Origin of the sequence: Oribacterium sinus (genome assembly GCF_963553175.1) — a bacterium.
GTDB classification, from domain to species: domain Bacteria; phylum Bacillota; class Clostridia; order Lachnospirales; family Lachnospiraceae; genus Oribacterium; species Oribacterium sinus_B.
In genome coordinates, this window is record NZ_CAUVME010000005.1 from 1 (window position 1) to 54386 (window position 54386).

Sequence of the window (54386 nt, forward strand, 5' to 3'; positions counted from 1 at the left end):
AGGAGGTGTTAAGATGCTTGGTGTTGTATTGCTCTACGTGGGAATTGTCCTCATTAGTAACGGGCTTTATAGATTGGAGGGGATCAAGGATAAGTCCAATGTTGTCATCAATTTTTTCACCGGTGGACTTGGTTTAGTTTTGAATATCATAGCTATTGCTTATGGGAATGCAGTCGGAAAAGATGCGGAATGGTTCTACGGAAGTGCAACCGGCCTGTTATTTGCATTTACTTACTTATACACTGCGATTAATACGATTTTTGATTTTGATCAGCGATTGTATGGCTGGTTCAGCTTGTTTGTAGCCATAAATTCCATTCCTGCCGGAATTTTATGTATGATTTCTCATTATGGTGGAAATCAGATGTATGGAGTAATTTGGTGGCTATGGGGTGTATTGTGGTTGACTGCATTTTTAGAAATCAACCTAAAAAAGAACCTTGGGAACTTTGTTCCCTATCTGGCAATCTTTGAAGGAGTTGTAACAGCGTGGATACCAGGGTTTCTCATGCTCATTGGCAGATGGCCACAATAATTTTTTAGAACAGGAAGGAGTGCATTATGCAACTGACAGAAAGAGAACGTGAAAAAATGCTAATTTCTCTAGCAGGAATGATTGCAAGAGAACGTAAAGAAAGAGGGTTGAAATTAAATCACCCTGAAAGCGTGGCGTTTATTACCAGTTATATTTTGGAAGGTGCAAGGGAGGGTAAAACCGTTGCGCAGCTGATGGATGAAGGTGGTCGTGTCTTGACTCGAGAGGATGTTATGGAGGGTGTTCCTGAAATGATTTCCATGATTCAGGTAGAGGCAACCTTTGTGGATGGAACTAAGCTTGTTACTGTACATGATCCTATTAAGTAGAAGACGAAAGAAGGTGGAGATATGATTCCCGGAGAATACAAATTATCTAAAGAAGCTGTTCCTTACAATGAAGGCTATGAAGCAATTTCCTTAGAAGTAAAGAATGTGGGCGATCGTGCAGTTCAGGTCGGTTCACATTTTCATTTTTATGAAGCCAATGAAGAAGGGTTGGTATTTGACCGTGAAAAGGCCTGGGGAAAACGTCTTGATATTGCTGCAGGAACAGCAGTTCGTTTTGAACCGGGCGAAACCCATACCGTTAAATTAATAGATTACGGCGGAAAGCGTCGTGTTTATGGATTTAACAATCGGGTAAACGGCTATTTGGATGCAAGCAAAAATGAGAAGAATAGAGAAAAATAAGAAAGGGGGATGCTACTATGAGCTTTGAGATGGATAGAAAACAGTATGCTGCATTATACGGTCCGACAGTAGGAGATAGTGTTCGTTTGGCAGACACTAACCTTTTTGCGGCTGTTGAAAAAGATTACACAGTTCATGGACAGGAAAGTAAATTCGGCGGAGGTAAGGTGCTTCGTGATGGAATGGGAGTGAATGCTAATGAAACCAGAGAAAGCAATCCTCTTGTGGCGGATACCATTATTTCCGGAGCTGTCATCATTGACTACACAGGCATTATTAAAGCGGATATTGGTATTCGTGACGGTAAGATTCTTGCCATTGGTAAGGGAGGAAACCCAGATACAATGGATGATATTGATTTTGTTGTAGGTGCCAGCACAGAAGCTATTTCCGGAGAAGGATTAATTGTAACTGCCGGAGGTATTGATCTTCACGTCCACTACATTTCTCCGGGATTGACCCACGCTGCCCTGGACAATGGAATCACGACTCTTTTTGGCGGTGGAACCGGACCGGCATCCGGTACGAATTCCGCTACAACAAGCCCGGGTAAATTCCACATTCATCGTATGCTGCAAGCCATGGATAATGAAGCGATTAATTTTGGAATTATGGCAAAAGGAGCAGGAGCCACTCCGGAGACTATCGGAGAACAGATTGAAGCGGGTGCGGCAGGTGTAAAGACCCATGAGGACTGGGGAGCCACGGCAGCAGGTATTGATAATTCTCTAAAAGCTTGCGACAAGTATGATGTTCAGTTTGCGGTTCATACAGACTCTTTAAATGAAGGCGGATTTGTCGAAAATACATTAAATGCCTTTGCGGGACGTACCGTGCATACTTTCCATACGGAGGGGGCAGGAGGAGGACATGCTCCGGATATTATGGTTGTAGCAGGACAAGAGAATGTTCTTCCGTCTTCCACAAATCCTACAAACCCCTATACAAAGAATGTTATAGACGAATTGTTTGATATGACCATGGTGTGTCATAATCTGGATCCTAAGGTTCCGGAGGATGTATCCTTTGCAGAGTCCCGTGTGCGGAAACAAACAGTAGCCGCAGAAGACGTTCTTCATGATATGGGGGCACTTTCCGTTATGACTTCCGATGCCATGGCTATGGGACGTGTAGGAGAAGTTGCTATGCGGTGCTGGCAGTTGGCCGATAAGATGAAAGCACAGTTAGGTTCCCTGGAAGGAGATAGTGAATATAACGATAACAATCGTATCAAACGTTATGTTGCAAAATATACCATTAATCCGGCAATCATGAATGGTATGTCCGATTACATCGGCTCTGTAGAAGTTGGAAAATATGCGGATTTGGTTATTTGGGATCCGGCGATGTTTGGAACAAAGCCAAGAATGGTACTGAAGGCTGGTATGATTGCTTATGGCGTTATGGGTGATGCTAGTTCCAGTCTTCCTACCCCCCAACCTCGTATGATGAAGGATTTATACGGCGCAAAAGGAAAAGCTGTTGGGAGTGTTAATATCACCTTTGTTTCCCAATACGCTTATGAGCATGGAATAAAAGAGGAGCTTGGATTGAGTCATATTGTTCTTCCAGTTCATAATACTCGAAATTTAACCAAACGAGATATGAAGTTGAACAATTATACCCCAAAATCCATCAAGATTGACCCTCAATCTTTTAAGGTAAGCATCGACGATAAAGAAATTTCTTGTGATGCTGCGGACAATATTTCATTGGCACAGAGATATTATATGTACTAAGAAATAGAACCAACAAAATAAATATATATCTTTGACTGTTGCCGGTTTCTTAACGGAAGGAGAACAGGATGGTTTTAACTAAGATCTATGACAATATTGATAATATTAATGATTTAAAGGCCTTTCATGTAGAAACGGCAATGGTCAAAAGTGATGATTTATTAAAAAAAGTTTTGCGTGTCACAACTGATCATGGAAATGAATATGGAATCCGATTGGAGAACGAAGAGGATAAACTGAAAAATGGCACAGCTTTTCTTCTATCCGACAAGGAATTGCTGGTTTTAAATGTTATTGCAGATAAAATGATTGTTATAGTACCCAAGGATATTAATCAAATGGGAATTTTGGCTCACATGTTGGGAAATCTGCATAAGCCAGTTCGTATCGAAAACGGAGAAATTTCACTTTTATATGATAAAGTGGTGGAACAAACATTGGATAGCAAAAATATCCCATATGAGACAAGGGATATTCAGCTAAGTGAGCCTCTGCATTATGCAGATTTATCCTTTTGATTATGATGAGCAATTTTTTGAAATATATGGAGGTCTTTCAAGTCTGTGATTCGACATTTCCCATAGGTTCCTTCAATCATTCTTTTGGAATGGAAAATTACCTTTCCAATCGCCGAATTAAAAACGGGTCGGAGTTCAAAAACTGGATTCATCATTATTACAGACTGCAGTTTAAGTTCGGAGAAGGACTTTTGATAAAGTTGATTTATGAATCCTTGAACCAAAATAATTTTGACCATATTTTAGACTTGGATGGTTCTATTGATGCTGGAACTATTGCAAAAGAAACACGTGTAGGAACGAGATTGATTGCACGGCAAATGGGAACTCTTCTAACTGAAATGTATGGGGAGATTCCGTATCTTTCTTCTTATTTCTTAGCGATGCAGGAAAAGCGAGCATTCGGAAATCCGGCTATAGTTTTTGCCTTATTTGCACATTTTAAATCGATTCCTATGCAGGAGGCCTTTATGATGTATGGATATAGCGTAGCTTCTACCTTAGTACAAAATGCTGTCCGTGCTGTGCCTCTTGGACAAAAAGAAGGCCAAATCATATTGATGAGTGTCGTGAAAGAATTGGACAGAATCTATGGTCAGATTCTTTGCCTGGATGAGTTTTATTTGGGCGCAAATGCACCGGGGATTGAATTGTCGCAAATTAAGCATGAGACGCAAGAAGCCAGACTATTCATGTCATAAAAGGGGAGTGAATTATGAAACGTACCATTAGAATTGGGGTTGGTGGACCTGTTGGTTCAGGCAAGACGTTGCTGATAGAACGTTTGACACGCCATATGGCTGACAAATACAGTATTGGTGTCATTACTAATGATATTTATACGAAAGAAGATGCAGAGTTTATGATTAAGAATTCTGTACTTCCGGAGGATCGTATCATAGGTGTAGAGACCGGAGGTTGCCCTCATACTGCTATTCGAGAGGATGCCTCAATGAATTTGGCGGCTATAGATGAGCTAAATGAACGGTTCCATAACGATTTAGATATTATCTTTTTGGAAAGCGGCGGTGACAATCTTGCGGCAACCTTTAGTCCGGAGTTGGTAGATTTCTCAATATACATTATTGATGTAGCAGAAGGAGAAAAAATACCTCGTAAGGCAGGACAGGGGATGATTAAATCCGACCTATTCATTATCAATAAGATTGATTTGGCACCCTATGTTGGTGCAGATCTTAATCGTATGAAAGAAGATTCAAAAAAATTTCGCTCTGATGGAACCTTCTTATTTACGAACTTAAAAACTGATGAGGGACTGAAGGAAGTTATAAATTGGATAAAACGAGATTGTTTGTTAGATGGGCTATAAGATGAAAGATGTAGATGGATATATTGACTTGCGCTTTACTTATCGCAATGACCGTACAGTAGCAAAGAAGATTTACCGTGAGGGAAATTATCGTGTTTCTGCAGCTCTTTTAGATACCGGAAATATTCCCGTTTATTTTTTGATTTCTCTTGGTGGCGGTTTTATTGAAGGAGAAAAGTATTTACAGGAGATTCAATTAGAAGAAAGTACCCATGCTGTAGTAACTACTCAAACACCAACCTATGTTTATAAATGTCCTAATGGTTTATTAACCAAGCAGAAGTCTTTAGTCAAAGTAGGGGAAAACGCCGTTTTGGAGTTATATTTTGATGAGGTTGTCCCTTATGAAGATGCCCATTACTTACAAGAGACGATAATAGAAATGGAAAAGGGTGCTTCTGTTATTCTAACAGATGGATTGACCGCAGGTTGGTCTGCTGAGGGAGCGCCTTTTCAATATCGTTTTACAGGATTAAAAACAATCATTAAAAAAGAAGGAAAAGAAGTATTGAATGATTTCCTGATTTGTGATCCGACAGTGGAAAATATGGAAGATATTGGCTTATTTGAAGGAAACAGTAACTTCAATTCGGTGGTAATAATTGATGAAGAATTAGATAAAGTCTGCTTGGAACAGTTTCGAAAAGTTTTGGACAGCTTGGAAACCCCTTGTCAATATGGAGTCACACAAATTGATGCAGGAATAGTTCTGCGGATTTTAGGTCCAAGTTATCACGAAAACCGCCGCATCATGTGGTTTTTTACCAATTTTTATCGTGAGCAAATTAAAAATTTTCCGGCTATCAACTTGAGAAAGACAGATGCGCACATTCATTAGAGGAGATACAAAATGACCATGAATTTTATCTTGTGTGGACTGGGGGCGGTAGTCGGTGCTTGCTTACGATCCTATCTTAGCGACAGCTTCAACACTAAAAGTGCTACTCTTCCATGGGGAACGATACTTGCTAATCACATCGGATGTTTCTTCATTGGAATTTTTCTTAGTATGGCATCAAGAAAAGAGCTTTCGTCCCAGTTCAATACGCTCCTAGTAGGCGGATTTTGTGGTGGGCTTACTACATTTTCCACCTATACTTTGGAATACTTAAAAATGGCATTGAAGAGAGAGAAGAATTTGGCTTTGATTTACTGCGTGGGGAGTGTTGTTACCTGTCTGATTAGTGTTTTTATAGGGATGTGGTTTTTTTCTATTATTTAGGAGATGGTAATGAAAGTATTAGCCAAGTATTTTGCTATTTCTTTAGGAGCTTTTTTGGGGGGCGGTCTGAGATTTGTTATAGAATCATTAGCGCCGAAAAGCACCGGATCCGTAGTAGGTGTTTTGCTTGTGAATGCTTGTGCATGCCTTATTATCGGAATAGCAACAGGTTTATTTTTAAGGCATTTTACAAATGATTTTTGGAACAAATTTATAGTAAGTGGTTTTTGTGGAAGTTTGTCTACGTTTTCATCCTTTTCGGCAGGGCTATATATGCTTTTAGAAAAAGCCGGGGCATTGGAAACGATAGGATTTATTATTATACATTTTCTTATTACGCTGATAATGGTTTATTTAGGATTATGGATTAGCATGGGAAGACAATGGAAATCGTTATTGCTCAAGTAGCATTGAGACAAAGAAAGGAGGATTTATGCATATTCCGGAAAATTACTTAAGTACAGAGACCTGCGTAGTTATGGGAGCCTTAATGTTACCAATCTGGTATAAGTCGGTGAAAACTGTTGAGAAGAAGGTTAAGGAAGATAAAGAGCTTGTTCCTATGCTTGGCGTAAGCACATCCTTGTCCTTCTTGATTATGATGTTTAATTTGCCTGTACCGGGAGGAACAACTGCTCATGCAGTTGGCGCCGTTTTGATTGCTATATGGCTGGGGCCATGGGCTGCTACGCTATCGATTAGTATAGCACTAGCAATGCAAGCTCTTCTGTTTGGTGATGGGGGGATTTTGGCTTTTGGAGCTAATTGTTTTGCAATGGCTTTTTTGATGCCGTTTTCCGGTTACGCCGTTTTTCAGTTTATTAGAAGGAAAGGTCATAAGTATGATAGCCTGGCTACATTTATTGCAGGCTATATAGGGATTAATGTTGCAGCGCTTGGTGTAGCAGTATTACTGGGTATTCAGCCGGTTTTATTCAAAGATTCCAGTGGTAACCCGCTTTATAACCCATATCCCTTAGGTGTCACTGTTCCGGTAATGTTTGTTACCCATTTATTAATCGGTTTTGTGGAAGGATTTTTCACAGCCGGTGTTTATGGGTTCATCCAAAGAACGGAGAATCCTTTGCATGAAGCGAAGGGAGAAAGCTCATTCATTGTGAAATTTAAACCGTTATTGATTCTTTTAGCAGTTTTGGTGATTCTTACCCCTATCGGACTCTTAGCCCAAGGGACAGCATTCGCAGAGTGGGATGTTGCGGAACTTATGGAGAATTTATCAAAATATAATGTGACAGCCGTGGCACCGAAAGGAATGACAGATGGCTATAGTTTTTCCAGTTTAATGACGGATTACAGTATAAGCGGGGTTCCAGATTCACTAGCTTATATCCTTAGTGCATTGACGGCAATTCTTATTTTTTTCCTCTTTTATAAAATTATCTTTGGACGAAAGAGTAGGGTTTAATGTTGCCGGAATGGTTAAAGGAAGAGCAGAGAATAAATATTGGAAAAGGTAAGGATCATTTCCTTATTCGTAATAGAAAAATGATTGATTCTGTTCTTCTAAAATTTAGAGACAAATCCTCCATCAAATGGAAAAGGTTTTTGCATCCGGTAACATACCTGTTGTGCTTTTTTTTCTCTTTGTTGGGGGTGAGTTTCTCGAGGAATTTTTTATTTTTTTGGATTCTCTTTTTATTTCTCCTAGGCTTGATTGCCAGTTTGCCTTATGTTCATCTTGTGGCTACCATAAAAAAATCAATTTTATTGCTGCTATTCCCTTTTCTGTTATATCTTCCCAATCTTTTTTTACATGGTTTTCATGTATTATTTCTTCTTAGATTGCCGCTAATGTCCATGTTAATTGCGTTATATACTGAACTAATGAGTACAAGAGATACTCTGCAAGCTTTGAAGAAGCTTCATTTTCCTAATATTGTGCTATTGCAGTTGGATATTACTATAAAGTACATCTATTTGTTTGGAAGAATATTACAGGATATGTTAAAGGGTATTGAGGCACGCTCCTTCGGAGGGAATCTGGATTTTCAAATTGGGAATAATATTTGGGGAATCCTTTACTTGAGGGCAGTACGATATGGGAAAGACTTGCAAAAAGCCATGGAAGCGAGGGGATTTACAGGAGAATATAAGGATTCGGAAGAACGATTAAGGTTTCGAGATTATCTCTGCATTGCACTTGTCTTCCTTTGCATTGTTGCAATAAGAATAGAGGAGAAATAAATGTATCAAATCAAGGAGCTTACATGTAAATACGAACAACATATCGTGTTTCAAAATATATCCGTGCAAATTTCAAAGGGACAATATCTTATTTTGCTGGGAGCAAATGGACAGGGAAAATCTACATTTATCGATTTAATTACAGGCTTTAAACAGGCAGAAAGCGGAACAGTACTTTTTGAAGGACAGGAGTTAAGTCAAGTATTAAAGAATACAGAAAGCAAGCATCATTATTATGCCAGATTAGGTATACTTTTTCAGGATGTGGATATGCAGTTATTTAATCAAACTGTTTATGATGAGATTGCATTTGGTCTAAGGCAATTAGACCTGGATCAAGAGACGATTCGTACAAGAGTAAAAGATGTTCTTAAAATACTTCAAATCGAAGATCTGGAAAGGAGAGTACCGTATCAATTATCCGGGGGAGAAAAGAAAAAGGTTGCTTTCGCCAGTATTCTGGTGATGAATCCGGATATTTATGTCATGGATGAACCCTTTACGAATCTTGCAAAAGAAGCGGAGCAACTCTTTAAAAAGCTCTTAATGGAATTGCACCAAGCAGGAAAGACAATTATTCTGTCAACCCATCATTTTAAACATGTTTTTGAAGGAAAATCCGATGTGCTTCTTTTTCAAAAAGGAAATATCCGCTTTTTTACTGCTTCAGAAGTAGAACAGGATGAGATAATCAAAGAAGAGCTATCCTATTACTAGAAATCCTGCGCATGAGGGATGACCACAAGCTTGCTTAAAAAGATTAAACAGCAGATACTTGCCTGCTTTATGTGGGGCATGATAACGGATGTATTGCCTGATACTATGGGTGTAACATCGCGTTGCTAATATCAAGGCCAAGCCGCTAAAGTGGTGCTTTACAGCCTTGACATCATCATCCTGCTGTTTACGGTGGGTAACCAATCCACGTATATCAGAGTGGCCAGGTTCGGGAAATGATACTCTGAAGCTCTTTCCAGATGTAGTAAGAACCAGTTAAAAAAGTTTGTGGTGATTTTCTATGCATTACTCTTGACAGGCGGTCATTACATATCAGGCTTTATTGAAATATTTCCGTAAGTTGCAGTGCTGTTTGAGTCATAGCTTTTATTCGCCATGCAATTTCTTCAATATTCCATTTCTCCCAAGCTGCTATATTCTTGGGCGGATCGAAGATAATTAAGTTGCTTTGAATAGCCAAATAAATATGAGTCCCTGTTAAGAAGAAAGTTAATCCTCTAGGAACTTGTTTGTCAAACCAGGCAAGCATTGCCGGTGTTAGGAAATTTCGTGCTGCTTCTATGTTAGAACAGTAGATGTCATAATTTTCGTTATGAGGAATATCTTTCACATCAATTTTTATCTCTCCTTCGCAGGGGGCAAAATTCCCTCTCTTTCTTCCTTTCTCCAACAGTTTATCTGAGGGAATAACTCGCAGTTGTCCGTCAAAATGGGAAGAATAGTTAAAGGAAAAAAGCTGTCCTTTAAATTCGTATTCGTGAGTGCCAACTTTCTTCTTTTTTGGACTGTAGGCATATAAGTCTGTGATTTGGAGATCATTTTGATGCTGCAATTTAAGTAAACCGGACTGGAGATAATATGAAAAATTTGGTAGAGCTTTTTTTAAGCTTTTAGTGGGAAGTTTTTCTTCATTAAATTCCGAGTAGGGAAGAATAATATTTATCGTTGGAGGAAGTGAACGTTTTAAATATATTTCTCTTGGACTAAAATTCTTTAGTTGTTTTTCAACAAGCTTGGTGATAAGCAGTATGATAGCTCCCCCAGCGGCAGTAGTCAGAACGAAAATAATAGGTATTATGTAGAGCCATGCTAAATCCTCAAAAGGACTAATCAATTCATATAAGACATATGCAAATAAGCCGCTGAAACAATATAAAATACATGCAAAAAAAATAAGTAAACACAATATAAAAATAGATGGAAGAGGATGTGATTTATAAATGCATATCTTCAAGATATTCCAGTCCTTTTTAAATTGTGGGTTCTCCTGAAGTTCTTTGAGTTTTTGTCGTTCTTCTTTACTCAAGTCAATTTGGTTCATATGCTCCCTTTCTGAAGTCTTATCGAAAGATAAGTTTTTTCACATGCCGGATAGTTCTTTATCGGAGTTGTTTAACATGATTTCCGCTAAGTATATTTTTGACGATTCTATGTTTTTTTAAGTATAGCATGGGATGTGCTGTATATTGAAGAAAAGAACAAAAAATTTATTAATATTGTACATCTTATGGAAAAGTAATATACAGAATAATGGACGAATTAAATATAGGCATGGTAGAATAATAAATAGTTTTCTGATAGGACAGAACAGTGAAAATAAAACAAAGGAGTAAACATCATGGCAAATTACAATATCAATACCATCTGTGTGCAGGGAGGCTATGAGCCGAAAAAGGGAGAGCCCAGAGTGGTTCCTATCGTGCAATCCACAACTTTCAAATACGAGACTTCCCAGCAAATGGGAGACCTCTTCGACTTAAAGGAGTCCGGATATTTCTATACCAGACTGGCTAACCCCACCAATGATGCTGTGGCAAATAAAATCTGCCAGCTGGAGGGCGGTGTGGCGGCTATTTTAACCTCTTCCGGTCAGGCGGCAAACTTCTATGCCATCTTCAACATTGCCTCTGCGGGAGATCATGTGATTGCCTCTTCTGCAATCTACGGAGGAACCTACAACTTAATTGCAAAGACCATGAAAAATATGGGTGTTGAAACGACCTTCGTGGATCCGGACATTTCCCCGGAAGAACTGGAAAGTAAGTTCCGCCCAAACACAAAGCTGGTTTTTGGAGAAGTCTTAGCGAATCCTGCTTTGAAAATTTTAGATATCGAAAAATTTGCTCAGGCAGCCCACAAGCATGGCGTTCCCTTAATCGTGGACAATACTTTCCCTACCCCGATTTTCTGTAGACCTTTTGAATGGGGAGCGGACATCGTGACTCACTCCACCACAAAATATATGAACGGCTTTGCCAACTCCGTTGGCGGTGCAGTTGTGGATTCCGGAAACTTCGACTGGACCAAGTATAGGGAGAAATTCCCGGGACTGACCACTCCGGACGAAACCTACCACGGAACTGTCTATACAGAGAGCTTCGGTAAGGCAGCTTATATTGTGAAAATGACCACCAACCTGATGCGTGATTTAGGCTCCATTCCTTCTCCGCAAAACTCCTTCTACCTGGGCGTAGGTCTGGAAACCTTGCACTTAAGAATGGAAAGACATTATGAAAATGCCTTGGCTTTAGCAAAGCATTTGGAAAAGCATCCGAAGGTATCCTGGGTTTCCTTCTCCGGTTTGGAAAATGACAGCCAGCATGAATTGGCTAAAAAGTATCTGCCAAAAGGCTCCTGCGGAGTAATTTCCTTCGGCGTAGTTGGAGGAAGAGAAGCGGCTGTAAAGTTTATGGATTCTCTGAAGCTGGCTGCTATTGTAACTCACGTTGCGGATGCCAGAACCTGTGTGCTGCACCCGGCATCCACCACCCACAGACAGATGAATGATGAAGAGCTACTGGCAGCAGGTGTATCTCCGGATTTAATTAGAATGTCTGTAGGAATTGAAGATGTGCAGGATATTATTGCAGATGTGGATCAGGCATTGGAGAAATAAAGCGGACGCTAAATTTCATACCAGAAAACATAACGGGCTATCAAAATCAAAATAGTTTTCTAAGCAATATAGGTCTAAATTTGGGGCACGCTCTCGCTAGCTTTGCCACGTATCGGATACTAAGCGAAAAACTGCGATTCTCTTGTTTTTCGCAAGTACCCACGGGCTCAGACTACCCCTCATTTAGACCTGTATTGCCGAAAATCTATTAATTATTTTAATTTTTTACAGCCCGTTTTTTTCCTATAGCACCTCCACCTGACAGGAGCGTAGAGTCTCCAAAGCAGCTTCGTGTTTTTCTTTCGTAACTCCGGCACAACACCGGCTATCTACAGAGAGAGGGACTTCCGGTAAAAATGCCTTTAGAAGAAGGGCATTGGAAACCACACAGATATCGGTACATAAGCCTACAAGCTCGATGGAGAAATCCTGTTCTTTGCTTTTAAGTTCCTGACAGAGGGCTTTCATGGCATTTGCCAATTCCAAACTTCCAAAGCCGGGCTTTTCAAAGAAATGATCCGCTAGGATTAAGCCTTGAAGAGCGCTATCCAACTGCCAGCCATCCGTTCCCTTAATGCAGTGGGAGACAGGAAGATTTTTACCCTCTTGGGTGGAGAGGTAATCTTCTCTATGAGTGTCTAGGGTTGCGTAAACATCCTCTTTGGGATAGGAGAGGATTTTTTCTTTTACCTTTTGTACAATGGCTTCCGCCTCCTTTGTTCCTAAAGAACCGTCAATAAAGTCCTTCTGCATATCTACTACAATAAGAATTTTCTTCATTTTCCTGCCTTCTTTCCGAGTCGATATATTAATTCCAATTAATTTTTTTATTATTGTTCACGATATCAAGCAAGCACATATTGATTAATGTTTGTGAAGAAACATCCAGCTCTTCAGCTTGTTTTTGGAAGTAATTCATCACAGTAGGGCTTATCTGTATAGTTGATTGTTCTTTTAACTTTTTTGCATAAGGATTTTTTTTCGGATTTAATTCTTCAATGTTATATTCTTCTCTCATTATTCATTCTCCTTTATATAAATTAGGCGTTCGTTCTTTGTTGCTTTCCTAGCAGAGATTAATCGAATGACCTCACCTTCCTCCCTATAACAATGGCAAACCATTAGTAAACCTCTTACGGTAGCTCCTATAAGCAAAAACCTTTCTTCTCCTATAGAATGTTCCGGATCATCAAACCTAACGGCACAATCATCAAAAAATGCCTCTTCTGCTTCTAAAAAACTAATTCCATGTTTTTTGATATTGATTTGGTTTTTTCTGTCGTCCCATTCAAAACGGATTTCATCTTTTCTATCTTCCATATTTACTCCCTATACCTTAAATATCTCCTGCCCTGTGTAGGAATTCAGGGCTTTCTTGATAAATGTATTCATCGGCATATTAGCAGCTTGCGCTTTCAATATATCATACTCTGAAAGCTGAATAGAAAAGGGAATCCGTTTAATATTTTCCTTTTGATAAGCGATATCTCGACTCACTTTTTTTCTATTCTCCATTTTCTTATTCTCCTTTAAAAAGAGTATAGCATAATCATTTTTCTATGCACATAGAAAAATCCCATAAATTACTATGCTTGTTGTATTAGTATTTACGGGTGTGTTTTTCAACAACGAGTAGTGCAAAAAATTCTTAGCCTGAGAGAAGTAATTGTTGAAAAAGTTCAATAGAATCAATATGATGATACAAGTGCCAAAAGTATCGGAAGGTAATGTGAGCTTGCTTGCAAGAAAAATTTAATTATTTGACATCCTTCTTGTGTGACAGGAAACAATGGGAGTGTAAACTGGAATGGAGAAACTATGAAAATCATTGAAAACAATAGAGTATTTGCCTTTGACAGTAAAAATGAATGCGTTGCGGAGGTGATGGACGGAGAAACCGTCATTTTCCGTACCCATGACTGCTTTGATAATCAGCTTAGCGAAGAGGGAAGCTGTATCGGAGCTTTGAACTGGGACCGAATCAATCCCGCCACCGGCCCTGTCTATGTGCAGAATGCAAAGGCAGGAGATGTCCTCAAGGTGGAAATCCTGGAAATCGCTTTGGATAAGCAGGGCGTAATGTGTGCCCTTCCGGAGAACGGCGTCCTTGGCTCTTTGGTGAAAGAAGAGTCTGTTAAAAGGATAAAGGTGGAAGAGGGCAAGGTTCATTTTAACGAGAAGCTTGTGTTTGATGTTACGCCCATGATTGGGGTTATCGGTGTTGCGCCGGAAAATGTTTCCATCAACTGCGGTACACCGGGCTGCCACGGTGGAAACATGGACAATAAGCGCATCAAAGAAGGGGCAAGCCTTTATTTTCCTGTATTCCATGATGGTGCCATTTTCTCCCTGGGAGATGTGCATGCAGCGATGGGAGACGGAGAGGTAATGGTCAGCGGGGTGGAAATTTCCGCAGAGGTGAAGGTAAGACTGTCCGTGATTAAGGGAATCAGCATTGAAACCCCTATGCTGGAAAATGAAGAGATTTGCGGTGTAATCTACTCCCACGAGGAGATAGAAAAGGCGATTTTCCATGCGGTACGTATCATGAATGAAAGAGTACAGAAGAATCTGGGACTCTCCTTGAACGAAGCAGGAATGCTCCTCAGCGCCGTGGGAGACCTGCGTTTCTGTCAGGTGGTGGATCCGGAAAGAACCGTGATGATGTGTGTACCGAAGAAGATTATGAAAAGTCTTTTTTAAGAGATGATGTTATGTTAGGAAATCAATTAATTGTTACAGCAACGGAGATGCAGGACAACTTTGGTAGGTATCTTACTATGGTTCAGGAGGGCAATGAGATTATCGTCACAAAAAACGGAAAAGAGGTAGGCCGTTTTATTCCGCGAGAAAAGGCGGTATCTTATTTAACGGATTCTCTTGCAGGGATACTGAAAGGCGATACAGATTTAGATAAAGCGAGAGCAAAAAGACTGGGGAAGAAGTACGGATTTATTAGTTGGTTGAAGAGGGTGTATGATTAATTTAGAAGAAAAAATCAACCTATTAAAAAGAATTGCACATCGTTTCAAGGAAGAGCGGATTGAGTGGGCATTAGGAGGCTCTATGATGCTTTATTTTAAAAAGATAGTCCCCTCCTTTGATGACATTGACCTAATGATTTTCTTCTCGGATGTTGACCGTGTTCATAATATTTTATCCGAAATGGGAGAGTTGAAGCCGGAAAATCCCAAAGCAAAATATCAGACGAAAAGCTTTATGGAATTTAGCATAGAGGGGATTGATGTGGATGTTATGGCGGGCCTTGCCATTGTCTATGAAGGGAATGTGGTGGATTGTTCCTTGGAGAAGGAGCAGATTGTGGAAATGCTTCCCTTGGGAACGGAAAGCATCCCCCTGCAATCCCCTTTACTTTGGCGAGAGTATTATCGTTTAATGAAACGCCCGAATAAGGTAGAAATGATTGACAAGGCCTTGGGGTATAAATCTATGGAAACGAAATGTGAAACCGTAGTTGCTCCATGCTTACCACAAAAAGAAGAAGCAAAACCGAGCTGATGATGAAGCATCCGCTTACGGCAAAGCTTGGGGAATAATAGCTTCTTTTGTCCTTTGGAGTGGAGCCTAAATTCCAATATTGTGTCAGTTCTTTCATCACAAAGCAGATGACAAACTGCGCTTTTCCGCAATTTAAAACTGTGGAAGAAATAGCATAGCTTTGGGAGTGAAAGAACAGATAAGTAAAGAAGCTTAAAAGAAGCATTCCCCTAAGGAAAATACGACTCTGCTTCAGCGCATCATAGTTTGTCCTATCTTCTAATTTCACGCGGTGAATTCTATCCTGCATACTTTGCCCGATACGATAAAACCAATTTGGTACTTCTTTTTTCTTTTTCACGGCAAGTTCCAAAAGAAGATAAAGATAAAAGGAGAAGCCGTAGGCAAGGCAAATGATAAAGGCAAAGAATAAATAGAATAAATAATAGCCCATAGTATTTTGATCTCCCTTCTTACCTTTTAGCGCGGATTCTTCGTTTGATTTCCCACGAACCAGTAATCGCAGATTGCGCCGCCTGTTGCCAGTGTCTGTTCTCTATGCAATACACCCTTGTTTCGTTCCACCGCAATGTGGTCAATGTCACAGCACAAGGGCAATAAATCCAGGTAGCCATTCTCTCTTGCGAATTTTTCTAAAGGGCATCGTGTGAAGTGATAATAAAAGCCGTCCTTATGCCGCTTTTCATCAAAATGAAAATCCCAGGTTTTATCCTGATATTCCGGATGCGCCTCCGCCCATTCTTCCACCTTATGCATTCTTTCGGCAAATTTCTTCATGTCCGTCTCTTTATTGAAATCCATGGAGCTCATGGCTTTTCTGATGAAACGATTTTCCATAAATGTAGCGATTATTTCTCTAAAATCCTCTACCGAAAAGTTACCGGCTCTGCATACTGCCAGAAAAACATAGGCGGAATAAATATTGTGAGCCATGGGATTTTTCTCTCCGATATCATCCGTGTTTTCCAGCATTTCCCGATATAATATACGTCCTTTTTGTAAGCTTTCTTTCGTCTTATCCTTCCCGAACTTTTTTACCATCGGTTTTTTCAGAAATAAACGGAATAAGTTAAAATAGATTCCTTTGTATTTCATTACACGCACCTCGCCAAACTTTTTCATCAATGTAGCTCAGGTTCTACTACTGAGTACATACTGTATGAGCTACAGAACTAAAGGAATAAAACATAATGAGATAAGATAATGATATAACAAGTAACCCGGTATTAGCCTCATTTAACTAATAGTAGCTTAACACTTTCAAGTTTTTTGTCCATGCTAATTCTCGGAAGGAAGGCTTATTTTATTGCTTTTCTAAATAGAAAATATTAGGATGTTTTTTGGGAAATAAAATTTTATCAGTTGAGGAATATAATTAAACAAAAGGAAGAGTAGTAGGTTGTCTAAGCAGGAGAGTATTTGCCTAAGATTTCCATACCGAGAATAGAAATCATTAAAACATCGGAAAGTTAGAGGTAGAGCTTATGAAGCATTTTTCATGGATTTTCAGAATATTTCATATTTTTGTATTATATACTTGGGTTGCTTTTATTATCCTGCTTCCGACAAGCCCCATATTCAGTTTACAGCTTTATGTCTTATTGAATATCCTATTTGCTCTTGTGTTTACCGGTCTTTTAATCACTCAGATGGTGGAGACTTTTAAAATTTTTAAAAGAGAGGATAGTGAGCAGTGTATAAAGACTTTTCTTTTCTTTAAATACAGTTCTCTGCCTGCAGTACTGATTTTTCTGGCCATCTTTCTTGCGGTCTTACTTGGAGGAATAGGGCTTTCCTTTGTGCTGCTGGTGCTACCGGCGACCCTATTCATTGCCCCCTTTTTCTTCGCCATGAGCTTAGTTGTAGCACCGCTTTTCCTGGGCATGTCTTTTATGGCAGGCTTAGCCGGACTTAGCTATGCCATTTGCCTAATTATACTGAGCAGAAAGCAAAAGGGATGGAAAGTCGGACAATGTATCTTGCATTTTATTTTCCAGTGGATTCCTGGCTTTGATATTTTGGATGGTTTGTATATTACCCTGCGATATTGGAATAGGGGAAAAATTTTATCGATTATCACTGCAATTTCTGTTATCTTGGGATTGACGTTTATGCTATTTATGCGTTCTTAAACAAAGACATTATGCATTCTTAGAGAAAGACATTATGCATTCTTGGAGAAAGGCATTATGCCGTTCTCAGGTAAAGACATTATGTATTCTTAAAGAAAAACAGTAAAGATAGTATTTTAGGAAGAGTGGCAAAATGAGAAATTTATGTTTTTTATTGATCCCCATGGGGATTGTATTATTGATTTTCAGCATTCGAAAAATGATTCGTTTTGCGAAGTCAGAGATATTCTTTGAAATGCCCTACACGGAGGAAGAGGGAAGCGTTCATCTTCCTCAGGGAAAGTATGGGATTTGGCTTAGCGGAAGGCGTTTCAAAAAAACTCCTATCGGAAATATCGGCTTTCAGTTAAGAAGAGCAGAGACCGGGGAAAAGCTGTACCTTTCTCCCAGCCTTATGCGTACTTCAGTCACTGGCTTTGATAAAGGAAGAATGGAACTTTATCATTTTCAGGTAGAAGAAGAGGGAAATTATACCCTTTCTTTAGATGGAGAAAGCAGCGTGAGAGAAAGGCTGGAGGCGTCTATCGGAAACCTTCTCTTCAAACAGCCGGTGGATTTGAGCAACTTTAGCGTACAGATTCGAAAAGGAAATTCTATGGCTGTGCTTTTCGTCATTTTAGGGATTAATCTTGCAGTCTGGATGATTCTTGGAGGCATTATGCTTCCCTTCCTATTGGCTGAAGCAGGATATTAATATTTTTCCATAACGAATAGTCGACGGTTTGTAAGCATAGCCAATACGATTGCTTACTTCTGATTCCGCTATGTTCCACGGGTTTTTACGGAAGTTCTACATATTGACGTAAAGAGCCAGAAGGAAGACGGAAAAAAATGCTGCCCCTCGGACTGCATTGGTAGTGGAGTAGATATGATAGGCGTCTTCAGAAGAACTGAACTGCATTCTAAGTAAAAGCAAGATTGGGTGAACTATTAGGGCCACGATGATCGTGGCAAATGGCATTTTCATGCATTGATAGAGAGCGGCAAGAGCGTCTCCGTTCTTATGGTATAGAAAAGCAAAGGTCAAAACATTGACCAAAAGCCAAAGAAAGAGAAATAAATTGGCATCCCGAAGAGCGGCGGAATTCGTTGCATTTTCATATTCTATATGTACTCTTCCCTGAAAAGCCTGCCCGAATTTATAAATCCACTGAGGGACTTCCCGCTTTCTTATTACGCCGTATAAAAGCCGAAAATAAATATAAAAGGTAAGGAGAAAAGAGAGACCAACCATAAGTCCAAAAAAGAATTCAAAGCTAAACAAGTTCATTTTCATTATCCTTTCCTGATCAAATCATTCCCAAATCGATTGTTGAGCGCGGATTCCGTAGTAGAATACAACGCCATTTGCATCAAAATATGCATAAAGACTATAGTTTTTCCAGAATGCATGGTCTTTTGTTTGCATAGTCAAAACATAATAGCTCTCATTCTGAATTTCTTTATAGTTAGCGGGTTTTAAAGAGAAAATATCCGTGATTTTCCTGGTTTGAAGGTCGGAAAGGGAGAGTGTAGTTAAGTTTACCTTATTAAATTGGACTTCTGCTAATTGGGCGCAATCTCCGGGGATTTCATAATAGGTAATGGTACAATTCTTTAATGTATCCTCGTCCTTCCAGGTGGGAGTCACACTCATAAAACCGTAGGATTTTCCGTCCCTTGTAATTTCCAGATATTCACCGTAATAAAAGGGGTCATTTCTTTTGTTGGTGATTTTACTTTCAGCACTTTTCCCTGTAAAAGAAAATCCTGCATCGATAAGCGAAGAGGCCTTTGTGCTGCCGACAACCAGTTTCGTCCCGGCAATTTGTGCCGTTATCGGCCTTTCCGGAAACCCCATGGTAGAGACAAAGGAAGACAAAAGGGAGCCGGAGAAGAAGGCTAGCCAAGAAAGTGCATTGCTTGTGGAATACCAACGACGGGCTTCCCTGGAAGAATGAAAAGTCATTCTAAAAAACTGAAAGAGGGAATGAAGCATCATGGCTAAAAGCAGGATAAGGAACTGTAGCTTACAACATTGATATAACGAGGCAAATGGATTTCCGTTTTTGTAATAAAAAAAAGCAAAACTTAAAACATTGGAAAGAAGCCAGAAAAAAAGGAAAATATTGGCATCTCGAAGAGCTACGGAAGTATTTGCATTTTCATACTTCACATGCACTCTTCCCTGAAAAGCCTGCCCGAATTTATAAATCCACCGAGGGACTTCCCGGTTTTTCTTTACGCCATATAAAAGCCGAAAATAGATATAAAAGAGAAGGAGAAAAGAGAGGCAAACCATAAGAGCGAAAGATAATGCAAATCGAAAAGAATCCACTTTTTCTTTCTCCTTTCCTATAGAGTGTTTTGCTTAAGCAGTGCCGTATGCGAGTGAAGCTTATGATATTTAATGTCTATTAACGGAAACAGTATAGCATTTTTATGAATGGGACGAAAGAAATATAGTGCGCAGTATAAAATGAAAAAATTGACTCCATTTTAGGTAAAGCATGGTAAAATAAACCGATTATTTTTGTAGAGTTTAGAGGCAGCTTGAGGGAAATAGCGGATTTTTTTGACTACGAAAGTTTTTAATAGGAGTGAGAGACTTGCTGAAGATCTTTATTTTAGAGGATGAAAGAATACAACAATCCCGCATTGAAAAGGTGATTAAGGAGCTGATTAGTAGGAAGAGCTTGTCTTGTAAGGCACCGGAAATTTTTGGAAATGCCGGGCAGCTTCTTAATGCGATTACGGAAAGAGGTTCTCATCAGCTTTTCTTTTTGGATATTGAGATTAGAGGAGAGGAAAAGAAGGGGCTGGATATTGCGAAAGAAATTCGAAGCAGGGATCCCAATGCCACTATTGTATTTGTGACAACCCATTCGGAATTTATGCCGATTACCTTTCGCTATAAGGTTTCGGCGCTGGACTTTATTGACAAAGCTTTGGATGAGGAACATTTTTCCGAGCGTGTGGAGTCGGCTATTGAGTACACGTTGGAAAAACTTGGCGCTACTGTATCGGAGGATTCTTTCAGTTTTGAAACGGCCATGGCCAGAGTGCAGGTTCCTTTTCATAAAATTTTGTATTTTGAATCTTCGCCTACCGTTCATAAGGTGATTTTACATACCAAGGAGGAAAGAATCGAGTTCTATGCAGGGCTTTCCGACCTGGAAAAGGCGGATTCTAGACTGTACCAATGCCACCGCTCCTTTGTGGTCAATCCGAAAAATATTGTGAAGATTGATAAAGAGGAGAAAATGGCGATATTCGAGAATCAGGAGAGCTGTCTGATTTCCCGGATGAAGTATAGAGGACTTTTGGAACGGATGAAGTCGATGAAGCAGTAAAAGATTTTCAGAGAGGAGAAGGTATGGAATCCATGATGAATCTGACAATTGAATATGTGAAAATCGTCAACGTGATGTTGTTCTATCGTCAGATTAGCGATGAAAATATGCCGCTCTGGTCTTTTCTTCTTGTTCCGGTTCTTTTTGAACTACTGTTTTTCTTTTTTCCGCCGCTTGCTTTCTTCGGGTATTTTGTGAGCTTCGTGCTGTACAGCTTCTATCGAAATCGGGAGAAAGACGGAGGACTGAAGCTGTTTTACGGTCTTTATCCTATTGTTTTAGAAAGCCTGCTGGGAAGGATGCTGGCCTTCTATGTATTTCCATTCTTCGGCATTTCCGTTTACAATGAGGCGAGTATCGGCGGATATGATCTTCTGATTGAACTTCTGGTTTTTCCCCTCTATCTTGTCCTTATAAAATCCCTGAAAATCAATTTTCAGGAGTTGAAGGCAGGCTTTTCGCGTGGCTTTTTTCGCCGCTTTTTACTGCCGATCAATCTCTCGATGATGGTTTACACTGTTTTGGTTACGGCCTTTTTGATGCTGCGTGAAAGCTTTTCTTGGGCGGACAGCCTTCGGGGACAGCTGAATAATCTCTATATCATTATCTTTTTCGTGGTGCTTTTATATATCAATGCCGTTTCCAAGGAAAGACTGGAAGCGGAAGTTCTGGAGCAAAAGGATAGTGAGCTAAAGGCGCTTTCCGAATACAGTCATCATGTGGAGGAGTTATACGGAGAGATTCGCAGTTTTCGCCATGACTATATGAATATCTTAACCAGCCTGAAGCTGGGAATTGAGCGGAAAGACTTTGACAGCATTGAAAACATTTATAATACGGTTCTAAAAGATAGCGGAAAGCCCTTTTATAGCAGTAAATTTGATCTTGCAAAATTAAGTCGGATTGAAAATGATGCGGTAAAAAGTGTCTTATCCGCGAAGCTTCTGGAGGCGCAGAGTAAGGGAATAGAAACTTCTGTGGAGATAGAAGAAGAGATTTATGATTTTCAAATCGAGCTGCTGGATTTCATCAAGATTCTTTCTATTCTCTGTGACAATGCCATAGAGGGATGTCTTACTGCTGAAAATCCGAAAATCGCCATCGCCTTGATTCGTGAGGAGAGAATGCTCATTTTGGTGGTGGAAAATAGTACAAAGGCGGAAAAACTGGAGCTCTCTCCTATTTTCGAAAAGGGGTATTCCTCTAAGGGGGGAGGCAGAGGACTTGGTCTTTATAACGTGCATACGATTCTGGAAAAATATCCAAAATCCCTAATCAGTACCCGCAGCGCCAATCATCTTTTTTCTCAAACCATTCAGTTTTGCAAATAGACCTTGGTAGTCTTGATCGGGGTCTATTTTTTGTGCGTTCTTTTAAGTGATACTCCTTTCAAAAAACTTTTTTTGCTGCTATACGATCCTCTTTTAGTCTGTTTTTTCCGGAAAATTACCGTTCGCGACAAAATAAGTACCGTTCGCGACAAGCTTATTTTCTCTTCCGAAACACGTTCTATAATGAGCTTCGTAAAGAAAAAAGAAATGGAGGTTCACTGAGATGTTTAGTGTAGATGAAATCAAGAAATCCTTTAAAAATAAAGAGGTATTAAAAGGCGTTTCCTTCTCCATAGCAGAAGGAGAGAAGGTCGCTTTACTGGGGAATAACGGAGCAGGAAAAAGCACGCTGATGAAAATCATTGCCGGTCAGTTGGAGGCAAATTCCGGTACCGTGAACACGGCGCTGGATTATCAGACGGAAATCGGTATGATGCCCCAGGGCGATATTTTGATCGAGGATTTGACGGTTTCGGATTTAGTACAGTTGAAAAGTGCGATGAATCGAATTGCCATAGATGTGGATACAGCCTTGGAAAAGGTTTCCTTGCAGGATTTTAAAAAGCAATATGTGGGCGGTCTTTCCGGCGGGCAAAAGAGGAGACTTTCCTTACTGCTCAGCATTTTAAATTCTCCGAAGCTTATTTTTCTGGATGAGCCAACCACCGGAATGGACCTGGAATCCGTAGACCGGTTTTGGAAGCTTCTGGAGAAGGAAAAATATACTTCCGTGATTGTTACCCATGATTTTAACCAGATCGATCATTTCTTTACAAAGGTGATGATTTTAAAGAATGGACGAATTGCTGCAACGGAATCCGTAGAAGAGATTCACCGGCAGGGGAAAACGATTGAAGAGTTTTATAGAGAAAAGGTTGAAAAGGAGGCCTAAAAATGATTAGTATGATTCAATTAAAGCAGGTGTTACGAAACAGAAGATTTGTCTTATTTACGATCCTTCTTCCGCTGGCTTGGTATATGTTCTTATACAATATTCAGGCGGATATGCTGCCGAATATTATGCTGGGGATTGCCGTGTTTATCGGTATCATCGGAAACAGTCTGGCAACCTTTAGCAAAAGAATCTCCTCCGATATCGGCTTTTATTCCTTTGAATCCCGATTTTCCAACTACGGGATAAAAAACTATCTTTTGGACCAGACCTTCGTGCAAGTCGTGTTAAATGCCTTGATTTTTGTTGTTGTTTTAGGCGCTGCGACGGTATTTGCCAAATTCCCGATTAACGGAAAGCTGGGCATTCAGTTTTTCTTATTGACCATCATGGGGATTTACTTCAGCGTTATCGGCTTTGTACTTGGTGTGAGATTGGATGCCAAACTCATTGATACAGTGGGATTTCCGGTCATTATTCTGGCAGCTTTGACCATTATGCCCTTCGCAAGCTTCGGTGCGGAAAGCGGATTTATTTCCCTTGTTGCCAAAGTACAAAGGATTTTCCCGGGCTATTATTACACGAATATGATGAATGCAATCTTGTCCGGAAATGGAATTCAGCTAAAGGATATGCTGCTCTTTATCACAACATTTGTACTGAATATCATTCCTTTGTACTTCCTTGTTCCCAAGGTGAAATTCAGTAAGGCAAAATAAGAGATCTTATGCAAGGAAAGAAGTTTTATGCAAAGAAAGAAAATCTATGCATAGAAAAGCGGAGTCCTATGAAAAACCTTCGTTCTTATGTAGCATCTCCGTCACTTCGTTTGCAAAGTCCATGGCATAGCTTATCTTCCTTGCCGCGTCTTCCATTCGCCATGCCCTGAATTTTTTCTTGTCATCCGCAGCGGCGAAGAAATACTTATCATTATAATTTGCAAAATAAATGCGAGATTCGTTACTGTAGAAGGAAAGCTTGCGGCGGGAAGTCATGCTGTTAAACCATTCGATAACAGTGGGGCTTAAGAACTTCCTTGCAGATAGTTCGTCTGTGCAGTAAATGTTGTAGTGTTCGTTATGCTGTATATCTTCTACATCGATTTGCTTGTATTTATACATGGTGCCAAGATAGCCGTCTTCGGTCTCCAAGTTAAGGAAACGATGTGTCGGAACGATCCATAATTTTCCTTTTAAAGAGAGCGTATTCTTTATGGAGTAGACCTGGCCGAGAAATTCGGTAACATCTTCGTAACCGTTATCTCCTTTTTCGACACTGAATGCATATAAATCTACTATTTCGAGATCCCTTTCATCATTGCGTTTCAGTATTCCGGATTGAATATAGTGTTCTGCAGAAGGTACGACTTCTTCTATATTATTCAAGGAGATATGATGTTCCGTATCGACTTTTGCTGAAGGATAGAGGACTTGCAGTATCGGAGCCAGAATGTCACTTTCATAAAGCTTGCGGAGCTTGGCTTTTTGCTTTGCTTCCCAACCGGGACCTATCAGGCTATACAATAGGACACTGAGAATTTGAAGTACCACAAGAAAGAGAACCAGCCTAGAGAGGTGTTTCATAAGTCCGTTCATGAAATCACTGCGGGGAAGAATACCTTCATCTAGGAGGAGCATTAAACCGCCACCGCCAAGAAAGCAAAGAAAGAGTAGAAGCATGTTCCGAATAAAATAATGTTGTACTCTTTCTTTCCAAGTGAGGATATTTCGTATGGCTTTCCAGCTGTGTTGAAACCGTGCAGTATTCTTAAGTTCATTTATTTTCTTTAGTTCTTCCTGGCTTAAACCCATTTTTGATCTCCTTTCTTTGTTCTCTCTACCTTGGCTACAATAGTAAAAAAAGTAGTATTCTAGAACTTTTTAAGTATAACACAGGGGAGTTATATTGGATAGGGCATTCGCTTACGCGATGAGGTTGTCGGCCGCAGCTTTTTTCCGGAAAATCCGAAAGAACTACAGTGGAATGAGATCTAAGAGAGGTTTTTTAAAGTAATTCCAATGAACTTGCACTATATCCTTTATATAAGACGTCTTCATTTATCAGAAGAATACCGGAACCTTCCTTTGCAATATCCAGCATACGCCGTGTAAAGCCGCTTTTACTGAACACGCCATAGATAATCTCATATCCCGGAAAAGCCTTGCGAATTTCTGCGGAACAATCCACTTTTTCTTTTAATGCGAAGTACACCGGTGCATCTATCGGATTTGCATGGTATTTGCACTCACCGGTAAATACCCGTTTGTTCTGATGATCTACGGATACTACATCTATTTCCGTATCACTATCAAAATCATTTAACCAGTAAGAGCCGATACGAGATGGTAAAAAAGGAAATGCCTTATTGTTGCACAACTCCACAAAAATAGACTTACAGATATCTTCATAAGCAAATGCTACGAATTTCTCCCGAAAATCTTTGTGTATTTCATCCAGCACAATCTGCATATTGTCCAATTCCAGTTCGCCTTTATAGGGATAAACATAACGGAACCAGAAACGGATGAAATTATCCGCAATAAAATATAGACCCTTGCGGGATCTTTCCGGATTTTTTTCAGTAATCGGCGTTCTCTTTTCTATAAATCCCAAATCCAAAAGTGTAGATAGATATGGTGTCAGAGAAGAGCTTTCTTGACCAAGTATGCCGGCAATCTTGCCTAGTTTATGATTGCCGTCCGCAATCGCCTTAATGATGGAAAAGTAGTTTACTGCTGTCATGGACTCGCTTTTTAACAAGAAATTAGGTTCCTCATATAAGAAACCATTTTTAGATAAAACATTATCCTTGATTTGTTCTTCCAAAGGACGTCCATCTTCAAAAAACTCGAGATATTTCGGGATGCCGCCTGTTACAGCATACTGTTCTACGGCATGGTCAAAGGGCATCTTCTGTACAGCATAGATATCCATGAATGGCAGTGGAGCTAAGCGTATTTGCGCTGTCCTACGGCCGTACAAAGGACTGTCATAGGACAGGGCGTGTTTCTGCATCATACCGATGAAAGAACCGGACAGAATCAGCATCACATTACTGTCTTTTAAAATTTCATCCCAAGCATTTTGCAAAATAGAGGGAAAAGCCGAATTGGTCTTTACAAGATATGGAAATTCATCAATGACAAACACCTTCTTCTCTTCGGGCTTATAGTCAGCAATCACTTGGAACAAATCCAACCAATCCGTAAATGTTGTTTTTTGCAGTAATGTATTTTTTGTTGTACGAGCCATAACGCCTGCCAATCGCTTCATGCTTTGGCTTTCCAATTCTTCTGTGGCAAGAAAATAGAATGCAGTTTTCTCCTTCAGAAATTCTTTAATAAGCGTTGTCTTTCCAACTCTACGGCGACCATAGATAACCACAAAGCTGCTGTTACGATTATATTCCTCTTCCAGTTTACTAAGCTCGTTTTTTCTGCCTATAAATTTCATACATTGGTCCTCTTTATTATAAACTAATTTATGATAATCTTATTTATACTATACAATTGAAAAATAGAAAGTCAATATTCTTTATTAAGCTGACCATTTGGTTTACGGTAGAAAAAATGGGGAGAAAGCTTAAGTTATTTTTTGTCTTGCTCATTAATCCTTCTTCTTACAGAGTCAAAGACTTTAGAATATAGTATAATTACCATCAGTTGTTAAGAATAATCAGAAGCATTTTTGTGCTGAATATTCGGGATAAAATCGAATATTTATGATAAAAGAAGGCGGGAGTAGAAATGAATCTCATTCAGAAGATAAAGCGGATAGAACAGTACGTTTTAGAGAATTTTGAAGAACTGGACTTGGATGATCCGATGGAAGAGGGATATTGGGGGGAGTATCAAGAGATTCCCGGAGCTTCGCAGAAAGAGATAGAGGCTTTTGAGAAGAAGTTCTCCATCAAGTTCCCGAAAGACTTTAAGGAGCTTTACAGCTATAAAAACGGAAGCAAATATTTCAGCATCTTACCTTCTACAATCCATGATGTGGAAATGTCATTTTCTCTAATGAGTTTAGAGCAGATGGAGAAGACAAAGCAATATTTCCAAAACAGAGATGCTCTTCTGACAGAGTTTCCGGATTTTTTCACCGAAGAAGAAATAGAGAAAATGCGGGATAGCAGGATTAAGCCTTATCTTTTTCATAAGCAATGGATTCCCTTTGCGGAGTATTGTGACAGTTGCTTTTTAATGCTGGATTTTGACCCGGATAAGGAGGGAAAAGAGGGACAGATTCTTTGCTATATCCATGATCCGGATGAGGTGATTTATGCAGCAGCAGGACTTTTGGAGTTCGTGGATGAGATTTTACAGACTCTAGACTGAGAGGAATCCGGATTTTGATATTACAGGGAAGCAGTAATGATAACGGGAATATTGTCCGAGAAAGGGAAGCTTATGGAAGCAATAAAACTACCTAAGAAGTACCGAGACATTTGCGAGGAAATCAAAAATGGCTCCTATGAAAGTTTGTCGAAGCTGGAAGCTTTTGAAAAGAAGTTTCCCCATCAAAATCTTGCGGTAAGGGCCGGAGTGGAGTTTTTTGACCGAAAGTATGAAGAAGCGGTAAGCCATACCCTTCTTCTAATGCCCTTTTGGGATGAGTGGTATTATTCCAATGTAGCTAACGAATATATGATGGCCATGTGCTTTGCGGCAAAGAAAATCGGACGGGAGGCGGAAGTCAGTTTGGCTCTTCAAGAAGAACAAAGTCGCTTAATGGAAGCAGAGGAAGAGAAATGCCTTAAAGGCTCTTGCCAACGATACAATTATTGTAAGATTCTCCTGAACTATTTGCAGCAGGATATTTTACCGGAATCAAGAAGCAGAGAGTATCAGCCGCCAAAAGCACCAAAAACGGCTTCAGAATTGATAGCAGAAGGAAAGCTGAATCCTGAAAAAGACTTTGATAAGATGAAGCTTCTGAATTTACTTTTTATGAAGGGCAGTCCGGAGGATACCGTGGACTATTATGAAAGAATCAAGGACTTGAATCTTGGGGAACTTTATTACGAGCAAGCTTGTATTTGCTATGGGTATCTTGGATAAAAAGACAAGGTATTGGAAGTGATAAAGCGCTGGGCAAAAAGCAAGCTTTGGGATGTAGCCAGTCCTACGCAGGTTCGCCCCATGAGCTTCTTTATGTATCCCTTTATGCATGAATATTTGGAAAATGAAGAGAGTTTAAAACGAATTAGGGAAGCTATCTTCGGATAAAGTTCGAATAAAGATCAGGGAGGAAAAGGATGAAAGAGAAGTCCGAAATACTCCAGCTAGTTGATATAAAAAATGCTAAGACAAAATTTATCTGAGTAATTCATCAATATTTTTCTTTGCATATAATAATCTTCTTACTTCCATTGTATTGCCTATTACTACATAGAAAATCGAGAAGTTTCTTACATTGATTCTGTAGTAAACTTGCTTTCTTAATTTAGAAGATTGGTACTTTGGAAATGAAAGAGGCATTTCTAGTCGTTTGCTGATTGCGAATTCAATATCATCAAGCAATCGGTGAGCTGCACCCGGATTTTTGAGGGCATTGGTGATATAGTCTGTTACTTCGTATAAATCTTCTTGGAAGATTGGGAGAAAACTTAAGTTATATTTTGGCTTGTTCATTAATCCTTCTCCTTACAGAATCAAAAACTTCAGATTTAGAGAGTCGAGTTGTAGAGCTTGCTGCAAGGGCATCTGCTTCATCCAGTTTTTTTTCTGTATCATCGGTCAAGGCAGAATATTGTTCAAGACTCATTAAAACCATTGTTCCATACCCATTTTTTGTGAGAAATACCGGAGCATTGGAATTAACAACAACATCTTCAATTTCGGGAAATTTGTTTCTTAAGTCGGAAACCGGACGGATATTAATCATAGGGGTTCTCCTTTTTGTTTTACTATCATAATAATATTGTTATTTTATCATAAAAAGGAGAAAGGACAAGGGGATAGTTATATTTCGAACAAGTCGTTATATTTCGAACAAGTCGTGATGCAATAAATTATATATTTGGACGGTATTTTGTCACATTGGGGAACTTTGTTACGAGCAAGCTAGTATTTGTTATCTGTATTTCGAACAGAAACGAATTAGGGAAGCTATCTTCGGATAAAGTTCGGATAAAGATTAGGGAGGAAAAGGATGAAGGAGAAAACCGTTAGAGTAATCAAAATCGGTAGGGAAGCTCTGTACGAATTTCTCTATGAAAATATGATTTCTGAAGAGGAAAATCTTCTGCAAGTTTCTGCTACAGAGGTGATGAATCACTTTGCCATAGACTGGGAAAAGGAAGAGTTTATTTTCATGGCACATCAGGCGGAAGATGCGGATGGAGAATTAATTCCTTTGCCGAAAGAAATTCAGCCGGAAACCTTACTGAAAGCCTTGCCGGAAACGGCAGATTCTTTGCTGGGACGAGGAAAGGTCTATCGGGATTATAGCTTTGAGGAATTAAAAGAGCTTTGCGGAGAAAACGAGGATAGCGAAGAGAAGTGAGTGTTTTATGAAGGAGATAAGGGATTTGAAATAGATATGATGCTTCCGTCATGTCCGGTTTGTACTAATGTACATTATGATTAGCATGTGAAAGATAAGACTGTAGAAAAGTGGTGATTTTCATGCAGTTGTAGGTCTGAATACGGGGTAGTCTGAGCCCGTCGGTACTTGCGAAAAACAAGAGAAACGTAGTTTTTCGCTTAGTATCCGATACGAGGCGAAGCTAGCGAGAGCGTGCCCCGACTTCAGACCTACACTGCGGAAATTCTACAGTCTTATTTTTATACAGCTAATCGGCTTCTTCCTCCCAGAACAGCTCATCCAATGTTTTCCCCAGTACATGACAAATGGCAAGGCAGAGGCGGATGGTAGGGTTATAGTCCCCTTTTTCTATGGCATTGATGGTTTGTCTGCTGACGCCTACCAGATCCGCCAGTTCCTGTTGGGACAGGTCTTTTCCCGCTCTAGCGGATTTTAAACGGAGATTCTTCATTTTCCACCTCACTCTTCGTCATTCTTCATTCGATTCTTCAGGAGCATGAGAATCAGGGCAATGGCAAAAAAGATACTGAGAAGGAGAGGAACCATAAAACGGCTACTGAGCCTTCCGTCAATCCACATTTTATCAGGAGAGCTATTATCAACGATATGCATGATGTTCAGTACACTGTATAGAGCCCATACGGTAACACCCATTCTTTTATTTTTTTTACTGATAAGCCCCCAGAAGGCATCATGGAAAAGGCAGTATCCCATGAGGATTAGCCCCGAGAAAAGAAGAATGGCAAGAGGGATAATCCCGGCTTCCATATACTTTTCAATGGGCTCGGCAAAGGCAGCGTACAGCATGAGAAGCCCCATGGTGGTGAAAAAAGCGTATTGATAGCCCTTTCCACGGACGATTACCTGCCTTTCATCATAACAATCTTGTTTGTCCTTACTCAATCTGTTTCGAAAGAGAACTAGCAGTGTAACGGTAAAAAAACCTACAGCTATTCCTAAATTAAAATAATTCATCGAAAACTCCTTTCCTTGCTTTCTCACTTTTTTACGGAAAGCAATGTGTATTACAAAATGTCGTAAATAATTTACATAACCAATATACACCTTGTTTTTAATATGTCAAGTATATTTTACAAAAAGACATCAGATAGGAAACTATCTTTAGAAGTATCCGTCTTGATTTTCTTTACCGATCGTCCATTCTCCAAAAGTTCTGCTACAATGAAACTATTTAAGCAAAGGAACAGTACGAGTGAAGAACATAGGGCATTAATAAAAAAACAAAGTGAGGAGTAAGATGTTATTTTATTTTTCAGCTACCGGAAATACCAAGCATGTAGCAGAGAAAATTAAAGAGCCGCAGGAAGAAATGATATCTATTGAGGAAGCCTGCAAGGCAGAAAGCTATGCCTATACGGTAAGAGATGGAAGGTTTGGGATTTTAAGCCCTACCTATGCTTGGGGACTTCCCAGCATTGTTTATGCGTTCTTGGAAAAGTTGAAGCTTCAGTATGAAACAAAGCCGTACAGTTTTTATGTGGGAACCTTCGGAACGACAACGGGGGCAGCATCTTCGATTGCGGATAGTCTTTTAAAAGAAAAGGGTTTAGCCTTAGATGCGAAATTCGATATTCGTATGCCGGATACCTGGACTGTGATTTTTGACTTATCCAATGCGGAAAAAGTTAAAAACAGCTTAAAGCAAGCGGAAGAGGAAATCACTGAGCTTAAGGCATCGATTTTCAAAAAGAAAAAAGGAAAAGAGATGGATTTCATGGTGCCGGAATTTGTAGGAAGGGTGGCGAAAAAGATTTATGACGGCAAAATACGAAAGACAAAGAATCTTTCTGTGTCTGACGCCTGCATTGGCTGTACACTTTGCGCTAAGAAATGCCCGGTTCAGGCGATTGAAATGCAGAACAAAAAGCCGGTTTGGGTGAAGGAAGATTGCACTATGTGTCTAGGATGTCTTCACCGATGCCCGAAATATGCCATATATTACGGGGACGGCAAGGCGACCAACGCCCATGGACAATATACTTATCAAAAATACACAGGAGAGAAGAGCATGTAAGCTCTTCTTTGTGCTTTAAATAAACTTTTTTGCATCCTAAACATATTTCTCATACCGGCACTGTTCGATGACTTCTTTTCCTAAAAGTGTAATGGCTTTTTGGGGACAGGAACTTATGCAACGATAACACATGGTGCATTTTTCCATATTGACGGCTTTGCCGTTTCGTATACGTAGATTTCCCATGGGGCAGATAGAGGCACATAATCCGCATCCAGTGCAGTCATCACTGATTTTCAGTTTCTTACTATATCCTGTGGTTTTATGGTAAAACCATAATCTTTGTCCGAATAAGCCTGCGAGATTAGCCGGAAAGCTTAAGCCTTCTTGCGGATATTTACCGGCTTGTTTAATCGCGCTTGTTGCCTTTTCGATTTTTCTATCCGCTTCATGGATGATTCTTCGGTTTTCTTCTAAAGACTTTTTCAGTAATTTACTGTCACAAACCGCATCCGGCATACGAATCTGCAAACCGCCAAGGATAATTGCACCATATCTTTTTAAAACTCTGGCGAGACACCCTGTTCCGTCACCGGAAAATGCACCCATGGTGGTGATTAAAAATATCTTTTTCCCTTTCCAGACATCCTTATGCCGAATGACAAAATCTCTTACCATAAATGGCACATTGGAAAATTGTGTCGGATAAGCAAGAATGATCTCATCATTTTTTCGGATGGCATCTATAGATTCTTTATCCTCAATGGGAACACATTTCGCATCGGAATCTAGTACAGTAAGAAATTTTTGGATGCAATGCCTTGTATTTCCTGTACCGCTTAAATATACCCCTATCATTTATACTCCTATATATTGTTTGGTCGAAAATCTGTTTTACTTCGTCCCCTATACATGAATTAAGTTGGAAATCAATTTTGCGTCGTCTCTTATACATGAATGGAGCTCAGAATCTGCTCGACTTCCGCCTCGAGATGATCCGTGTCTACAGCGCCTTTCATGTTTACGATAGAAGACAGCCCGTGCCCCAGGGACCAGAGTGCAATTACTTTTGAATGGAGAATAGAAGTACTATCCCGATTCTCGGATTCCTCTTTCCATACTTTTTCTGCGGTATTTTTGAATAATACAAACGGCGGATAATTTTCTATATCAATATCTTCTATAGAAAATAAGAACCGGTAATACAGAGGATTTTCATAAAAAAAGAGGACGTAACTTTTTCCCAAATTGAAAAGAATTCTGGAAGGGTCGGAACAATCTTCCGTGGCTTTCACCAATGTCGAATAAAATCGATGATTCACATAATTACGAACTTCGGACAGAAAAGCCTCCTTATTTTTAAAATGGGCATAGGGCGCGGCAGGACTGACGCCTGTAGAATCTGCCAGTTTACGCATAGAAAGGGCTTCCAGACCATATTGATCGATATAGGCCAGGCCTTTTTCTACTAATTCTTCTTTTAAATTCCCATGATGGTATGTATCGGCTTTCAAAGCATACTCCTTTTTTGCTTTAATCTATACACTGATTAGATGATAGCACTCAATCTAAACGATGTAAAGATTAAAAATGAAGGACAAGATAGAATCCAGCCTGTTCCGTCAGCCATTTTTTTGATAAAATCTACCCGAAGTGATTTTCCCTGTTGTAAATGCTGTATGGAGGAAAAGAAATGGACTATAGAACAGAACACGATTCCATGGGGGAAGTGCGGGTTCCGGTGGAAAAATACTGGGGGGCACAAACCCAGAGAAGCTTTGAGAACTTTAAAATAGGAACGGAGAAAATGCCCGCTGAGATTGTTCGTGCCTTTGCCATTTTAAAAAAGGCGGCGGCAATCGCCAATAACCGACTTGGCAAACTGGATGAAAGACGAAAAACTTTGATCTCCGGTGTATGTGATGAGATTTTAGAGGGGAAACTCAACGAGCATTTTCCCCTTGTGGTATGGCAGACCGGAAGCGGAACCCAGTTCAACATGAATGTGAACGAAGTCATTGCCAATCGGGGAAATGAAATGGCAGGAGAAAAGCTACTTCATCCAAACGACCATGCCAATATGTCCCAAAGCTCCAACGATACCTTCCCAACAGCCATGCATATCGCAGCAGCATTGGAAATCGAGGAGAGACTTTTTCCCAGTCTTGACACCCTCATTCAATCCTTTGAAAGCCTTATGCAGGAAAATGAAGGCATTGTAAAAACAGGGCGGACCCATTTGCAGGATGCCACACCGATTAGCTTTTCTCAGGAAATCAGCGGCTGGAAAGTGATGCTCGAAAAATCGAAAGAGATGCTTCAATTAAGCCTTCCCGGGCTTCGGGAACTGGCTCTTGGCGGAACTGCGGTGGGAACGGGACTCAATGCCCCTAAAGGTTTCGATTTGGAAGTGGCTAAAGCAGTTTCGGAACTGACACATAAGGATTTTAAAACGGCGGACAACAAATTCCATTCCCTTAGCAGCAAGGATGAACTGGTTTTCGCCCACGGTGCTTTGAAAGCCTTGGCGGCGAATTTAATGAAAATAGCCAATGACATCCGTTGGCTTGGCAGCGGCCCAAGATGCGGTCTTGGAGAAATTTTCCTTCCGGAAAATGAGCCGGGAAGCTCCATTATGCCGGGAAAGGTCAATCCCACCCAGTGCGAGGCGCTTACCATGGTGTCCGTTCAGGTTATGGCCAATGATGTAGCAGTGGGCATGGCGGCTTCTCAGGGAAATTTTGAGCTAAATGTATATATGCCGGTGTGCATTTACAATTTTTTGCAGTCTGTACGCCTGCTTTCCGATGCCATGCTGTCCTTTAATCAGAACTGTGTTGTTGGCATCAAGGCGAACAAGGAGAAAATGCAGGAAAACCTGCATCGCTCTTTGATGCTGGTAACCTGCTTAAATCCCTATATCGGCTATGAAAATGCGGCGAAGACAGCGAAGAAGGCCTATCAGGAAAACATCTCTTTAAAAGAGGCCTGCCTACAGCTTGGCTTCTTGACGGAAGAGAAGTTTGATGAAGTGTTTAAACCGGAAGAAATGATATAAAGTATGGAGGAAGAAAAATGGACTATGCGAAGGAATCATTGAAACTGCATTATGAATTAAAGGGAAAGCTGGAGATTACACCGAGAGCCAAGGTAGATAGCAAAGAGGCTTTAAGTCTTGCTTATACCCCGGGAGTTGCGGAACCCTGCCTAGTGATACAGAAGGATGTGGAGAAAAGCTATGAGTTGACCAGACGCTGGAATACGGTGGCAGTGATAACGGACGGAACTGCGGTGTTAGGCTTGGGAGACATAGGTCCTGAAGCCGGTATGCCGGTTATGGAAGGAAAATGTGTACTGTTTAAGGCATTTGGAGATGTGGATGCCATTCCGCTCTGCGTAAGAACGAAGGATGTGGAGGAAATCGTAAAGACGGTGAGCCTCCTGGCCGGAAGCTTCGGGGGAGTAAATCTGGAAGACATTTCCGCACCCCGTTGTTTCGAGATTGAGAAGAGACTAAAGGGAGTTTGCGATATTCCTATTTTCCATGATGACCAGCATGGTACTGCGGTGGTCACTTTGGCAGGTCTGATTAATGCCTTAAAGCTTACCGGGAAAAAAATCGAAGAAGTGAAGATTGTGACCTCCGGAGCCGGAGCGGCAGGCATCGCCATTATCAAACTGCTCTTAAGCATGGGAGCAAAACATGTGATTATGACGGATAGGGAAGGTGCTATTTATAAGGGGAGAGAGAACTTAAATCCCATTAAGATGGAAATGGCAGAGATTACCAATCTCTCCATGGAAAAGGGAAGTCTTTCTGATGTTATCACAAATGCGGATGTCTTTATCGGTGTTTCCGCACCGGGAACCCTGAATAAGGATATGGTGAAGAGCATGGCGGAGAAGCCCATTATCTTTGCCTGTGCCAATCCTATTCCGGAAATATTCCCGGAGGATGCGAAGGAGGCAGGGGCTGCGGTAGTATCTACAGGGCGGTCGGATTTTCCCAACCAGATTAATAACGTACTATGCTTTCCGGGCATCTTTAGAGGTGCCCTGGATGTGCGGGCAAAGGATATCAATGATGAAATGAAGGTTGCTGCAGCCTATGCCATAGCGGAACTGGTGAGCGATCAGGAATTAAATGCCGAGTACATTTTACCCGCAGCCTTTGATGAAAGAGTCAAGGACGCAGTAGCTAAAGCCGTAGCGGAAGCCGCAAAGAAAAGTGGCGTTGCCAGAGTGTAAAACAAAACGGTAATGCCTAACTGTAAAATCAAACGGTAAGAGCATTCTTGTAAATTAAGCTGTAATTTTGGAATGCTATAGGGCCGAATAGAAGAATGAATTTTATAGTGCAGAAGGGGCTGAAAAAAATAATATAGTTATATTTTGTATATAATTAAGTTATTCTTTACAGCCCCTTACTCCTATAACCGAAAATATATTTTATAAACTAAGCCAAAAATTCTTTTCCATTTCGCATAAAGTCAATAAGGTTAATATGCTCAATACCGTTTCTCTGTTGCAGAATAGAGTCTGCAGTAACAACATATTTTGGATAATTGTCCTTAATGGATTCAAGTGGTCTGTACTCACGGTCTTCAGTATCCTTTGATAATGCAATGGTATATGCAACTTGTATGTAGGAGTAACGCATCTCGTTATTTCTTAATATGAAATCACATTCCAGCTTCCCTATTCTCCCAACTGCTACGGAATAGTCATGAGATTTTGCATATATATAGGTGATATTTTCAAGAACAGGACCAAAGTTAATTCTGTTGTCCGTGTTCTGAGCAAAATAAAAAGCGGTGTCAGCTAAATAGTATTTCTTTTCTCCACTTAAGGATTTTTTGGACTTCATATCAAACCTGGGGCATTCGCAAAGAATTTTCGCATCCAACAAGGCTTTAACATATCTTGCAATCGTGGCTTCGCTTATAGCTGTTCCATTTTGTTCAATGGCTTTTTTTAAGCTTTTTAGACTGGTTGTTGCAGCAAAGTTGTTGATGATGTATTTTTGGACTGTTTCAAATGTATTTTTATTACGGATTTTTAGCCTTCTTCTAATGTCTTTTTCAAAAATTTCCTCGATAACACTTTGAACATATCTACGCTTTGCGGCAATATTTTCCAGTTGTATTGTTCTGGGAAAACCGCCTTCAAGAATATAGTTTTGTAATTCTTCTTGTCGGTCGGAAGCAATTTTTTTTCCATAGAATTTTTTAATGCCTTCGTATTCCTCAAACGAAAGTGGGAACATCTCAAATTCAATATATCTTCCGGTTAGTTTTGTCATCAATTCTCCGCTTAGGAGATATGAATTTGAACCGGTAATAAAAATTGACCATTCATTAGACCTACGAAAGCTGTTAAGAATTAGTTCAAAGTCCTTTACATTTTGAATCTCATCAATAAAAAGATATTTTGTTCCACGCACTTTCGGAACTGATTCCAATAGCTGTTCCAATTGTTCCGGATTTGTAATTTTATGATAGTCCTTACTGTCCAAGTCGAAGAAATAAATATGATTACTAGGAATTCCAGACGATTTTAATTCGTTGGCAATTGTTTCCATAAGACAGGATTTACCACATCTTCGCACACCGGTGATTACTTTAATAATATCGGTTTCGTGATAAAAGTCACGAATCTTCTTAAGGTAGTTTTCACGAGGATACCAAGTCATATTATTCTTCCTTTCTAACTTATTAGTTCATAGTATATAATAGCAAATACAGTACGAAATATTAAAGTTAACGTTGGCAGTTTTGTAAAAATGAAAAAAACGCTAACGTTAAATCCATAAAATCATTATATCAGAATATTCTCGTACCGGCATGTATTATAGTAAAACAATTGTAAGAAAGGAAAAATATGACTACTGAAGAAAAATTAAAGAAGTATCAGGATTGGCTGTTTAAATGCTCTGCCTATCAAATGGCCTTAAATATCATTGGCATTGATAAGCAGACGGTGGCGCCGGAGGCAGGGGCAAGCTATCGGGACGCGCGTTCCGCCTTTTTGGCAGGGGAGCTTTTCAGCTTGGAAACCGATCCGGAAATTGTGGCATTACTAAAGGATTTGCAGGAGGATCCCGAGGTGGACGCGGAAAATAAGCGAGCCATTCAGCTTTATTACAAGCAGGCTCTGGATACCCTTTGCATTCCCAAGGAGGAGTTTGTAGATTTTAAAAAGCTTTGTGACGAGTCCTTTGATGCCTGGATTTTAGCAAAGTCAAAGGCGGATTATTCTCTCTTTGCCCCTTATCTGAAAAAGGTAATTGAGAGCCAGAAGAAGCTTTACGGCTATCGAAAGAGTGAAAAGAGTATTTATAACCAGATGCTGGATGATTTTGAGCCGGGAATGGACGAGGAAAAATATGATGCCTTCTTTGCCGCTCTAAAGGAAAGACTGGTACCCCTCATTCAGAAGGTCACAAAGGCTAAGCAGCTACGGGAGGATTTTCTTAAGCAGAGTTTCCCTGTGGAAGAGCAGAAGAAGTTTATGGAAGGTCTTTTAGAGTATCTGCATTTTGATTCTTCCTGGGGCTATCAAAATGAATCCGAGCATCCCTTCACTTCCTGGACCTGTGAAAATGACTGCCGTACCACTACGAAATACCTGGAGAACAATGTGATTTCTGCCATTTTGTCTACGGTGCATGAGGTAGGACATGCCTACTATGAGCATAATATTAACCCGAAGTATGACGGTATGATTTTATCCGAGGGAGTGTCTTCCGGTATGCATGAGTCCCAGTCTCGCCTTTGCGAAAATTATCTGGGAAGAACCATGGCTTTTTGGAAATATCATTATCCTAAGCTGCAAAAGCATTTTCCAAAGCAACTGGGAGAGGTGTCTTTAGAGGAATTTTATCAGGCAATCAATGTGTCCAAGCCTTCCTTTATTCGCACGGAAGCGGATGAATTGACCTATCCGTTGCACGTTCTCATTCGCTATGAAATCGAGAAGGGCTTATTTAACGGAAGCATTTCTACAGAGGGACTGGATAAGACTTGGAATGCAAAGTACAAGGAGTATTTGGGAGTGGATGTGCCCAATGATAAAGTAGGCATCTTACAGGATGTGCACTGGTCGGACGGAAGCTTCGGCTACTTCCCCACCTACGCTTTGGGAACAGCCTTTGCGGCCCAGTATATGCAGGCCATGCGAAAGGACCTGGATGTAGAAAAGCTTTTGGAAGAAAACCGTTTTGATGGAATTATGAACTGGCTGAAGGAACACATCCATACCTACGGTTTCCGCTATGAGGCACCGGAGCTTATGAAAATGGTGACCGGGGAAGAGTTTAATGTAAACTATTTCTTGGATTACATTGAGGAGAAGTACACAAAGCTATATCAGCTGTAATGGATTACTTTCCTGCAGTACAGGTCTGAAACCGGAGCACGGAATACATGATAAGAGGAGGATTTTTCTTCGGAAGAATCCTCCTCTATTTTTTTGGAAAATAGGTTTAGTTCCTAATTCTTCATCTCTTGCTTTCAAAATATGCATTACTCAATATATAGGGCAAATTATTTCAAAAAACAATATTGTTAATTTATTGACATTCTCGGAAATGGGGTGTAGCATGTGGGGTATGTAAAAGTTGACAGCTCTAAAAGGAGGCAGGAGATGAGATTTACATTACCAAGAGACATTTATCACGGAGAAAATGCATTGGAGGCGCTGAAGACCTTCGAGGGAAAGAAGGCTTTTGTCTGCGTGGGTGGCGGATCTATGAAGCGTTTCGGTTTTTTGGATAGGGTAGTACAGTACTTACAGGAAACGGGAATGGAAGTAAAGCTGTTTGAAGGGATTGAGTCCGATCCTTCCGTAGATACCGTAATGAAAGGTGCGAAAGAGATGCTGGACTTCGGACCGGATTGGATTGTGGCAATCGGCGGAGGATCTCCCATTGATGCGGCGAAGGCGATGTGGATTAAGTACGAGTATCCGGAGTGCAGCTTTGAAGATATGTGTAAGGTCTTCGGTATTCCAACGCTGAGAAAGAAGGCAAAGTTCTGTGCGATTTCTTCCACTTCCGGAACCGCTACCGAGGTAACCGCATTTTCCATTATCACAGATTATGAAAAGGGAATCAAATATCCCATTGCGGATTTTGAAATCACTCCCGATGTGGCTATCGTAGATCCTGCTCTGGCACAGACCATGCCGAAAAAGCTGGTGGCGCATACCGGAATGGACGCTTTAACCCATGCTATTGAGGCTTATGTTTCCACTGCAAATTGCGATTATACGGATCCTTTGGCTTTGCATGCCATTGAAATGATTCGGGACGACCTGGTGGATTCTTACAATGAAGACAAAGAGGCTAGAAATGCTATGCATAATGCCCAGTGCCTTGCAGGAATGGCATTTTCAAACGCACTTCTTGGAATTGTCCACTCCATGGCTCATAAGACCGGAGCGGTATTCGGAGATTTCGGAGCGCACATCATTCACGGTGCGGCAAATGCCATGTACCTTCCAAAAGTTATCGCCTTCAATGCGAAGGATGAAACCGCAAAGAAGCGCTATGCAAAGATTGCGGATGTTATCGGTCTTTCCGGAAATAACGACGATGATAAGGTAAAGGCATTGATTAGCTATGTTAGAGGCTTAAACGACAAGCTGAATATTCCTCATTGCATCAAGAACTACGGTGCAGATTCTTATCCAACAGAGCAGGGATTTGTACCGGAGAACATTTTCTTAGAAAGACTTCATGACATTGCGGTAAATGCGATTGCGGATGCTTGCACAGGCTCCAATCCCCGTCAGCCCAGCGTAGAGGAAATGGAGAAACTCCTAAAGTGTTGCTACTATGATACAGAGGTAGATTTTTAAGCGGAAAATGTTATAGAAGAAAATAATGTTTGCAAAAACCGTTGTTTCGCAAGTAAAATTGGGAGACAACGGTTTTTTTGTAGAAGAGATAAAGGGCGGCTGCCCTTGAAAGGCTAGGAGGATATCGTGGCACGCTTTATTGTTTTTGATGTGGAGACACCGAACCGGAAGAACAACCGTATGAGTGCCATTGGCATTACCGTGGTGGACGAGGGAAAAATCAGCAAGGAATTTTATTCCCTTGTGAATCCGGAAACGGACTTTGACTATTTCAATGTAAAACTGACCGGAATCAGTAAGGCCAGTGTCAAGGATGCTCCCACCTTTCCGGAATTATGGCAGCAGATTGAGCCACTTTTTTCCGACGGAATGCTGGTGGCCCACAATGCCTCTTTTGACATGAATGTGTTGAAAAACTGCCTTTTGGACTATGGTATTGATTGGAAGCCCTATGCCCGCTACCTTTGCACGGTGAAAATGGGCAGAAGCCTCTTTCCCGACAGGAGCCACAAGTTAAATATGGTCTGCGAGGATTTTGGGATTTCCCTTCAACACCACCGGGCGGACAGCGACAGTCATGCCTGTGCGGAGATTTTGCTTCGTTATCTGGAAGCCGGGGCAGAGGTGAATGACTTTATAAGGACCTGCTCGTTTAAGAAATAAGGAATGGAGTATTGCATAAGTGTTGAGTAAAGTGGTGAACAAATAAATGCGTAAGTGCTGAGTCAAGTATTGGGTAAAGTATTAAATAAAGCATCATAGTGATTTTGCAGGGAAGATATTATGAAGGACATTATTAAAGACGTTACTAAAGACGTAATCAAAGACGTTATCATTAAAGAAGCTCTACCTGAGGATGCGGAAGCAAGAATAGCTTATGCAAGACAGGTAGGTTCGGAAACAGACAATTTATCCTTTGGACAGGAAGGATTTCCAATTTCCGTAGAGGAAGAGCAGGAGGAAATTCGGAACTTTTCCAGGGATCCGAAATCGGTATGTTATTTCGCTTGGAAGAACGAAAAGCTTGTGGGAAGCGGAGAATTAAGGGCTTTCCCAAGGAGAATGAGTCATAGGGCAGAGTTGGGGCTCACCGTGGTAAAGGCGGAGTGGAATAGCGGTATTGGAAGCGAACTTATGCAAAAGCTTATAGACTATGCCAGGGAAAATGCCCTGGAGCTCATTTATCTGGAAGTGCGAGGAGACAATAGTCGCGCCATTCATTTGTACAAAAAATTCGGCTTTAAAAAAGTGGGAACTTTGCCGGCATATTTTAAGATTGGGGAAGAGTATATCGACTTTGACAGTATGGTGTTGGATCTAAGATAGGGTATACGGAGAAAAACCGGGAGAGGTAGCTTATGCATAGAGAAGATTTTACCTTGTGTAATCATAAACTAAGCTTATTTCAGGTGGAGAAAGCGGACTGTCCGCTATTTTCTTGGGCTACGGAAAGAATTCACGGAAAGGCGAGTTTTATAGGCATAGCCGGCTATTCTCTGGCGGGATTATGGGAAGTCCGGTTGCTTTATCACGCGAAATAAACCGAGTATTTTGAGCGAGAGATGCATCTTGTCCGGTAGGGTAAAGGCGGGAAAAGCAGGGGCATACGATAGAAAAGCAGGAGTAGAGGAGGGAAAATGTTAAATAGTAAAGGTTTTGATTTATGGGCGGATGATTACGATAAATCAGTCGGGGTATCGGAAGAAGAGAATCGTTATCCCTTTGCCGGGTACAAGAGGATTCTGGGAGATATTTACAAAATCATAATGGAAAAGCCTAATGCAGTGGTTTTGGACCTCGGGTTCGGGACAGGTACATTAACCACAAGACTATATGAGAACGGATGCACTATTTACGGACAGGATTTTTCCTCAAGAATGATAGAGCTCGCGTGTGAAAAGATGCCAGGTGCACATCTCTATCAGGGGGATTTTTCAAAGGGTTTAGCGGATGAACTGAAGCAAGAGTCCTTTGATTTTATTATTGCGACGTATTCTATTCATCACTTAACGGATGCACAAAAGACTGTTTTGATAAAAGATTTGCTTGCACATCTTAAAGATGGCGGAAAGATTCTCATTGGAGATGTCGCTTTTTCAAATCGCAAGGAATTAGATCAATGCAAAAAAGAATATGCGGATGAGTGGGATAATGATGAAATCTATTGCGTTGCGGATGAACTAAGAACAGAATTTCCGAATCTGATTTTTGAGAAGAAGACATTCTGCTCCGGCATATTGATATTAGCAGGAAAAAATTTTGTCTTATACGAAACCATTGGTCTTGAGGGAAAGTAGAGATGTCTGTAACAAGTTTTATTCATGTAAATAAAGCGGAAAATCATGATTTTGATTTAGAAAAATTTAGTAGGGAAATAGAAAAGAAGTATCTGGGGACAGGAATAGAGCAGAGTAAGACTGCGTCATTTTCCTATGATATTTGTTGGGAAAATTACTCGGAGTCCTATCAGTTTACCTTACGAATGGATAGAAAAAGATCCACCTTTGCCATAGAGTATTTTAATTCCGAAAATAGAATGAGGGATTATGCAAGCTTTATTGTATGGCTAAGCCTGTTTTTTGATCAAGAACAGGAATTGATCTTATGTGATGAAAATAATGAGGACACACTGATGCTTTTCCCGAATACTTCTGTAGAAGATATTGAGGAGTGGTTAGGAAAATTAGGGCTATAAGTATGGGGGACAGAGATGGATTTTACGCAGGATAGGAAAAGTAATATTCTTTTTGGTTTGCATGATAGCAGGATAAAGAAGTTTAGCTTTAAAAATGATGTTCTAACAATAGAGTTGGATACAATATTTCAATATACGAAAGGTGAAGAAAAATTATATTCCGGAGAAGTTTTGTTTTTTGACAGTGATTTAGAAGAATGTAATATTTTGATATTTGATAGGACTATATATGAGGGAGAATTTTCCGGAAAAGCCATCGGATTAAAAGAATATATGAAAGAATATGCCCATGCAGAATTTGAAATCTTAACAGAAGGATACTTCGGCTATAGTACAACATATACAGGCTGGCTTTGGGAGAAAGGAAAAGAACCTGTATCGGCAATCCTGAATATTTGGAATTCAGGGGATATGGTTTATAGAATTGATTGCTAAATTGGAACGTGTGAGGATGGGATAATACGGTGAATGAGAAAAATAATGAGATAATTTTATTTGAAACACATGATCAAGAAGTTAAGTTGTCAGTTTCTCTGGAAAATGAGACAGTATGGCTAAGTTCTAATCAAATGGCATTACTCTTTGATAGAGATGAAAAAACGGTTCGTAAACATGTTAATAATGTTTTTAAGGAAAATGAATTAGATAAAGAAAACAACACGCAAAAAATGCGTGTTGATGGATGTAAGCGGATTGCAGCATCCATTTTTTTGGAATTTCTAGGGAGAAATGACGCATTATTCCGGAATGAAGAAAAGGTAATTAGCGATGGAGCTTTAGTGGCAATCACACTTATGATTGCAGAGTCTAAGCCGGAGGAAAAAGACATAATGACTACTTTGGTTATGAATCTATTGAAGATGTAGATAACTTTGAATTCATAGGAGGTAACGATGAACAAGATTACTTGTATTTGTTTAGGTGTGAAAGATATGGAAAGGTCAATAAAGTTTTATAGAGATGGTTTAGGATATAAGACTGATTGCAGAGAAAATAATCCGTCAGTATGCTTTTTTGATACTCCGGGAACAAAGTTTGAACTATTTCCTTTGGAACAATTAGCAAAAGATATTGATGAAAATAATCCACCAAAAGGAAATGGATTTTCAGGAATTACATTAGCCTACAATGTTGAACATAAAGAAGATGTAGAGACTGTAATTGCATTAGTAAGAAAAGCAGGTGGAAAAATTGTAAAAGAGCCACAGGAAGTTTTTTGGGGTGGATATCACGCATATTTTTCGGATTTAGATGGATACTATTGGGAAGTTCCATGGGGACCGAATTTTCAATTTGATGAAAATGGATTGCTGAAATTTTGAGGATAAATAGGGAAAGAGTATGCCATAAAGTAAGGAATATTTGATTTTGAAGGAGGTAATCATAGTGAATGAATTTAATGAATTTGTTCGTGAGATTTTTTCCGCAGCAGGTGATATTGTCATAAGATCCATGATGGGCGGATACCTTATATATTTTAACGGTAAGCTGATAGGTGACATTTGCGATAATGAACTATTTTTAAAGAGAACGCCGACATCGGACAAACTTCTTGCAGACTCAGAATTGCGTTATCCGTATGAGGGTTCAAAGACATTGATGTATGCATTCGACAGATTTGAGGATATGGATTTGATTACTGAACTACTGAAAGGTATGTATGCGGAACTGCCAGAAAAGAAATCCAAGAAAGCTAAATGAGACAAACAAGCTTCAGTTTGTTGAACTTAGCAAGGTATAAGTTTCTATGAGATGAAACCTATAAAACTTGTACAGATATTGTAGGGTAGGAAAAGAGGTCTTCCTCTATACTAAAATAAACCGAAAGAAAGGAGGGATTGAAATGAATATTATCAAGTCGTTTAACGATACGATTGATTATCTTGAAACAGTTCTTGATGATGAAATTGATGAAAAGAAAGTAACTCAGTTATCCGGATATTCGTATTCAATGTTCAGTCGCTTGTTTTCTATTCTGACTGAAACAACGCTTTCAGAATATTTAAGAAGCAGAAGATTGACGGAAGCAGCCGTTATATTAAGAAATACGGATGAAAAAATTATTGATGTTGCTTTCAAATTTGGATATGAGTCATCAGATTCATTTGGAACAGCTTTTAAAAATTTTCATGGATTTACTCCTTCTGAGGTAAGAAATGGAAAACCATTCAAATTAGTATCACGAGTGCAATTAGCACTAAGTGTAAGAGGAGGAAGAAGCATGAATATTACAATTCAAAAGAAACAAGCATTTACAGTTGCAGGAGTAAATGAACAAAGCATCAATTCATCATTATGTCCGAGTGTATGGGATAAGCTATATGAAAAATATAGCCACGATGAACTTGCAAGTTTGGGAAGCGGTCAAAGTATGGGCGTTTGCCATGATGTGGAAAATCCAAGCACAATAAATTATATGGCAGGCTATATTGTTACAGGTGCAGACAAAGCAAGAAGTATGGGATTAGATGTTTTGGAAGTGGAAGAAGCAGAGTATGCAGTTGTAGAGTTAATAGGAAGTGTTCCGGATTGCATTCATAATGGATGGAAATATGCGATGGAAGTCTTTTTCCCTGAGCATGGCTATGTTCATTCAGGAAAACCTGACTTTGAATATTACTATGAAGGTGATATGCACAGCAAAGACTACAAAATGGAACTTTGGATTCCGATAACTAAAGCTTAAAAAACAGGTTTGTAAAGATAAAAGAGATTACATTTCAAGAGGATTGGGGAGATAGAAGAAGTATGCTGAACATCAGCCAACTGTCTACAAAGTATAGAATTAAAAAAATGGAGGAAGAGGATATCTCCAGGATTTTGAATCTAGAGAATGGCAATCCCCAATACTTTGCGTATTGCCCACCAAAGCCATGTAGGGAAACGGTACTGAATGATTTAAAAGCAATACCGGAGGGGAAAAGCTTTGAGGATAAGTTTTATATCGGCTTTTTTGAAAATGACAGCTTAATTGCTATTATGGACTTTATTCTCTCCTTTCCAAAAGAAGATACGATTTTCATTGGCTTGTTCATGATGGACAGTAAAGAGTCCGGAAAAGGGAAAGGGAGCGCTATTATTATAGAGGCTTTAACGGCATGGAAAAGAGCAGGCTATAAAAAAGTAAGGTTGGCCTATATGAAAGGAAATATGCAAAGTAGGAGCTTTTGGAGAAAATGTGGTTTTACGGATGCGGGCGTAGAAAAGGAAAATGAGCAGGGAATAGCGGTCATTATGGAAAAAATATTATGATGGGATAAACCTGGATTTAGTAAACTATTCATGATTACATAAGAAGAGCAAGAAAAATGATTTTCAAGTATAGCTGAGGCTGAATCTATCATTTAGAGGTAAAAGTAATGGAGGAAATTTAAATGGAATTTAGGATATTTATGCTAATCGTAGTTTTACTGATTCCGTTCACTATGCTTTTCTTTGGCTGGCTACTTTTCAGGAGAACACCGAAAGAAATCAATTATGTATTTGTATACCGAACAAAAAGGTCCATGAGGAATGAAGAAACATGGAAGTTTGCGAATCAATATTTTGGGAAAGCATGGTATCTTTGCGGACTACTTTCAGTGCCTCTCTCCGTGATTGCCATAGCCATTGTTTTTGAAAAGGGAACGGAGACAGTGGGAACTTTACCGGCGTATTTTAAGATTGGGGAAGAGTATATCGACTTTGATAGTATGGTGTTGGATCTAAGATAGAGACATTAAGATACTGAAAGGAAGATCTCATAGGAAGTATTTTCAATACTTTCATTAATATGTGCTAGATATACTTCTTTACTTACAGCAGAAAAATTAATTTACTTTTATGCTTGTTTAACATATTATATACAGCAAGAAAGTAAAAAAAGGCGGTGATTGTATGACTGATTCTCAGAAAATTCTGGAACTTGCAAAACAGAATAATGCTGTTCTTACAACGGCCATGGTGGTTCATGCGGGATTTTCCAGAGGGAGTCTTCAGCATCTTGTAAAAAAAGGAGATTTAGAACGTTCCGGAAGAGGAGTCTATATATTACCGGAAGCGTGGGACGATGAATTTGTTAATTTGCAAACTCGCTATAAAAGGGGAATTTATGCCTTGGAAACAGCTCTTTTTCTCTGTGATTTGACGGATAGAACTCCTCTTAAGTTTCAAATGTTTTTTCCTGCTACTTATAATTTATCTAATCCTAAAAAGGATGGTATATTAGCTAAGGGGGCAAAGGAGCCATTTTATAGCCTGGGGTCTACAGAGCTTACTAGTCCGGCGGGAAACCCCGTGAAGGCTTATTCTGCAGAACGTACGCTATGTGATATTTTGAAAACAAGAAACCACGTGGATGTACAAGTAGTAGTAGAGGCCTTTAAACGATATGTTTTGCGAAAAGACAAGAACATTCCTCTTCTTTCAAATTATGCTGGATCCCTTCATGTAGAGGAGAAGCTTAGACCGTATCTTGAGGTACTTCTATGAAAAGTCGGTGGGAGAATTATCAAAAAGACTTTGATTATGCTAAAGGCATTGAGTTTGAAGAATGTTGTAATGCAATTAGCACTTTATTGGAAAGTTTATAAGAGTCAGTTCTAAGATTTTTATGACTATGAATTTTAGAATGAAGTCTTATTTTGTAGTGTTCTAAAGAACCTATGGAGAAAATATGAGAACAGAACATATTGTCATAGAAGACTATACTCCACAATGGAAGACAGAGTTTCAAAAAATCGTTGCTTCCCTTGGTAATGAAATCTTGGCTAAAAGTCTTAGCATTGAACACGTTGGCAGTACCTCGGTGGAAAATTTAGCGGCAAAGCCAATTATTGATATGGATATTGTGATTCCGGATATGTCGGTCTTTCCTGAAATGAAAAGCCTGCTGGAAAAGAAGGGATACCGGCATGAAGGGAATCTTGGAATAGAGGGAAGGGAAGCATTTTCCTATGAAGAGAAACCGGAGCTCATGGTTCATCATTTGTATGTCTGCCCTATGGACTCTAAAGAACTGAAGAGGCATATTGCTTTTCGAGATTATCTCCGTGCTCATCTTCATTTGGCAGAGGAGTATGCCGAAGTGAAAAGGGAAGCGGCCCGGCTGTATCCTAAAGATATAGACAAATATTTGGAGTACAAAGGAAAATTCATTGAAAGAGTTTATCTCCTATACGAAACCATTGGCCTTGAGGGAAAGTAGAAATGTCTGTAAGCAGTTTTATTCATGTAAACAAAGCGGAAAATCATGATTTTGATTCATAACGAGTATCGTGCGCAAAGCGTGCGATATCTCGTTTAGAAAAATTTAGTAGGGAAATAGAAAAGAAGTGCCCGGGAACAGGAATTGATCTTATGCGATGAAAATAATGAGGATACACTGATGCTTTCCACGAATACCGATATAGAAGATATTGAGGAGTGGTTAGGAAAATTAGGGCTATAAGTATGGGGGACAGAGATGGATTTTACGCAGGATAGGAATGTAATATTTTGATATTTGATAGGACTGTATATGAGGGGGAATTTTCCGGAAAAGCCATCGGATTAAAAGAATATATGAAAGAATATGCCCATGCAGAATTTGAAATCTTAACAGAAGGATACTTCGGCTATAGTACAACATATACAGGCTGGCTTTGGGAGAAAGGAAAAGAACCTGTATCGGCTATCCTGTATATTTGGAATTCAGGGGATATGGTTTATAGAATTGAACATGAAATTCTAAGTTAATGATGGAGGTCATGCAAAATGGGAATGCGCGCGACTTATCGATATTTAAGTGATAGAAATTTAAAAGAACTTAAGTCTTATTATGGAATAGAAGATAAGATTTCAGAAGAAATTATGGATTGTTTTCAATGCATGAAAGAGTTTTATCATCATATTCTGGAAGCAAATGGAAATATACTGATTACGATTTGCTGAAATAGTATTATTCTGGAAGACATAGTTTGATTATTTGGAGGTGACATCAACATGCTGTTAGATAGTGAAAGATATGAAGCAGTTATTGCTTATGGCAAGGAGGCTATCAATCAACTCGATGATAACAAAATAGAAGCGGGATTCTCCATTGCAGAACAAGGATGGGAAGCATTTCCCGATTCGGGAGCAAAATGGAATCAAGCTTATAACTATGCCAAAACATTCTTTTTACGTGCTCTAAAATATAATAATCTCCCCATTGCAAAACAATGGTTAGACAGAATGGTAGAGAACAATAATACTCTACATTTGTTTGAGTCTGAAATAGAACATTTGCAAGCAAAATATGAATTTGAAACCGGAAACAAGGAGGAAGCTTTTCAACTATGGAATAACCTTGTAAAACAAAAAGGGGTTGGCTACAGATATTTTGAATACGATGATCCGAAGTATAAAGAGTTTTACAAATCAAGAAAATAAATGCAAGAACTGCTATATTTTATTCGTAAGGGTTAGCAAAATATCAAAAAGAATAGAATAAGTAAGGTATTGAAAAAGGAGGTCTCCTTAAATGGATATAAAAGCGGAATTTTTAAGAATTATGACTGAACAAACAGAAATAGCCTTGGCAACATCTGTAAATAATGTTCCCAATGTAAGAATTGTAAATTTTTATTTTGAGCCGGCTGAAAATATACTTTACTTTTCGTCTTTCAAAGGAAACGACAAAGTGAAAGAAATAAACGCAAATCCAAACGTGGCATTTACCACCATTCCTCACGGAGGAAATGAGCATGTCAAAGCTAAGGGGATAGTGCAAAAAAGTTCCAAGACGATTTTTGATCTTGCCGAGCAATTTATTGCTAAAATTCCGGGCTACAAAGACACAATAGAATATGCAGGAGAATCGTTGATTTTATTTGAGATCAGATTTGATACGGCTGTAGTTACCAAGGATTTACACAGCATTAAAACGTTAAAGCTATAAATTGCGATTGAATATATTGAAAGCCAATGGAAATCTATCGAGAGCTAATGGGAATGTATCGAAAGCCAAAGGAAATGTACTGATTATGATTTGCTGGCATAGTGCAAACAAATTAGAATTTGAGGAACAGAATAATGATGAACATATATCAAGAACTTAATATGGCTAATAGGGATGAAGCAGTGATATTTTTGAAAAGTCTAATATGTGAAAAACCTCAACCATGTCCTAGATGTGGTGGAAAATTAGATTTTCTTCATAAAAAAGCGAAGAAAAGCAATTGTGATTGGATTTGTAAAGAATGCGGAAAAAGGTATGACACTATAAAAATACTTGACCGAATAAACGAGTAATAACTTTCAGTTTGCTAGTATGGGTAAATTTGAATTTGAGGGGGTGTTTTTGTGTCAACAATTAAAATTGAAAATCTCACTTTCTCATATTATGGCTATGTAAAACCTGTATTTGAAAATGTATCCTTTTCATTTGATACGAACTGGAAAACAGGGCTAATAGGAAGAAATGGAATTGGAAAATCAACATTCTTTAAGCTACTTTTAAACCAAGAAGTTTATCAAGGCAAAATCAGCAAAAGTGTTGACTTTATTAAATTTCCACCTAATTTAAGTGATACTTCAAAATTAGGAATTGAGTTATATAAAGAACTCGTCTCAGATGAGGAAGAATGGAAATTATTTAGAGAACTTAATTTGCTAAATATAGATGAGAGCCTTGTTTATAGAGAGTTTGAAACGCTTTCCAAAGGAGAACAAACAAAAATCCTTTTAGCTATTTTGTTTACAAGAGAAGATGGTTTTTTACTTATTGATGAACCAACAAACCATATAGATATGGACGGAAGAAAAATCGTCAGTGAATATCTGAAAAGTAAAAAAGGTTTTTTGCTTATATCTCATGATAGAGATTTTTTAGATGGCTGTATCAATCATGTTATTTCTCTTAACAGAAATACTATTGATGTCCAATCAGGAAATTTTACATCCTGGTATGAAAATAAATTGATGAAAGACCAATTTGAAATTAGTCAAAATGAGAAATTAAGAAAAGATATTAAACGATTAAAAGAAGCTGCAAGACAGAGTCATATTTGGTCTGATAAAATTGAAAATACTAAAAACGCTGTGAAAGTATCAGGTGTAAAACCGGACAAGGGACATATAGGTCATCAGTCAGCTAAGATGATGAAAAAATCTAAGAATTTGGAGCATAGACAAAATAAGGCAATAGAAGAAAAACAGAATTTACTAAAAGATATTGAAATAAAGGAAAGTCTATTATTGCATACCTTAGATTATCACAAAAATCCTCTAATATCGGTTAGAAATTTATCATTATGCTATGGAGAAAGGCAGATATTAAGCGATGTAAGTTTTGATATAAAGCAAGGGGATATAGTGGCTATATATGGGGGGAATGGTAGCGGAAAATCAAGTTTGATTAAAATTTTATTAGGGTTAAATCATGAGTATTCAGGTGATGTAAAATTAGCAAGTAATTTAAAAATATCATATATTCCTCAAGATTCCTCCAATTTAACAGCTAGCCTAAATGAGTATATAAAAAGCCAAGGTGTTGATGAAACATTGTGCAAAACAATTCTTAGAAAATTAGATTTTGCAAGAGAATTATTTGAAACAGATATGAAGAACTATAGCGATGGACAAAAAAAGAAAGTTTTAATTGCTGTAAGCTTATCAAAGCCGGCTCACATATTTGTTTGGGACGAACCGTTAAATTATATAGATGTAATATCAAGAATACAGATTGAGGAAATTATAAAAGAAGCAAATCCTACACTCCTATTTGTGGAACACGATAAGAGGTTTGTAGAAGATATAGCGAATAAAATAGTACGACTATAAACTAAATAACAACTTTCGGTTTGTAAGGGAGAGCAAAATGTTAAAGATAAAAGATTTTATATTTCAAGACGATTGGGGAGATAGAAGAAGCTGCCTCATGTTCTTTAAAGAAGACCGGGAGGAAAGCGCCTCATGGGCTGTAGACATTGGGTTTAAGCCCGGGGATTTCGAGGGAAATGAGATTTCTCCTTCCATATGTATTAATCCGATAGATACGGATAAGAGTACAGTAAAGGAACTGGTGGGGACTACATTTTCAGTAAAGACAGTTGAGGAAAGCGAAGAGCGTGAAGATTCCTTTTATATTTATGAAAATGAACCGCTAATTGAATACAGGATAGAAGTCTTAGATATAGTAGAGGCAAAAGCCCATATAAAATGCAATGGGGTGCTTATTCTGGACGGCTATGCGGAACCATGGATAGAAGAAAGATTCGAAATAGACAGTTGGATTCCGGTAATAGAATCCGTGCAGGATTGGGATAAGCTGTTTTTAAAATAAGGGATATTTTGCATATGGCAGAAAGGAGTCTATAAGTGAGATTACTCATATTTGGTACGGGAGTGATAGGCTCGCTGTATGCCTCGCTTTTTGCCGAAGCGGGTTTTGATACTACTGTTTATGCAAGAGGAGCTAGGCTGGAAACGCTCAAGAAGAAGGGTCTGCTTTATTTGAAAAGAGAAAAAGTTAAAAAAGCAAATGTTTCTGTTTTGTCTGAACTCAAGGATGATGACGAATATGATTTTATATTCTTGACAGTCAGAGAGAATCAGTTATATCAGGCACTTGAGGAACTGAAAACCAATAATAGCAAATGCATTGTAACAATGACAAATTCCATGGATGACTACAATGAATGGGAGAATCTTTGTGGAGAAGGCAAAATCCTTCCGGCATTTCCTGGCGCAGGAGGAAGCATTAAGAATGATGTATTGGATGCCACGCTTACTCCGAAAATCATTCAACCGACTACCTTTGCAGAGATTTCCGGAATGAGAACGGATAGAGTAAGACGCCTTTCTTTGATTTTTAAGCAATCTTCTATTCCATATCAGATAGTGAAAGATATGCACATTTGGCAGCTTTGTCATCTTGCAATGGTAGTTCCTATTGCAGATGCATATTATGAAGCGGATAACCCTGCAATAGCCGGCTATGAACACAAGATTATGTATAAGACAGCAAAAGCTCTAAAACGAAACCTCCAATTTATGAGGAAAACCTGTGGCAAGTTATCCCCATGGAAAATGAATATCTTTTTGTTTGTGCCGCTACCGATATTGACTTTTATTATGTCGTTTGTATATAGAAGTACTTTCGGCGAAAAGTTCATGTATCAACATTCGATAAACGCACCGGATGAAATGAGAGAATTACACAAGAAATTCTATGAGTACATGGAAAATGTTATAAATATAACTGAGGCTGAATCAATGCTTTAGAAGTAAAAGTAATGGAGGAATTTCAAATGGGATTCTGGATATTCATGCTCATTATGGTTTTACTTATTCCGTTAACTATGATTTTCTTCGGGTGGCTACTTTTCAGGAAAACACCGAAAGAAATTAATTATGTATACGGATACCGAACAAAAAGGTCAATGATGAATGAGGAAACATAGAGATTTGCGAATCAATATTTTGGGAAAGCATGGTATGTTTAGAGAAGATAAACAGAATTGACGGAGCTTTTTGAGTGAGATTTGTCAGTGCAAAATAGAAAAAGGCAGAGCAAATCTCTTAAGGAGGTGAGCAGATATGAAAGAATATATTTCCGAGTTAGAACAGGAATTTTCTTCGATAGAAAACGGTTTCAAGACGGAAGAAAGTAGAGCTTTACAGGATTTTCACTCCCATGATTTTGCTTATTGCAAGACTTTGGCATTTGCAGCTTTTCAATCTCCTGCTTATCAAGTGAGAATGTATGGGGTATTTCTTTTCGGCTACTTATCTGAAGATGAAGAAATCCTTCATTTTATGAAGGAAGAAGTTACAAAGGATGAGAACTGGAGAGTGCAGGAGATTTTAGCGAAGTCCTTTGATATGTATTGTAAAAAAATCGGAATGGAAAAAGCCCTCCCCACGATTACGGAATGGTTACAAAGTCCCGAGCCGAACGCCCGAAGAGCCGTTACGGAAGGGCTAAGAATCTGGACAAGCAGAGCCTATTTTAAAGACCACCCGGAAGAAGCCATTCAGCGTTTAGCTGCTTTAAAAGAGGATCCCAGTGAATATGTCAGAAAATCCGTGGGCAATGCTTTACGAGATATCAGCAAGAAATTTCCGGATTTCATTCGAAAAGAAATAGAGAGCTGGTCTTTGGATAGTAAAGAGAGCAAACAGGTTTATCACTTGGCGAGCAGATTTATCAAGAAGAATTAATCATACGTGCATAGTGAGGTAATGTAGAAATGTCCGGAAGCGGTATGCTGAATATCAGCCAACTATC

72 protein-coding genes are annotated in these 54386 nt (G+C 39.3%); 54 read left to right on the top strand and 18 right to left on the bottom strand.

All coding sequences use genetic code 11. The features are described from left to right. The 13 genes from RYO92_RS02065 to RYO92_RS02125 form a co-directional block, all read left to right on the top strand. The coding region (locus RYO92_RS02065) for an AmiS/UreI family transporter (protein ID WP_315369329.1) at positions 1-535 on the top strand (535 nt) is incomplete at its 5' end. 26 nt (positions 536-561) lie between these two features. Next, positions 562-864, top strand: a complete 303-nt coding sequence (locus tag RYO92_RS02070) for an urease subunit gamma (RefSeq protein WP_315369330.1) — start codon at positions 562-564, stop codon at positions 862-864. Positions 865-885: 21 nt separating this feature from the next. Continuing rightward, complete coding sequence (locus RYO92_RS02075) at positions 886-1227, top strand: urease subunit beta (RefSeq protein ID WP_315369331.1); 342 nt, start codon at positions 886-888, stop codon at positions 1225-1227. Positions 1228-1244: 17 nt separating this feature from the next. Beyond that, positions 1245-2966: an urease subunit alpha gene (gene ureC / locus RYO92_RS02080; protein WP_315369332.1), complete on the top strand. Its 1722-nt coding sequence runs from the start codon at positions 1245-1247 to the stop codon at positions 2964-2966. A gap of 68 nt (positions 2967-3034) precedes the next feature. After that, complete coding sequence (locus tag RYO92_RS02085) at positions 3035-3484, top strand: urease accessory protein UreE (RefSeq protein ID WP_315365475.1); 450 nt, start codon at positions 3035-3037, stop codon at positions 3482-3484. Positions 3485-3573: 89 nt separating this feature from the next. Continuing rightward, complete coding sequence (locus tag RYO92_RS02090) at positions 3574-4185, top strand: urease accessory protein UreF (protein ID WP_315369404.1); 612 nt, start codon at positions 3574-3576, stop codon at positions 4183-4185. A 14-nt stretch (positions 4186-4199) separates the two neighbouring features. Continuing rightward, a complete protein-coding gene (gene ureG, locus RYO92_RS02095) occupies positions 4200-4814 on the top strand; it encodes an urease accessory protein UreG (protein ID WP_315365474.1) in 615 nt (204 codons plus the stop codon). 1 nt (position 4815) lies between these two features. Beyond that, entirely contained in the window at positions 4816-5652 is an 837-nt protein-coding gene (locus tag RYO92_RS02100) for an urease accessory protein UreD (RefSeq protein ID WP_315365473.1), read from the top strand. Between the two features lie 12 nt (positions 5653-5664). Beyond that, positions 5665-6036, top strand: a complete 372-nt coding sequence (gene crcB, locus RYO92_RS02105) for a fluoride efflux transporter CrcB (protein ID WP_315365472.1) — start codon at positions 5665-5667, stop codon at positions 6034-6036. Between the two features lie 9 nt (positions 6037-6045). Beyond that, entirely contained in the window at positions 6046-6444 is a 399-nt protein-coding gene (locus RYO92_RS02110) for a fluoride efflux transporter FluC (protein WP_315365471.1), read from the top strand. A gap of 25 nt (positions 6445-6469) precedes the next feature. Next, positions 6470-7462 (top strand): cobalt transporter CbiM, encoded by a 993-nt coding sequence (cbiM, locus tag RYO92_RS02115; protein WP_315365470.1) that lies wholly within the window; start codon positions 6470-6472, stop codon positions 7460-7462. Then, the gene (locus tag RYO92_RS02120) at positions 7462-8241 is read left to right on the top strand and encodes an energy-coupling factor transporter transmembrane component T (protein ID WP_315365469.1); all 780 of its coding nucleotides are present in this window, start codon (positions 7462-7464) and stop codon (positions 8239-8241) included. Before cbiM ends, RYO92_RS02120 begins: the two co-directional genes overlap by 1 nt. Beyond that, positions 8242-8958 (top strand): energy-coupling factor ABC transporter ATP-binding protein, encoded by a 717-nt coding sequence (locus RYO92_RS02125; RefSeq protein ID WP_315365468.1) that lies wholly within the window; start codon positions 8242-8244, stop codon positions 8956-8958. A gap of 340 nt (positions 8959-9298) precedes the next feature. Here the strand turns inward: RYO92_RS02125 and RYO92_RS02130 are convergent, their stop codons facing one another. Continuing rightward, positions 9299-10300 carry a DUF3137 domain-containing protein gene (locus RYO92_RS02130; protein WP_315365467.1) on the bottom strand — a complete coding sequence of 334 codons (1002 nt, stop codon included), beginning with the start codon at positions 10298-10300 and terminating at the stop codon, positions 9299-9301. Between the two features lie 297 nt (positions 10301-10597). Here RYO92_RS02130 and RYO92_RS02135 point away from each other — a divergent pair, with 297 nt between their 5' ends. Further along, positions 10598-11875 (top strand): O-acetylhomoserine aminocarboxypropyltransferase/cysteine synthase family protein, encoded by a 1278-nt coding sequence (locus RYO92_RS02135; RefSeq protein WP_315369333.1) that lies wholly within the window; start codon positions 10598-10600, stop codon positions 11873-11875. Positions 11876-12118: 243 nt separating this feature from the next. Here the strand turns inward: RYO92_RS02135 and RYO92_RS02140 are convergent, their stop codons facing one another. From RYO92_RS02140 to RYO92_RS02155, 4 genes are read right to left on the bottom strand one after another with little or no spacing between them, the layout of a single operon-like run. Next, positions 12119-12655, bottom strand: coding sequence for a cysteine hydrolase family protein (locus tag RYO92_RS02140; protein ID WP_314966399.1), 537 nt, complete (start codon positions 12653-12655; stop codon positions 12119-12121). Between the two features lie 28 nt (positions 12656-12683). Further along, complete coding sequence (locus RYO92_RS02145) at positions 12684-12893, bottom strand: hypothetical protein (RefSeq protein WP_007157299.1); 210 nt, start codon at positions 12891-12893, stop codon at positions 12684-12686. Then, positions 12893-13195 carry a BrnT family toxin gene (locus tag RYO92_RS02150; protein WP_007157298.1) on the bottom strand — a complete coding sequence of 101 codons (303 nt, stop codon included), beginning with the start codon at positions 13193-13195 and terminating at the stop codon, positions 12893-12895. Before RYO92_RS02150 ends, RYO92_RS02145 begins: the two co-directional genes overlap by 1 nt. 9 nt (positions 13196-13204) lie before the next feature. Then, positions 13205-13390, bottom strand: coding sequence for a hypothetical protein (locus RYO92_RS02155; RefSeq protein ID WP_007157297.1), 186 nt, complete (start codon positions 13388-13390; stop codon positions 13205-13207). A gap of 303 nt (positions 13391-13693) precedes the next feature. On the opposite strand from RYO92_RS02155, the gene RYO92_RS02160 reads away from it, so the two are divergent. From RYO92_RS02160 to RYO92_RS02170, 3 genes are read left to right on the top strand one after another with little or no spacing between them, the layout of a single operon-like run. Beyond that, positions 13694-14578 carry an acetamidase/formamidase family protein gene (locus tag RYO92_RS02160; protein ID WP_315369334.1) on the top strand — a complete coding sequence of 295 codons (885 nt, stop codon included), beginning with the start codon at positions 13694-13696 and terminating at the stop codon, positions 14576-14578. Positions 14579-14589: 11 nt separating this feature from the next. Beyond that, complete coding sequence (locus RYO92_RS02165; protein WP_315369335.1) at positions 14590-14859, top strand: type II toxin-antitoxin system Phd/YefM family antitoxin; 270 nt, start codon at positions 14590-14592, stop codon at positions 14857-14859. Continuing rightward, positions 14852-15394, top strand: a complete 543-nt coding sequence (locus RYO92_RS02170; RefSeq protein WP_315369336.1) for a hypothetical protein — start codon at positions 14852-14854, stop codon at positions 15392-15394. Before RYO92_RS02165 ends, RYO92_RS02170 begins: the two co-directional genes overlap by 8 nt. Here RYO92_RS02170 and RYO92_RS02175 read toward each other — a convergent pair. Together RYO92_RS02175 and RYO92_RS02180 are read right to left on the bottom strand one after the other, a co-directional pair. After that, positions 15324-15827: a hypothetical protein gene (locus RYO92_RS02175; RefSeq protein WP_315369337.1), complete on the bottom strand. Its 504-nt coding sequence runs from the start codon at positions 15825-15827 to the stop codon at positions 15324-15326. The two genes, RYO92_RS02170 and RYO92_RS02175, sit on opposite strands and share 71 nt — an antisense overlap. A gap of 26 nt (positions 15828-15853) precedes the next feature. Further along, positions 15854-16489, bottom strand: a complete 636-nt coding sequence (locus tag RYO92_RS02180) for an L-2-amino-thiazoline-4-carboxylic acid hydrolase (RefSeq protein ID WP_315369338.1) — start codon at positions 16487-16489, stop codon at positions 15854-15856. A 389-nt stretch (positions 16490-16878) separates the two neighbouring features. On the opposite strand from RYO92_RS02180, the gene RYO92_RS02185 reads away from it, so the two are divergent. Continuing rightward, positions 16879-17526, top strand: a complete 648-nt coding sequence (locus RYO92_RS02185; RefSeq protein WP_315369339.1) for a hypothetical protein — start codon at positions 16879-16881, stop codon at positions 17524-17526. 133 nt (positions 17527-17659) lie between these two features. After that, on the top strand, positions 17660-18220 hold the full coding sequence (locus RYO92_RS02190; RefSeq protein WP_314346063.1) for a hypothetical protein: 561 nt from the start codon (positions 17660-17662) through the stop codon (positions 18218-18220). 96 nt (positions 18221-18316) lie between these two features. On the opposite strand, the gene RYO92_RS02195 is transcribed toward RYO92_RS02190, so the two are convergent. Beyond that, positions 18317-18802, bottom strand: a complete 486-nt coding sequence (locus tag RYO92_RS02195; protein ID WP_314346065.1) for a hypothetical protein — start codon at positions 18800-18802, stop codon at positions 18317-18319. Between the two features lie 18 nt (positions 18803-18820). Continuing rightward, a complete protein-coding gene (locus RYO92_RS02200) occupies positions 18821-19843 on the bottom strand; it encodes a hypothetical protein (RefSeq protein WP_315369340.1) in 1023 nt (340 codons plus the stop codon). Between the two features lie 262 nt (positions 19844-20105). Between RYO92_RS02200 and RYO92_RS02205 the strand changes: the two genes are divergently transcribed. The 4 genes from RYO92_RS02205 (at position 20106) to RYO92_RS02220 (ending at position 23800) form a co-directional block, all read left to right on the top strand. Beyond that, a complete protein-coding gene (locus tag RYO92_RS02205; protein WP_314346068.1) occupies positions 20106-20858 on the top strand; it encodes a response regulator transcription factor in 753 nt (250 codons plus the stop codon). A 23-nt stretch (positions 20859-20881) separates the two neighbouring features. Next, positions 20882-22189, top strand: a complete 1308-nt coding sequence (locus RYO92_RS02210) for a sensor histidine kinase (RefSeq protein WP_315369341.1) — start codon at positions 20882-20884, stop codon at positions 22187-22189. A gap of 223 nt (positions 22190-22412) precedes the next feature. Then, positions 22413-23081: an ABC transporter ATP-binding protein gene (locus RYO92_RS02215; protein WP_315369342.1), complete on the top strand. Its 669-nt coding sequence runs from the start codon at positions 22413-22415 to the stop codon at positions 23079-23081. A 2-nt stretch (positions 23082-23083) separates the two neighbouring features. Continuing rightward, a complete protein-coding gene (locus tag RYO92_RS02220) occupies positions 23084-23800 on the top strand; it encodes an ABC transporter (RefSeq protein WP_315369344.1) in 717 nt (238 codons plus the stop codon). Between the two features lie 66 nt (positions 23801-23866). On the opposite strand, the gene RYO92_RS02225 is transcribed toward RYO92_RS02220, so the two are convergent. Together RYO92_RS02225 and RYO92_RS02230 are read right to left on the bottom strand one after the other, a co-directional pair. Beyond that, positions 23867-24892, bottom strand: a complete 1026-nt coding sequence (locus tag RYO92_RS02225; protein WP_315369345.1) for a DUF3137 domain-containing protein — start codon at positions 24890-24892, stop codon at positions 23867-23869. Between the two features lie 193 nt (positions 24893-25085). Next, positions 25086-26534 (bottom strand): ATP-binding protein, encoded by a 1449-nt coding sequence (locus RYO92_RS02230; RefSeq protein WP_315369346.1) that lies wholly within the window; start codon positions 26532-26534, stop codon positions 25086-25088. A gap of 293 nt (positions 26535-26827) precedes the next feature. Between RYO92_RS02230 and RYO92_RS02235 the strand changes: the two genes are divergently transcribed. From RYO92_RS02235 to RYO92_RS02245, 3 genes are all read left to right on the top strand, one after another. Beyond that, entirely contained in the window at positions 26828-27415 is a 588-nt protein-coding gene (locus tag RYO92_RS02235; protein ID WP_315369347.1) for an SMI1/KNR4 family protein, read from the top strand. A gap of 72 nt (positions 27416-27487) precedes the next feature. Next, a complete protein-coding gene (locus tag RYO92_RS02240; RefSeq protein ID WP_315369348.1) occupies positions 27488-28138 on the top strand; it encodes a hypothetical protein in 651 nt (216 codons plus the stop codon). Positions 28139-28150: 12 nt separating this feature from the next. After that, positions 28151-28306: a hypothetical protein gene (locus tag RYO92_RS02245; protein ID WP_315369349.1), complete on the top strand. Its 156-nt coding sequence runs from the start codon at positions 28151-28153 to the stop codon at positions 28304-28306. 87 nt (positions 28307-28393) lie between these two features. Here the strand turns inward: RYO92_RS02245 and RYO92_RS02250 are convergent, their stop codons facing one another. Further along, positions 28394-28711 (bottom strand): type II toxin-antitoxin system RelE/ParE family toxin, encoded by a 318-nt coding sequence (locus tag RYO92_RS02250; RefSeq protein WP_314346371.1) that lies wholly within the window; start codon positions 28709-28711, stop codon positions 28394-28396. Beyond that, positions 28692-28964, bottom strand: coding sequence for a type II toxin-antitoxin system Phd/YefM family antitoxin (locus RYO92_RS02255; protein WP_304070909.1), 273 nt, complete (start codon positions 28962-28964; stop codon positions 28692-28694). The genes RYO92_RS02250 and RYO92_RS02255 overlap by 20 nt, the downstream gene beginning before the upstream one ends. Positions 28965-29231: 267 nt before the next feature. Between RYO92_RS02255 and RYO92_RS02260 the strand changes: the two genes are divergently transcribed. Then, a complete protein-coding gene (locus RYO92_RS02260) occupies positions 29232-29585 on the top strand; it encodes a hypothetical protein (RefSeq protein ID WP_304070906.1) in 354 nt (117 codons plus the stop codon). A gap of 289 nt (positions 29586-29874) precedes the next feature. Here the strand turns inward: RYO92_RS02260 and RYO92_RS02265 are convergent, their stop codons facing one another. Both RYO92_RS02265 and RYO92_RS02270 read right to left on the bottom strand, forming a co-directional pair. Beyond that, positions 29875-30078, bottom strand: a complete 204-nt coding sequence (locus RYO92_RS02265) for a helix-turn-helix transcriptional regulator (protein ID WP_304070903.1) — start codon at positions 30076-30078, stop codon at positions 29875-29877. 8 nt (positions 30079-30086) lie between these two features. Beyond that, positions 30087-30602: a hypothetical protein gene (locus RYO92_RS02270; protein WP_304070900.1), complete on the bottom strand. Its 516-nt coding sequence runs from the start codon at positions 30600-30602 to the stop codon at positions 30087-30089. A 283-nt stretch (positions 30603-30885) separates the two neighbouring features. On the opposite strand from RYO92_RS02270, the gene RYO92_RS02275 reads away from it, so the two are divergent. After that, positions 30886-31662, top strand: coding sequence for an EFR1 family ferrodoxin (locus RYO92_RS02275; protein WP_314346161.1), 777 nt, complete (start codon positions 30886-30888; stop codon positions 31660-31662). A gap of 36 nt (positions 31663-31698) precedes the next feature. On the opposite strand, the gene RYO92_RS02280 is transcribed toward RYO92_RS02275, so the two are convergent. Both RYO92_RS02280 and RYO92_RS02285 read right to left on the bottom strand, forming a co-directional pair. Then, positions 31699-32460, bottom strand: coding sequence for an EFR1 family ferrodoxin (locus RYO92_RS02280; RefSeq protein WP_304070896.1), 762 nt, complete (start codon positions 32458-32460; stop codon positions 31699-31701). An 89-nt stretch (positions 32461-32549) separates the two neighbouring features. Further along, the gene (locus tag RYO92_RS02285) at positions 32550-33116 is read right to left on the bottom strand and encodes a TetR/AcrR family transcriptional regulator (RefSeq protein ID WP_314346164.1); all 567 of its coding nucleotides are present in this window, start codon (positions 33114-33116) and stop codon (positions 32550-32552) included. Between the two features lie 179 nt (positions 33117-33295). Between RYO92_RS02285 and fumC the strand changes: the two genes are divergently transcribed. Then, positions 33296-34660 carry a class II fumarate hydratase gene (gene fumC, locus RYO92_RS02290; RefSeq protein ID WP_315369350.1) on the top strand — a complete coding sequence of 455 codons (1365 nt, stop codon included), beginning with the start codon at positions 33296-33298 and terminating at the stop codon, positions 34658-34660. 17 nt (positions 34661-34677) lie between these two features. After that, positions 34678-35850, top strand: a complete 1173-nt coding sequence (locus RYO92_RS02295) for an NAD(P)-dependent malic enzyme (RefSeq protein WP_315369351.1) — start codon at positions 34678-34680, stop codon at positions 35848-35850. Positions 35851-36058: 208 nt separating this feature from the next. On the opposite strand, the gene RYO92_RS02300 is transcribed toward RYO92_RS02295, so the two are convergent. Next, positions 36059-37294, bottom strand: a complete 1236-nt coding sequence (locus tag RYO92_RS02300) for an ATP-binding protein (RefSeq protein WP_315369352.1) — start codon at positions 37292-37294, stop codon at positions 36059-36061. A gap of 188 nt (positions 37295-37482) precedes the next feature. On the opposite strand from RYO92_RS02300, the gene RYO92_RS02305 reads away from it, so the two are divergent. From RYO92_RS02305 to RYO92_RS02420, 24 genes are all read left to right on the top strand, one after another. Next, positions 37483-38979 carry a carboxypeptidase M32 gene (locus tag RYO92_RS02305; protein ID WP_315369353.1) on the top strand — a complete coding sequence of 499 codons (1497 nt, stop codon included), beginning with the start codon at positions 37483-37485 and terminating at the stop codon, positions 38977-38979. Between the two features lie 267 nt (positions 38980-39246). Then, positions 39247-40461 (top strand): iron-containing alcohol dehydrogenase, encoded by a 1215-nt coding sequence (locus RYO92_RS02310; RefSeq protein ID WP_315369354.1) that lies wholly within the window; start codon positions 39247-39249, stop codon positions 40459-40461. A gap of 126 nt (positions 40462-40587) precedes the next feature. Next, the gene (locus tag RYO92_RS02315; protein ID WP_315369355.1) at positions 40588-41124 is read left to right on the top strand and encodes a 3'-5' exonuclease; all 537 of its coding nucleotides are present in this window, start codon (positions 40588-40590) and stop codon (positions 41122-41124) included. 120 nt (positions 41125-41244) lie between these two features. After that, positions 41245-41787, top strand: coding sequence for a GNAT family N-acetyltransferase (locus tag RYO92_RS02320; protein ID WP_314670870.1), 543 nt, complete (start codon positions 41245-41247; stop codon positions 41785-41787). Between the two features lie 32 nt (positions 41788-41819). Further along, complete coding sequence (locus tag RYO92_RS02325; RefSeq protein ID WP_315369356.1) at positions 41820-42002, top strand: hypothetical protein; 183 nt, start codon at positions 41820-41822, stop codon at positions 42000-42002. Positions 42003-42098: 96 nt separating this feature from the next. Continuing rightward, the gene (locus RYO92_RS02330) at positions 42099-42758 is read left to right on the top strand and encodes a class I SAM-dependent methyltransferase (protein ID WP_315369357.1); all 660 of its coding nucleotides are present in this window, start codon (positions 42099-42101) and stop codon (positions 42756-42758) included. Positions 42759-42760: 2 nt separating this feature from the next. Beyond that, complete coding sequence (locus RYO92_RS02335; RefSeq protein WP_308579582.1) at positions 42761-43156, top strand: hypothetical protein; 396 nt, start codon at positions 42761-42763, stop codon at positions 43154-43156. A 15-nt stretch (positions 43157-43171) separates the two neighbouring features. Continuing rightward, positions 43172-43591, top strand: a complete 420-nt coding sequence (locus RYO92_RS02340; protein WP_315369358.1) for a hypothetical protein — start codon at positions 43172-43174, stop codon at positions 43589-43591. A gap of 29 nt (positions 43592-43620) precedes the next feature. Next, on the top strand, positions 43621-44022 hold the full coding sequence (locus RYO92_RS02345) for a virulence factor (RefSeq protein ID WP_315369359.1): 402 nt from the start codon (positions 43621-43623) through the stop codon (positions 44020-44022). A 27-nt stretch (positions 44023-44049) separates the two neighbouring features. Beyond that, on the top strand, positions 44050-44478 hold the full coding sequence (locus RYO92_RS02350; protein ID WP_315369360.1) for a VOC family protein: 429 nt from the start codon (positions 44050-44052) through the stop codon (positions 44476-44478). Between the two features lie 64 nt (positions 44479-44542). Next, on the top strand, positions 44543-44857 hold the full coding sequence (locus RYO92_RS02355) for a TfoX/Sxy family protein (RefSeq protein ID WP_009427913.1): 315 nt from the start codon (positions 44543-44545) through the stop codon (positions 44855-44857). Between the two features lie 142 nt (positions 44858-44999). Then, a complete protein-coding gene (locus tag RYO92_RS02360) occupies positions 45000-45842 on the top strand; it encodes an AraC family transcriptional regulator (protein WP_315369361.1) in 843 nt (280 codons plus the stop codon). 62 nt (positions 45843-45904) lie between these two features. Beyond that, entirely contained in the window at positions 45905-46408 is a 504-nt protein-coding gene (locus RYO92_RS02365) for a GNAT family N-acetyltransferase (protein ID WP_315001499.1), read from the top strand. A gap of 173 nt (positions 46409-46581) precedes the next feature. Beyond that, on the top strand, positions 46582-46869 hold the full coding sequence (locus RYO92_RS02370; RefSeq protein ID WP_315369405.1) for an SdpI family protein: 288 nt from the start codon (positions 46582-46584) through the stop codon (positions 46867-46869). 163 nt (positions 46870-47032) lie between these two features. Next, positions 47033-47626 carry a type IV toxin-antitoxin system AbiEi family antitoxin domain-containing protein gene (locus RYO92_RS02375; RefSeq protein ID WP_315001504.1) on the top strand — a complete coding sequence of 198 codons (594 nt, stop codon included), beginning with the start codon at positions 47033-47035 and terminating at the stop codon, positions 47624-47626. A 184-nt stretch (positions 47627-47810) separates the two neighbouring features. Further along, positions 47811-48341, top strand: a complete 531-nt coding sequence (locus RYO92_RS02380) for a GrpB family protein (protein WP_315369362.1) — start codon at positions 47811-47813, stop codon at positions 48339-48341. A 290-nt stretch (positions 48342-48631) separates the two neighbouring features. Further along, a complete protein-coding gene (locus RYO92_RS02385) occupies positions 48632-48871 on the top strand; it encodes a hypothetical protein (RefSeq protein WP_331647955.1) in 240 nt (79 codons plus the stop codon). A gap of 246 nt (positions 48872-49117) precedes the next feature. After that, a complete protein-coding gene (locus RYO92_RS02390; protein WP_315369363.1) occupies positions 49118-49546 on the top strand; it encodes a hypothetical protein in 429 nt (142 codons plus the stop codon). Between the two features lie 91 nt (positions 49547-49637). Next, complete coding sequence (locus RYO92_RS02395) at positions 49638-50054, top strand: pyridoxamine 5'-phosphate oxidase family protein (protein WP_315369364.1); 417 nt, start codon at positions 49638-49640, stop codon at positions 50052-50054. Between the two features lie 134 nt (positions 50055-50188). Then, the gene (locus tag RYO92_RS02400) at positions 50189-50407 is read left to right on the top strand and encodes a primase-helicase zinc-binding domain-containing protein (RefSeq protein WP_315369365.1); all 219 of its coding nucleotides are present in this window, start codon (positions 50189-50191) and stop codon (positions 50405-50407) included. A 51-nt stretch (positions 50408-50458) separates the two neighbouring features. After that, positions 50459-51937: an Lsa family ABC-F type ribosomal protection protein gene (locus tag RYO92_RS02405; RefSeq protein WP_315369366.1), complete on the top strand. Its 1479-nt coding sequence runs from the start codon at positions 50459-50461 to the stop codon at positions 51935-51937. 37 nt (positions 51938-51974) lie between these two features. Next, positions 51975-52439 (top strand): hypothetical protein, encoded by a 465-nt coding sequence (locus RYO92_RS02410; protein WP_315369367.1) that lies wholly within the window; start codon positions 51975-51977, stop codon positions 52437-52439. A gap of 35 nt (positions 52440-52474) precedes the next feature. After that, positions 52475-53380 carry a ketopantoate reductase family protein gene (locus RYO92_RS02415; protein WP_315369368.1) on the top strand — a complete coding sequence of 302 codons (906 nt, stop codon included), beginning with the start codon at positions 52475-52477 and terminating at the stop codon, positions 53378-53380. Positions 53381-53695: 315 nt separating this feature from the next. Then, entirely contained in the window at positions 53696-54319 is a 624-nt protein-coding gene (locus RYO92_RS02420) for a HEAT repeat domain-containing protein (protein WP_315369369.1), read from the top strand. Positions 54320-54386 lie beyond the last annotated feature (67 nt).

Excerpts from the sequence above, each read along its gene's own strand:
- RYO92_RS02165 (WP_315369335.1), top strand. The coding sequence starts at position 14,590 with ATGTTAGGAAATCAATTAATTGTTACAGCAACGGAGATGCAGGACAAC.
- RYO92_RS02360 (WP_315369361.1), top strand. The coding sequence starts at position 45,000 with ATGAATATTATCAAGTCGTTTAACGATACGATTGATTATCTTGAAACA.
- RYO92_RS02270 (WP_304070900.1), bottom strand. The coding sequence starts at position 30,602 with ATGAATTATTTTAATTTAGGAATAGCTGTAGGTTTTTTTACCGTTACA.
- RYO92_RS02215 (WP_315369342.1), top strand. The coding sequence starts at position 22,413 with ATGTTTAGTGTAGATGAAATCAAGAAATCCTTTAAAAATAAAGAGGTA.
- RYO92_RS02400 (WP_315369365.1), top strand. The coding sequence starts at position 50,189 with ATGATGAACATATATCAAGAACTTAATATGGCTAATAGGGATGAAGCA.
- RYO92_RS02260 (WP_304070906.1), top strand. The coding sequence starts at position 29,232 with ATGAAGGAGAAAACCGTTAGAGTAATCAAAATCGGTAGGGAAGCTCTG.
- RYO92_RS02100 (WP_315365473.1), top strand. The coding sequence starts at position 4,816 with ATGAAAGATGTAGATGGATATATTGACTTGCGCTTTACTTATCGCAAT.
- RYO92_RS02160 (WP_315369334.1), top strand. The coding sequence starts at position 13,694 with ATGAAAATCATTGAAAACAATAGAGTATTTGCCTTTGACAGTAAAAAT.
- RYO92_RS02220 (WP_315369344.1), top strand. The coding sequence starts at position 23,084 with ATGATTAGTATGATTCAATTAAAGCAGGTGTTACGAAACAGAAGATTT.
- RYO92_RS02150 (WP_007157298.1), bottom strand. The coding sequence starts at position 13,195 with ATGGAAGATAGAAAAGATGAAATCCGTTTTGAATGGGACGACAGAAAA.
- RYO92_RS02395 (WP_315369364.1), top strand. The coding sequence starts at position 49,638 with ATGGATATAAAAGCGGAATTTTTAAGAATTATGACTGAACAAACAGAA.
- RYO92_RS02085 (WP_315365475.1), top strand. The coding sequence starts at position 3,035 with ATGGTTTTAACTAAGATCTATGACAATATTGATAATATTAATGATTTA.
- RYO92_RS02340 (WP_315369358.1), top strand. The coding sequence starts at position 43,172 with ATGGATTTTACGCAGGATAGGAAAAGTAATATTCTTTTTGGTTTGCAT.
- RYO92_RS02420 (WP_315369369.1), top strand. The coding sequence starts at position 53,696 with ATGAAAGAATATATTTCCGAGTTAGAACAGGAATTTTCTTCGATAGAA.
- RYO92_RS02390 (WP_315369363.1), top strand. The coding sequence starts at position 49,118 with ATGCTGTTAGATAGTGAAAGATATGAAGCAGTTATTGCTTATGGCAAG.
- RYO92_RS02135 (WP_315369333.1), top strand. The coding sequence starts at position 10,598 with ATGGCAAATTACAATATCAATACCATCTGTGTGCAGGGAGGCTATGAG.
- RYO92_RS02320 (WP_314670870.1), top strand. The coding sequence starts at position 41,245 with ATGAAGGACATTATTAAAGACGTTACTAAAGACGTAATCAAAGACGTT.
- RYO92_RS02155 (WP_007157297.1), bottom strand. The coding sequence starts at position 13,390 with ATGGAGAATAGAAAAAAAGTGAGTCGAGATATCGCTTATCAAAAGGAA.
- RYO92_RS02325 (WP_315369356.1), top strand. The coding sequence starts at position 41,820 with ATGCATAGAGAAGATTTTACCTTGTGTAATCATAAACTAAGCTTATTT.
- RYO92_RS02265 (WP_304070903.1), bottom strand. The coding sequence starts at position 30,078 with ATGAAGAATCTCCGTTTAAAATCCGCTAGAGCGGGAAAAGACCTGTCC.
- RYO92_RS02240 (WP_315369348.1), top strand. The coding sequence starts at position 27,488 with ATGGAAGCAATAAAACTACCTAAGAAGTACCGAGACATTTGCGAGGAA.
- RYO92_RS02350 (WP_315369360.1), top strand. The coding sequence starts at position 44,050 with ATGAACAAGATTACTTGTATTTGTTTAGGTGTGAAAGATATGGAAAGG.
- RYO92_RS02125 (WP_315365468.1), top strand. The coding sequence starts at position 8,242 with ATGTATCAAATCAAGGAGCTTACATGTAAATACGAACAACATATCGTG.
- crcB (WP_315365472.1), top strand. The coding sequence starts at position 5,665 with ATGACCATGAATTTTATCTTGTGTGGACTGGGGGCGGTAGTCGGTGCT.
- RYO92_RS02305 (WP_315369353.1), top strand. The coding sequence starts at position 37,483 with ATGACTACTGAAGAAAAATTAAAGAAGTATCAGGATTGGCTGTTTAAA.
- RYO92_RS02275 (WP_314346161.1), top strand. The coding sequence starts at position 30,886 with ATGTTATTTTATTTTTCAGCTACCGGAAATACCAAGCATGTAGCAGAG.
- RYO92_RS02195 (WP_314346065.1), bottom strand. The coding sequence starts at position 18,802 with ATGAAAATGAACTTGTTTAGCTTTGAATTCTTTTTTGGACTTATGGTT.
- RYO92_RS02210 (WP_315369341.1), top strand. The coding sequence starts at position 20,882 with ATGGAATCCATGATGAATCTGACAATTGAATATGTGAAAATCGTCAAC.
- RYO92_RS02180 (WP_315369338.1), bottom strand. The coding sequence starts at position 16,489 with ATGAAATACAAAGGAATCTATTTTAACTTATTCCGTTTATTTCTGAAA.
- RYO92_RS02380 (WP_315369362.1), top strand. The coding sequence starts at position 47,811 with ATGAGAACAGAACATATTGTCATAGAAGACTATACTCCACAATGGAAG.
- RYO92_RS02225 (WP_315369345.1), bottom strand. The coding sequence starts at position 24,892 with ATGGGTTTAAGCCAGGAAGAACTAAAGAAAATAAATGAACTTAAGAAT.
- RYO92_RS02235 (WP_315369347.1), top strand. The coding sequence starts at position 26,828 with ATGAATCTCATTCAGAAGATAAAGCGGATAGAACAGTACGTTTTAGAG.
- RYO92_RS02365 (WP_315001499.1), top strand. The coding sequence starts at position 45,905 with ATGCTGAACATCAGCCAACTGTCTACAAAGTATAGAATTAAAAAAATG.
- RYO92_RS02280 (WP_304070896.1), bottom strand. The coding sequence starts at position 32,460 with ATGATAGGGGTATATTTAAGCGGTACAGGAAATACAAGGCATTGCATC.
- RYO92_RS02335 (WP_308579582.1), top strand. The coding sequence starts at position 42,761 with ATGTCTGTAACAAGTTTTATTCATGTAAATAAAGCGGAAAATCATGAT.
- RYO92_RS02330 (WP_315369357.1), top strand. The coding sequence starts at position 42,099 with ATGTTAAATAGTAAAGGTTTTGATTTATGGGCGGATGATTACGATAAA.
- RYO92_RS02370 (WP_315369405.1), top strand. The coding sequence starts at position 46,582 with ATGCTTTTCTTTGGCTGGCTACTTTTCAGGAGAACACCGAAAGAAATC.
- ureG (WP_315365474.1), top strand. The coding sequence starts at position 4,200 with ATGAAACGTACCATTAGAATTGGGGTTGGTGGACCTGTTGGTTCAGGC.
- ureC (WP_315369332.1), top strand. The coding sequence starts at position 1,245 with ATGAGCTTTGAGATGGATAGAAAACAGTATGCTGCATTATACGGTCCG.
- RYO92_RS02070 (WP_315369330.1), top strand. The coding sequence starts at position 562 with ATGCAACTGACAGAAAGAGAACGTGAAAAAATGCTAATTTCTCTAGCA.
- RYO92_RS02310 (WP_315369354.1), top strand. The coding sequence starts at position 39,247 with ATGAGATTTACATTACCAAGAGACATTTATCACGGAGAAAATGCATTG.
- RYO92_RS02230 (WP_315369346.1), bottom strand. The coding sequence starts at position 26,534 with ATGAAATTTATAGGCAGAAAAAACGAGCTTAGTAAACTGGAAGAGGAA.
- RYO92_RS02190 (WP_314346063.1), top strand. The coding sequence starts at position 17,660 with ATGAGAAATTTATGTTTTTTATTGATCCCCATGGGGATTGTATTATTG.
- RYO92_RS02410 (WP_315369367.1), top strand. The coding sequence starts at position 51,975 with ATGTTAAAGATAAAAGATTTTATATTTCAAGACGATTGGGGAGATAGA.
- RYO92_RS02145 (WP_007157299.1), bottom strand. The coding sequence starts at position 12,893 with ATGAGAGAAGAATATAACATTGAAGAATTAAATCCGAAAAAAAATCCT.
- RYO92_RS02375 (WP_315001504.1), top strand. The coding sequence starts at position 47,033 with ATGACTGATTCTCAGAAAATTCTGGAACTTGCAAAACAGAATAATGCT.
- cbiM (WP_315365470.1), top strand. The coding sequence starts at position 6,470 with ATGCATATTCCGGAAAATTACTTAAGTACAGAGACCTGCGTAGTTATG.
- RYO92_RS02175 (WP_315369337.1), bottom strand. The coding sequence starts at position 15,827 with ATGGGCTATTATTTATTCTATTTATTCTTTGCCTTTATCATTTGCCTT.
- RYO92_RS02300 (WP_315369352.1), bottom strand. The coding sequence starts at position 37,294 with ATGACTTGGTATCCTCGTGAAAACTACCTTAAGAAGATTCGTGACTTT.
- RYO92_RS02110 (WP_315365471.1), top strand. The coding sequence starts at position 6,046 with ATGAAAGTATTAGCCAAGTATTTTGCTATTTCTTTAGGAGCTTTTTTG.
- RYO92_RS02130 (WP_315365467.1), bottom strand. The coding sequence starts at position 10,300 with ATGAACCAAATTGACTTGAGTAAAGAAGAACGACAAAAACTCAAAGAA.
- RYO92_RS02090 (WP_315369404.1), top strand. The coding sequence starts at position 3,574 with ATGGAAAATTACCTTTCCAATCGCCGAATTAAAAACGGGTCGGAGTTC.
- RYO92_RS02185 (WP_315369339.1), top strand. The coding sequence starts at position 16,879 with ATGAAGCATTTTTCATGGATTTTCAGAATATTTCATATTTTTGTATTA.
- RYO92_RS02255 (WP_304070909.1), bottom strand. The coding sequence starts at position 28,964 with ATGATTAATATCCGTCCGGTTTCCGACTTAAGAAACAAATTTCCCGAA.
- RYO92_RS02140 (WP_314966399.1), bottom strand. The coding sequence starts at position 12,655 with ATGAAGAAAATTCTTATTGTAGTAGATATGCAGAAGGACTTTATTGAC.
- RYO92_RS02075 (WP_315369331.1), top strand. The coding sequence starts at position 886 with ATGATTCCCGGAGAATACAAATTATCTAAAGAAGCTGTTCCTTACAAT.
- RYO92_RS02120 (WP_315365469.1), top strand. The coding sequence starts at position 7,462 with ATGTTGCCGGAATGGTTAAAGGAAGAGCAGAGAATAAATATTGGAAAA.
- RYO92_RS02295 (WP_315369351.1), top strand. The coding sequence starts at position 34,678 with ATGGACTATGCGAAGGAATCATTGAAACTGCATTATGAATTAAAGGGA.
- RYO92_RS02170 (WP_315369336.1), top strand. The coding sequence starts at position 14,852 with ATGATTAATTTAGAAGAAAAAATCAACCTATTAAAAAGAATTGCACAT.
- fumC (WP_315369350.1), top strand. The coding sequence starts at position 33,296 with ATGGACTATAGAACAGAACACGATTCCATGGGGGAAGTGCGGGTTCCG.
- RYO92_RS02250 (WP_314346371.1), bottom strand. The coding sequence starts at position 28,711 with ATGAACAAGCCAAAATATAACTTAAGTTTTCTCCCAATCTTCCAAGAA.